At 38.8% G+C, this 56,877-nt stretch carries 59 protein-coding genes, 3 tRNA genes and 1 other annotated feature (1 of these 63 only partly in view); of the genes, 32 read left to right on the top strand and 30 right to left on the bottom strand.

The annotated features are described in order from the left end of the window. Positions 1 to 117, top strand: the final stretch of a protein-coding gene (locus ACVR1I_RS09965; protein ID WP_447443874.1) for a LytR/AlgR family response regulator transcription factor. Its footprint begins 597 nt before the window's first position; the window shows 117 of its 714 coding nt (coding positions 598-714); its start codon lies beyond the left edge, outside the window; the stop codon is at positions 115 to 117. Continuing rightward, the gene (locus ACVR1I_RS09960; protein WP_447443873.1) at positions 114 to 1,424 is read left to right on the top strand and encodes a sensor histidine kinase; all 1,311 of its coding nucleotides are present in this window, start codon (positions 114 to 116) and stop codon (positions 1,422 to 1,424) included. The genes ACVR1I_RS09965 and ACVR1I_RS09960 overlap by 4 nt, the downstream gene beginning before the upstream one ends. Positions 1,425 to 1,443: 19 nt before the next feature. On the opposite strand, the gene ACVR1I_RS09955 is transcribed toward ACVR1I_RS09960, so the two are convergent. The 6 genes from ACVR1I_RS09955 to ACVR1I_RS09930 form a co-directional block, all read right to left on the bottom strand. Then, on the bottom strand, positions 1,444 to 1,740 hold the full coding sequence (locus tag ACVR1I_RS09955) for a DUF4298 domain-containing protein (RefSeq protein ID WP_447443872.1): 297 nt from the start codon (positions 1,738 to 1,740) through the stop codon (positions 1,444 to 1,446). Between the two features lie 99 nt (positions 1,741 to 1,839). Next, the gene (gene rpsD, locus ACVR1I_RS09950) at positions 1,840 to 2,451 is read right to left on the bottom strand and encodes a 30S ribosomal protein S4 (protein WP_018374015.1); all 612 of its coding nucleotides are present in this window, start codon (positions 2,449 to 2,451) and stop codon (positions 1,840 to 1,842) included. A gap of 202 nt (positions 2,452 to 2,653) precedes the next feature. Further along, on the bottom strand, positions 2,654 to 3,382 hold the full coding sequence (locus ACVR1I_RS09945) for an ABC transporter ATP-binding protein (RefSeq protein ID WP_447443871.1): 729 nt from the start codon (positions 3,380 to 3,382) through the stop codon (positions 2,654 to 2,656). Between the two features lie 3 nt (positions 3,383 to 3,385). After that, a complete protein-coding gene (locus tag ACVR1I_RS09940; protein WP_447443870.1) occupies positions 3,386 to 4,381 on the bottom strand; it encodes an ABC transporter substrate-binding protein in 996 nt (331 codons plus the stop codon). A 14-nt stretch (positions 4,382 to 4,395) separates the two neighbouring features. Further along, a complete protein-coding gene (locus ACVR1I_RS09935; RefSeq protein WP_447443905.1) occupies positions 4,396 to 5,130 on the bottom strand; it encodes an ABC transporter permease in 735 nt (244 codons plus the stop codon). Between the two features lie 4 nt (positions 5,131 to 5,134). Next, on the bottom strand, positions 5,135 to 5,416 hold the full coding sequence (locus tag ACVR1I_RS09930) for a thiamine-binding protein (protein ID WP_447443869.1): 282 nt from the start codon (positions 5,414 to 5,416) through the stop codon (positions 5,135 to 5,137). A gap of 241 nt (positions 5,417 to 5,657) precedes the next feature. Here ACVR1I_RS09930 and ACVR1I_RS09925 point away from each other — a divergent pair, with 241 nt between their 5' ends. Then, on the top strand, positions 5,658 to 5,822 hold the full coding sequence (locus ACVR1I_RS09925; RefSeq protein ID WP_447443868.1) for a helix-turn-helix domain-containing protein: 165 nt from the start codon (positions 5,658 to 5,660) through the stop codon (positions 5,820 to 5,822). A 37-nt stretch (positions 5,823 to 5,859) separates the two neighbouring features. Here ACVR1I_RS09925 and ACVR1I_RS09920 read toward each other — a convergent pair whose 3' ends face one another. From ACVR1I_RS09920 to mnmA, 9 genes are all read right to left on the bottom strand, one after another. Next, on the bottom strand, positions 5,860 to 6,111 hold the full coding sequence (locus ACVR1I_RS09920) for a Veg family protein (protein WP_447443867.1): 252 nt from the start codon (positions 6,109 to 6,111) through the stop codon (positions 5,860 to 5,862). A gap of 3 nt (positions 6,112 to 6,114) precedes the next feature. Next, the gene (gene dnaB / locus ACVR1I_RS09915; protein ID WP_447443866.1) at positions 6,115 to 7,467 is read right to left on the bottom strand and encodes a replicative DNA helicase; all 1,353 of its coding nucleotides are present in this window, start codon (positions 7,465 to 7,467) and stop codon (positions 6,115 to 6,117) included. 31 nt (positions 7,468 to 7,498) lie between these two features. Then, positions 7,499 to 7,951, bottom strand: a complete 453-nt coding sequence (gene rplI, locus ACVR1I_RS09910) for a 50S ribosomal protein L9 (RefSeq protein WP_447443865.1) — start codon at positions 7,949 to 7,951, stop codon at positions 7,499 to 7,501. Between the two features lie 10 nt (positions 7,952 to 7,961). Then, positions 7,962 to 9,923 (bottom strand): GGDEF domain-containing protein, encoded by a 1,962-nt coding sequence (locus ACVR1I_RS09905; RefSeq protein ID WP_447443864.1) that lies wholly within the window; start codon positions 9,921 to 9,923, stop codon positions 7,962 to 7,964. 94 nt (positions 9,924 to 10,017) lie between these two features. Continuing rightward, the gene (gene mnmG, locus ACVR1I_RS09900) at positions 10,018 to 11,934 is read right to left on the bottom strand and encodes a tRNA uridine-5-carboxymethylaminomethyl(34) synthesis enzyme MnmG (protein WP_447443863.1); all 1,917 of its coding nucleotides are present in this window, start codon (positions 11,932 to 11,934) and stop codon (positions 10,018 to 10,020) included. After that, positions 11,931 to 12,356, bottom strand: a complete 426-nt coding sequence (locus tag ACVR1I_RS09895) for an NUDIX hydrolase (protein ID WP_447443862.1) — start codon at positions 12,354 to 12,356, stop codon at positions 11,931 to 11,933. The genes mnmG and ACVR1I_RS09895 overlap by 4 nt, the downstream gene beginning before the upstream one ends. Further along, complete coding sequence (locus ACVR1I_RS09890) at positions 12,346 to 12,813, bottom strand: NUDIX domain-containing protein (protein WP_447443861.1); 468 nt, start codon at positions 12,811 to 12,813, stop codon at positions 12,346 to 12,348. Before ACVR1I_RS09890 ends, ACVR1I_RS09895 begins: the two co-directional genes overlap by 11 nt. A 146-nt stretch (positions 12,814 to 12,959) precedes the next feature. Further along, positions 12,960 to 13,721, bottom strand: coding sequence for a CPBP family intramembrane glutamic endopeptidase (locus ACVR1I_RS09885; RefSeq protein WP_447443860.1), 762 nt, complete (start codon positions 13,719 to 13,721; stop codon positions 12,960 to 12,962). Positions 13,722 to 13,752: 31 nt separating this feature from the next. Then, a complete protein-coding gene (gene mnmA, locus ACVR1I_RS09880) occupies positions 13,753 to 14,874 on the bottom strand; it encodes a tRNA 2-thiouridine(34) synthase MnmA (protein ID WP_447443859.1) in 1,122 nt (373 codons plus the stop codon). A 302-nt stretch (positions 14,875 to 15,176) separates the two neighbouring features. On the opposite strand from mnmA, the gene sdaAB reads away from it, so the two are divergent. Genes sdaAB through ACVR1I_RS09865 form a run of 3 tightly spaced genes read left to right on the top strand, consistent with a single transcriptional unit; the run spans position 15,177 to position 17,306 of the window. Next, positions 15,177 to 15,848 (top strand): L-serine ammonia-lyase, iron-sulfur-dependent subunit beta, encoded by a 672-nt coding sequence (gene sdaAB, locus ACVR1I_RS09875; protein ID WP_447443858.1) that lies wholly within the window; start codon positions 15,177 to 15,179, stop codon positions 15,846 to 15,848. A 13-nt stretch (positions 15,849 to 15,861) separates the two neighbouring features. Then, complete coding sequence (sdaAA, locus tag ACVR1I_RS09870; protein WP_447443857.1) at positions 15,862 to 16,740, top strand: L-serine ammonia-lyase, iron-sulfur-dependent, subunit alpha; 879 nt, start codon at positions 15,862 to 15,864, stop codon at positions 16,738 to 16,740. A 2-nt stretch (positions 16,741 to 16,742) separates the two neighbouring features. After that, positions 16,743 to 17,306, top strand: a complete 564-nt coding sequence (locus tag ACVR1I_RS09865; protein WP_447443856.1) for a histidine phosphatase family protein — start codon at positions 16,743 to 16,745, stop codon at positions 17,304 to 17,306. A 25-nt stretch (positions 17,307 to 17,331) separates the two neighbouring features. Here ACVR1I_RS09865 and ACVR1I_RS09860 read toward each other — a convergent pair whose 3' ends face one another. The 8 genes from ACVR1I_RS09860 to yfmF all read right to left on the bottom strand — a co-directional run bounded on the left by ACVR1I_RS09860 (position 17,332) and on the right by yfmF (position 24,501). Further along, positions 17,332 to 17,883, bottom strand: a complete 552-nt coding sequence (locus tag ACVR1I_RS09860) for an aggregation-promoting factor C-terminal-like domain-containing protein (protein ID WP_447443855.1) — start codon at positions 17,881 to 17,883, stop codon at positions 17,332 to 17,334. Between the two features lie 158 nt (positions 17,884 to 18,041). Then, the gene (locus ACVR1I_RS09855; protein ID WP_447443854.1) at positions 18,042 to 18,836 is read right to left on the bottom strand and encodes an energy-coupling factor transporter transmembrane component T family protein; all 795 of its coding nucleotides are present in this window, start codon (positions 18,834 to 18,836) and stop codon (positions 18,042 to 18,044) included. Beyond that, a complete protein-coding gene (locus ACVR1I_RS09850; RefSeq protein ID WP_447443853.1) occupies positions 18,829 to 19,671 on the bottom strand; it encodes an energy-coupling factor transporter ATPase in 843 nt (280 codons plus the stop codon). The genes ACVR1I_RS09855 and ACVR1I_RS09850 overlap by 8 nt, the downstream gene beginning before the upstream one ends. Beyond that, positions 19,647 to 20,483 (bottom strand): energy-coupling factor ABC transporter ATP-binding protein, encoded by an 837-nt coding sequence (locus tag ACVR1I_RS09845; RefSeq protein WP_447443852.1) that lies wholly within the window; start codon positions 20,481 to 20,483, stop codon positions 19,647 to 19,649. The genes ACVR1I_RS09850 and ACVR1I_RS09845 overlap by 25 nt, the downstream gene beginning before the upstream one ends. Next, positions 20,483 to 21,022 (bottom strand): CDP-diacylglycerol--glycerol-3-phosphate 3-phosphatidyltransferase, encoded by a 540-nt coding sequence (gene pgsA, locus ACVR1I_RS09840; RefSeq protein ID WP_447443904.1) that lies wholly within the window; start codon positions 21,020 to 21,022, stop codon positions 20,483 to 20,485. The genes ACVR1I_RS09845 and pgsA overlap by 1 nt, the downstream gene beginning before the upstream one ends. A gap of 9 nt (positions 21,023 to 21,031) precedes the next feature. Continuing rightward, a complete protein-coding gene (locus tag ACVR1I_RS09835; protein ID WP_447443851.1) occupies positions 21,032 to 21,880 on the bottom strand; it encodes a helix-turn-helix domain-containing protein in 849 nt (282 codons plus the stop codon). A gap of 79 nt (positions 21,881 to 21,959) precedes the next feature. Further along, the gene (gene yfmH / locus ACVR1I_RS09830; protein WP_447443850.1) at positions 21,960 to 23,249 is read right to left on the bottom strand and encodes an EF-P 5-aminopentanol modification-associated protein YfmH; all 1,290 of its coding nucleotides are present in this window, start codon (positions 23,247 to 23,249) and stop codon (positions 21,960 to 21,962) included. Further along, complete coding sequence (gene yfmF, locus ACVR1I_RS09825) at positions 23,242 to 24,501, bottom strand: EF-P 5-aminopentanol modification-associated protein YfmF (protein WP_447443849.1); 1,260 nt, start codon at positions 24,499 to 24,501, stop codon at positions 23,242 to 23,244. Before yfmF ends, yfmH begins: the two co-directional genes overlap by 8 nt. A gap of 72 nt (positions 24,502 to 24,573) precedes the next feature. Between yfmF and yaaA the strand changes: the two genes are divergently transcribed. Further along, a complete protein-coding gene (gene yaaA / locus ACVR1I_RS09820; RefSeq protein WP_447443848.1) occupies positions 24,574 to 24,957 on the top strand; it encodes a S4 domain-containing protein YaaA in 384 nt (127 codons plus the stop codon). A 1-nt stretch (position 24,958) separates the two neighbouring features. Then, entirely contained in the window at positions 24,959 to 26,062 is a 1,104-nt protein-coding gene (recF, locus tag ACVR1I_RS09815) for a DNA replication/repair protein RecF (protein ID WP_447443847.1), read from the top strand. Positions 26,063 to 26,090: 28 nt separating this feature from the next. Here the strand turns inward: recF and guaB are convergent, their stop codons facing one another. From guaB to ACVR1I_RS09800, 3 genes are all read right to left on the bottom strand, one after another. Further along, positions 26,091 to 27,572 (bottom strand): IMP dehydrogenase, encoded by a 1,482-nt coding sequence (gene guaB, locus ACVR1I_RS09810; RefSeq protein ID WP_447443846.1) that lies wholly within the window; start codon positions 27,570 to 27,572, stop codon positions 26,091 to 26,093. A gap of 219 nt (positions 27,573 to 27,791) precedes the next feature. Then, positions 27,792 to 28,814: a tryptophan--tRNA ligase gene (trpS, locus tag ACVR1I_RS09805; RefSeq protein ID WP_447443845.1), complete on the bottom strand. Its 1,023-nt coding sequence runs from the start codon at positions 28,812 to 28,814 to the stop codon at positions 27,792 to 27,794. A gap of 16 nt (positions 28,815 to 28,830) precedes the next feature. After that, on the bottom strand, positions 28,831 to 29,415 hold the full coding sequence (locus ACVR1I_RS09800) for a GNAT family N-acetyltransferase (protein ID WP_447443844.1): 585 nt from the start codon (positions 29,413 to 29,415) through the stop codon (positions 28,831 to 28,833). 44 nt (positions 29,416 to 29,459) lie between these two features. After that, positions 29,460 to 29,690 (bottom strand) — a binding site (T-box leader). A gap of 97 nt (positions 29,691 to 29,787) precedes the next feature. Here ACVR1I_RS09800 and ACVR1I_RS09795 point away from each other — a divergent pair. The 3 genes from ACVR1I_RS09795 (at position 29,788) to ACVR1I_RS09785 (ending at position 34,993) form a co-directional block, all read left to right on the top strand. Next, a complete protein-coding gene (locus tag ACVR1I_RS09795) occupies positions 29,788 to 30,654 on the top strand; it encodes a YitT family protein (RefSeq protein ID WP_447443843.1) in 867 nt (288 codons plus the stop codon). A gap of 88 nt (positions 30,655 to 30,742) precedes the next feature. Further along, a complete protein-coding gene (locus ACVR1I_RS09790; RefSeq protein ID WP_447443842.1) occupies positions 30,743 to 32,362 on the top strand; it encodes an ATP-binding cassette domain-containing protein in 1,620 nt (539 codons plus the stop codon). Positions 32,363 to 32,401: 39 nt separating this feature from the next. Further along, positions 32,402 to 34,993, top strand: a complete 2,592-nt coding sequence (locus ACVR1I_RS09785; protein ID WP_447443841.1) for a YfhO family protein — start codon at positions 32,402 to 32,404, stop codon at positions 34,991 to 34,993. Positions 34,994 to 35,093: 100 nt separating this feature from the next. On the opposite strand, the gene ACVR1I_RS09780 is transcribed toward ACVR1I_RS09785, so the two are convergent. Then, positions 35,094 to 35,166: transfer RNA gene (locus tag ACVR1I_RS09780), tRNA-Asn, on the bottom strand. Positions 35,167 to 35,171: 5 nt separating this feature from the next. Next, positions 35,172 to 35,243 (bottom strand) — tRNA-Glu (locus ACVR1I_RS09775). Between the two features lie 106 nt (positions 35,244 to 35,349). Between ACVR1I_RS09775 and ACVR1I_RS09770 the strand changes: the two genes are divergently transcribed. Next, positions 35,350 to 35,423: transfer RNA gene (locus ACVR1I_RS09770), tRNA-Arg, on the top strand. Between the two features lie 8 nt (positions 35,424 to 35,431). Here the strand turns inward: ACVR1I_RS09770 and ACVR1I_RS09765 are convergent. Both ACVR1I_RS09765 and rlmH read right to left on the bottom strand, forming a co-directional pair. After that, a complete protein-coding gene (locus tag ACVR1I_RS09765) occupies positions 35,432 to 36,109 on the bottom strand; it encodes a YoaK family protein (protein WP_447443840.1) in 678 nt (225 codons plus the stop codon). Between the two features lie 31 nt (positions 36,110 to 36,140). After that, positions 36,141 to 36,620: a 23S rRNA (pseudouridine(1915)-N(3))-methyltransferase RlmH gene (rlmH, locus tag ACVR1I_RS09760; protein ID WP_447443839.1), complete on the bottom strand. Its 480-nt coding sequence runs from the start codon at positions 36,618 to 36,620 to the stop codon at positions 36,141 to 36,143. Positions 36,621 to 36,801: 181 nt separating this feature from the next. On the opposite strand from rlmH, the gene ACVR1I_RS09755 reads away from it, so the two are divergent. The 20 genes from ACVR1I_RS09755 (at position 36,802) to ACVR1I_RS09660 (ending at position 56,595) form a co-directional block, all read left to right on the top strand. After that, positions 36,802 to 37,983, top strand: a complete 1,182-nt coding sequence (locus ACVR1I_RS09755; protein ID WP_447443838.1) for a S1C family serine protease — start codon at positions 36,802 to 36,804, stop codon at positions 37,981 to 37,983. Between the two features lie 67 nt (positions 37,984 to 38,050). Continuing rightward, positions 38,051 to 38,821, top strand: a complete 771-nt coding sequence (locus ACVR1I_RS09750) for a ParB/RepB/Spo0J family partition protein (protein ID WP_447443837.1) — start codon at positions 38,051 to 38,053, stop codon at positions 38,819 to 38,821. A gap of 193 nt (positions 38,822 to 39,014) precedes the next feature. After that, positions 39,015 to 40,382 (top strand): chromosomal replication initiator protein DnaA, encoded by a 1,368-nt coding sequence (gene dnaA, locus ACVR1I_RS09745; protein WP_447443836.1) that lies wholly within the window; start codon positions 39,015 to 39,017, stop codon positions 40,380 to 40,382. Positions 40,383 to 40,534: 152 nt separating this feature from the next. Continuing rightward, positions 40,535 to 41,671 carry a DNA polymerase III subunit beta gene (dnaN, locus tag ACVR1I_RS09740; protein ID WP_447443835.1) on the top strand — a complete coding sequence of 379 codons (1,137 nt, stop codon included), beginning with the start codon at positions 40,535 to 40,537 and terminating at the stop codon, positions 41,669 to 41,671. A gap of 76 nt (positions 41,672 to 41,747) precedes the next feature. Further along, positions 41,748 to 42,620: a diacylglycerol/lipid kinase family protein gene (locus tag ACVR1I_RS09735; protein WP_447443834.1), complete on the top strand. Its 873-nt coding sequence runs from the start codon at positions 41,748 to 41,750 to the stop codon at positions 42,618 to 42,620. An 8-nt stretch (positions 42,621 to 42,628) separates the two neighbouring features. Then, positions 42,629 to 42,838 (top strand): DUF951 domain-containing protein, encoded by a 210-nt coding sequence (locus ACVR1I_RS09730; RefSeq protein WP_447443833.1) that lies wholly within the window; start codon positions 42,629 to 42,631, stop codon positions 42,836 to 42,838. Beyond that, positions 42,835 to 43,548, top strand: a complete 714-nt coding sequence (locus ACVR1I_RS09725) for a DUF554 domain-containing protein (RefSeq protein ID WP_447443832.1) — start codon at positions 42,835 to 42,837, stop codon at positions 43,546 to 43,548. The genes ACVR1I_RS09730 and ACVR1I_RS09725 overlap by 4 nt, the downstream gene beginning before the upstream one ends. A gap of 135 nt (positions 43,549 to 43,683) precedes the next feature. Next, the gene (locus tag ACVR1I_RS09720) at positions 43,684 to 44,046 is read left to right on the top strand and encodes a helix-turn-helix domain-containing protein (protein ID WP_447443831.1); all 363 of its coding nucleotides are present in this window, start codon (positions 43,684 to 43,686) and stop codon (positions 44,044 to 44,046) included. A gap of 77 nt (positions 44,047 to 44,123) precedes the next feature. Continuing rightward, positions 44,124 to 45,242 carry a redox-regulated ATPase YchF gene (gene ychF, locus ACVR1I_RS09715; RefSeq protein ID WP_447443830.1) on the top strand — a complete coding sequence of 373 codons (1,119 nt, stop codon included), beginning with the start codon at positions 44,124 to 44,126 and terminating at the stop codon, positions 45,240 to 45,242. Between the two features lie 70 nt (positions 45,243 to 45,312). Beyond that, positions 45,313 to 45,882: an aminoacyl-tRNA hydrolase gene (gene pth / locus ACVR1I_RS09710; protein ID WP_447443829.1), complete on the top strand. Its 570-nt coding sequence runs from the start codon at positions 45,313 to 45,315 to the stop codon at positions 45,880 to 45,882. Position 45,883: 1 nt separating this feature from the next. Further along, positions 45,884 to 49,390 (top strand): transcription-repair coupling factor, encoded by a 3,507-nt coding sequence (gene mfd / locus ACVR1I_RS09705; protein WP_447443828.1) that lies wholly within the window; start codon positions 45,884 to 45,886, stop codon positions 49,388 to 49,390. Between the two features lie 97 nt (positions 49,391 to 49,487). Then, positions 49,488 to 50,087, top strand: a complete 600-nt coding sequence (locus ACVR1I_RS09700; RefSeq protein WP_447443903.1) for a helix-turn-helix transcriptional regulator — start codon at positions 49,488 to 49,490, stop codon at positions 50,085 to 50,087. Between the two features lie 96 nt (positions 50,088 to 50,183). Beyond that, positions 50,184 to 50,456, top strand: coding sequence for an RNA-binding S4 domain-containing protein (locus ACVR1I_RS09695; protein ID WP_447443827.1), 273 nt, complete (start codon positions 50,184 to 50,186; stop codon positions 50,454 to 50,456). Next, positions 50,443 to 50,814 carry an FtsB family cell division protein gene (locus ACVR1I_RS09690; protein ID WP_447443826.1) on the top strand — a complete coding sequence of 124 codons (372 nt, stop codon included), beginning with the start codon at positions 50,443 to 50,445 and terminating at the stop codon, positions 50,812 to 50,814. The genes ACVR1I_RS09695 and ACVR1I_RS09690 overlap by 14 nt, the downstream gene beginning before the upstream one ends. Beyond that, the gene (locus ACVR1I_RS09685) at positions 50,811 to 50,921 is read left to right on the top strand and encodes an SP_0009 family protein (RefSeq protein WP_447443825.1); all 111 of its coding nucleotides are present in this window, start codon (positions 50,811 to 50,813) and stop codon (positions 50,919 to 50,921) included. The genes ACVR1I_RS09690 and ACVR1I_RS09685 overlap by 4 nt, the downstream gene beginning before the upstream one ends. A 13-nt stretch (positions 50,922 to 50,934) precedes the next feature. Then, complete coding sequence (locus tag ACVR1I_RS09680) at positions 50,935 to 52,215, top strand: serine hydrolase (protein ID WP_447443824.1); 1,281 nt, start codon at positions 50,935 to 50,937, stop codon at positions 52,213 to 52,215. Next, positions 52,212 to 53,480 (top strand): tRNA lysidine(34) synthetase TilS, encoded by a 1,269-nt coding sequence (tilS, locus tag ACVR1I_RS09675; protein ID WP_447443823.1) that lies wholly within the window; start codon positions 52,212 to 52,214, stop codon positions 53,478 to 53,480. The genes ACVR1I_RS09680 and tilS overlap by 4 nt, the downstream gene beginning before the upstream one ends. An 8-nt stretch (positions 53,481 to 53,488) precedes the next feature. Continuing rightward, positions 53,489 to 54,031, top strand: coding sequence for a hypoxanthine phosphoribosyltransferase (gene hpt / locus ACVR1I_RS09670; RefSeq protein ID WP_447443822.1), 543 nt, complete (start codon positions 53,489 to 53,491; stop codon positions 54,029 to 54,031). A 19-nt stretch (positions 54,032 to 54,050) separates the two neighbouring features. Continuing rightward, a complete protein-coding gene (gene ftsH / locus ACVR1I_RS09665) occupies positions 54,051 to 56,012 on the top strand; it encodes an ATP-dependent zinc metalloprotease FtsH (RefSeq protein WP_447443821.1) in 1,962 nt (653 codons plus the stop codon). Between the two features lie 109 nt (positions 56,013 to 56,121). After that, a complete protein-coding gene (locus ACVR1I_RS09660; protein ID WP_447443820.1) occupies positions 56,122 to 56,595 on the top strand; it encodes a sigma-70 family RNA polymerase sigma factor in 474 nt (157 codons plus the stop codon). The last annotated feature ends 282 nt before the right edge of the window (positions 56,596 to 56,877 follow it).

Here is a 56,877-nt window from a genome sequence, read left to right as displayed (position 1 = left end):
GAAAAAGTAGCTGGCAATATTGCTTATGTACATGGTGAGCCACTTCAAATCAGCCGTCCTCGGAAAAAAGACTTCATGGCTGCCTTGACCAATTACGTAGGAGACACCCTCCTATGATGACCCATTTTCCAGATATTCCACGAGCCTATACAGCCCTTGCAGAAACCTTAGCGTGTCTTCTAGTCTGCTATCCTTTGTCAGAAGCTAGTCGCCTCAAACTACTGGGAAAATGGGTGATTCCGCTCATTTTTCTCGGACAAGTCATTCTACAATTGCTAGCCGGAACATTCCCCCTCACCTTTTGGGTCCTCGGAATGCTGATTAATATCGCTTGGATGTATGCCTCCATCTCATTTTTAGGGGTATCAAAGCCCTTGACCCAGATTTACCTGACCGCCAAAGCCTTTGTTGCTGCCGAGTTAATCGCATCTATCTCCTGGCACATCTACTGCCTGACCCTGCTAAAAACCAGCTACGATAGCTTAGCTAGCCAAATGGCACTCGTCCTTGCACTATACTGCCTCGTCCTCTACTTGCTTTACCGCCAAGAAAAGAAAACAACCCTAGCTGATCTAGATAAGTTTATTGATAAACGCGACGTCGCCGTCGCTGTCTTTACATCAGTTGCTATCTTTTCCTTTAGTAATATCGGTTTTATCCTGTCTGGCACACGGCAATTCCAAGATTCAACCAGTATTTTCATCTTGCGAACGACGGCTAACCTATCGGGAATGCTGCTACTGTTTACCCAGGAGTCCCAGCAATACGACCGATACTTGCGAGAAGAGTTGTCCTCTATTAACCGGATGTTCGAGCTTCAGTACAAACAATACCAAGCCTACCGTGAAAACAGTGAATTGATCAGTCGTAAAGTCCATGACTTGAAACACCAATTGTACATCATTCGACAAGAAGCCGATAAACAAAAACAAAATCAATACCTGGATGAAATGACCATTGCCATTCAAAATTTTGAGACCAAAGTTGAAACAGGCAATCCCATTCTGGATACCATTCTGACCCAGAAAAACCATTATTGCCTGCAAAACAAAATCAATTTCACCTGTATCGTACAGGGAGAACCCTTGAACTTCATGGATGCAATGGATATTTCTGCGCTCTTTGGAAATGCCATGGACAATGCCATTGAAGCCGTGGAAAAAATCCCACAAGAAGAAAAAAGGCTGATTACCCTAAAAGTCTCCAGCCATAACAACTTTATTGTGATGCGGTTGGACAATTACGACACCTCCAATATTGAGTTATCCAGTCATACCCTCCCGAGTACCTCAAAGAAAAACAAGGATTACCACGGAATCGGCCTCAAAAGCATGGATTACATCACCCAAAAATACAATGGCCAACTGACCTTGACTAAGGAAGATAATTGGGTCCGCCTAAAAATCTTAATTCCACAAGCATAAAAGCACCTTTCGGTGCTTTTTACATGTCTTTGTACATTTGGTTGGCCAGCTCTAAGAATTGTCCAAGCAAATCATTATGTTCCACAATCAAGTCATAGAGTTGGTCCTCACTTAAGACGCCTGCTTTTACCTTTTCATGTGGCTTTTCACGTAAGTCGTACCACTCCTCGCTACCGTAAAAGGTACGCAATTCCTGGTAATCACGATAGGCAGACTGAAAAGCTGCCAAAGTACTTTTTACTTGTTCTAAAACTGGTTGAAAACGGTCATATTTAGCTTCCAGTTCCTCTACACGCGCCTGTTCTTCTGGTGTCATTTACTGCACCTCCTTTTTTCTATCATAGCGGGAAGTAGCTTTTTTTGCAACAAAAAAACCAGCCAAAGCTGGTTTTTGAAGTTCTCCACAAAGTGAGAATTAAAGCATTTTGTTGTAGAATTCTACGACAAGAGCTTCGTTGATTTCTGGGTTGATTTCATCGCGTTCTGGCAAGCGAGTTAATGAACCTTCCAATTTTTCAGCATCGAATGATACGAAAGCTGGACGTCCAAGAGTTGCTTCAACTGCTTCAAGGATAGCTGGAACTTTAGCAGATTTTTCGCGAACTGAGATCACTTGACCAACTTCAACACGGTATGATGGGATATCAACGCGTTTGCCGTCAACAAGGATATGACCGTGGTTTACGAATTGACGTGCTTGACGACGAGTAGTCGCAAGGCCAAGACGGTAAACAACGTTGTCCAAACGACGCTCAAGAAGAACCATGAAGTTGAAACCAAGAGTTCCTTCTTTGATTTTAGTAGCTTGTACGAACAAGTTACGGAATTGTTTTTCACCCAAACCGTAAGAGAAACGCAATTTTTGCTTTTCAGCCAATTGCAAACCGTATTCAGACAATTTAGAACGGTTATTTGGTCCGTGTTGTCCTGGTACGTAGTTACGACGTGCTAATTCTTTACCTGTGCCTGTAAGAGACAAGCCAAGGCGACGAGATTGTTTCCATGATGGTCCTGTATAACGTGACATGTTATCAAGTCCTCCTCTAAATAAAATATATTTTGAGGAAATAACGATTTACTTGATTCTGATTCGTGCAGATACCCTTCGCCTAAACAGCCAAGGTTACTGGTTTTTCAGAGAATCTGTTGACGAGCTTCATATCAAGCTGCTATTATTTCACACAAAGAGTATTATAGCACGAAAAAAAGCCTATTGCAAGGCTTTTTTCTTATTTCTTCAACCCCAGAAGGCCCAAAATCTCTCTTCGGTACTGGAGTTTGGCCAAATCCGGTTGCTCAGCTCTTTTCCAATCCATGGCTAGTTCGGCCACAATCTCACCAGGACGATGGTTCAAGACATAAATGCGGTCGCTCAGCTCGATCGCTTCTTCTATGCTATGGGTGATCAAAAGGGTGGTCAACTCCAGTTTCTGGTGAATCTCCCGATACCAATCATGCAGAGCCATCTTGGTCATCTCATCCAAAGCACTAAAGGCTTCATCTAAGAGAAACAAATCATGCCCAAAGAGATAGGTCCGCAACAAGGCGATCCGTTGCCGCATCCCGCCACTCAGCTCGTGTGGATAGGCATCGCGCACATGAGCCAACTCAAAAGTAGCTAGGAGCTGGTCCGCCTCTTGAATCGCCTCTTTCTTTTTGATTCCACGTAAAACCAAGGGCAAAATAATATTGCCCAAAACGGTTTTGTGTTCCAATAAGAGGTCCTTTTGTAGCATATAGCTGACCTTTCCTTTTGGATTTTCCTCTCCATCAACCAGAATACGGCCTTCTTTGACCGGCAAGATTCCCGCAATCAGGTTAAATAGGGTGGTTTTTCCAACTCCACTAGGACCCAAAATGGACACAATTTCTCCCGGTTTGACATAGAGGTTGATTTGTTTCAAGATAGCTTCTTTCTCATAGGAAAAAGAGAGGTTTTGCAATTCAATTTTCTTCATTCGTTAGTCCAAGTAGTCATTTGAAAAACCTTGGTCTTTCATATCTTTTTCTAAAATTCCTTTTTCATGAGCCCATGCATAGAAGGCATTCCAACGCTCAGCGTCAAATTTACCCCAGTCTTCTGGATTAGCAGCGTATTGACTAGACAAGTATTCTTGTGAAGCGACCACAAATTCTTTTTGATTTCCCAAAGCTGGCGCATGTTTGATGAGGATTTCTGCACTTTCTTCAGGGTTTTCAATAGCGAATTGGTAACCTTTTTTGATGGCCTTGAGCACTTTTTTAGCCTCATCCTCATTTTCCTTGAGGTAGTCATTGTTGGCAATAATAACTGGAGAATAGTAGTCAAAGGCTTTTTCAAAATCAGTTAAGTAGAAGAAATTGGTTTCGATGCCTTCTTTTTCGGCCATAACACCGTCCCAGCCCTTGTAAATCCAAGCCGCTTCAAACATCTTATTGGCAATAGGTGTCACTGAGTTGGCATCCGTATTAGGTACTTTTTCGACCTTTTCAAAGTCGCCACCCGCTTCTGTTACCAAGGTTTCCAACATACCTAATTCAATCGGATCATTCCAGGTTCCGTATTTTTTACCGACCAAGTCTTTTGGCGTTGTAATATTGGCCTGGGTAGCTGAAATGATACCAGAAGTGTTGTGTTCCACAATGGCCGCAACCGCTGTGATCCCAGCTCCTTTTTCTAACTTTTTAGCCATCGAATCTTGGAAGTAGATTGCAAATGGTGCCTTGCCGTTGATAACCAAGTCTGAAGAGCTGTCTTCTGATGGCAACTTGATGTCAACTGACACGCCTTCTTCTTCAAAATAACCTTTTTCTAAAGCGACATAGAGACCTGTGTGGTTGGTATTTGGCGTCCAGTCCAAAATAAAATCAATGGTCTTCTCTTCTTTTTTGCCTTCCTTAGCTGGCGAACAAGCCGCCAAACCAAAGACAGAGAGAGCTAGTAAAGACGCTACTACAAGACGAAATTTCTTTTTCATGTTTATTCCTTTTTCTATTTGGTGATGCTTGGTTTCCATTTGATCACATATTTTTCGCTGATTTCAACCACTTTCATGCCCAGCAAGCTGATCAATGAAACGAGGATGATAATCGCAAACATGGTGTCATATTGGAACAGTTTTTTCGATTGAATCATATAAACTCCTAGACCCTCAAATCCGCCCAGCCATTCTGAAACAACAGCAGAGATAAAAGCGTAGGAGACACTGACACGGAGGCCAGCATAAAAATAGGGAAGCGAATTGGGCACCTTGAAATGTCGCAAAACCTGCCAGGGGGTAGCGCCCATCAATTGAAAGAGCCGAAGGGTATCCGCATCACATTGACGGAAACCATCCAAGATACTGACAATAATGGGGAAAGTGGTGGTTAAAATAATGAGCACGATTTTGGGCAACAAACCATAGCCCAACCAAAGCACTAAGATAGGAGCCATCGCAATGGTCGGAATGGTCTGTATAACCACTAAAATCGGATAAAGCATATCGTTGATCCAGCTGTAACGGTCCATGACCAAGGCCAGCAAACAAGCGATGACGACCCCTAAAAAGAGACCCAGCATGGCTGTTCGCAAGGTATATAGACTATGTTGCAGCAAGAGTTCCCGATCCCTTATCACGGCTTGTACAATCTCGATTGGAGTTGGCAAGATATACTTGGGCAAGAGTTTCAGGTAGCCCATCCCCTGCCAGACAAGGAGCAAGAGACCAATCCCAACCCAGCTCATTTGTTTACGAATGATAGTTTTCAATTTTTTCCTCAATAGACAAAATCTGTCCGTAGTTAATCTTCACATTGGCAAAAATATTGTCCGCTTCTTGGCCAGCTAACTCAATAGCCTGCCCCAAAATCGGAAACAATTCTTCCCAATCTCCCTCTAAAACCGTCTCAAACGGTGTCACCACCCGCTTGACAGGTTGTTCCTGTAAATAGGCGATCACCTTTTCAATGACTGGCAAACGCTCATCTCGGTCCGTCAAGGGAAGGATTTGCAGTGCAATACTGGCCTTCATTTCCTAAACCTCCATTCTTTTTAAACTAAAAAAACACTCTCTCCCTGGGAAAAAGTGCATAAAATATGTGTCATTCTTATCGTTCCCTACGCTAGCATTACCTAGATCAGGTGCGGTCGAAGCTTACACTTCCTCTCAGACTGTACACAGACTCCCAATACCTTAATCTTAACGAAAACGGTCTCAAAAGTCAAGGAAGCCGTTTTCTGAAAAAATTTAAATAAAGCAAGGATTTGCAAAAATGCGGTCTGGTGATTTAGCAGAGCGTATCGGCATCACACCGGCCAATCTCTCCATTTTAAAGACCGGAAAGGCCAAGGCCATCCGTTTTTCAACCCTGGAAGCCATTTGCAAAGAACTGGGCTGCCAACCAGGTGATATTTTGGAATATGTGCCAGACGAATAAAGCCATCAAAAAAAGCAGCCTTGTGAGGTTGCTTTTTTTAGTCTAGATAATGAATCAAGATTTTTTCCGTTAAAATATCTGAGTAGGTATAAGATTCTACATAGGTATTGTTCGGATCTTCAAACTCAACGATAAAGAGCGATTGGTAGACCTCGATGATCTTTCCTTGTTTGTTCTTTTCGCGTTTCCGACCGTTTTCAAGGGTCAATTCAACCACTTGTCCTTCATGTTCTTTTATGTCTGCCTTGATTTGCTTCATCTTGGCCACATCTGTAAATGCATCACTCATCTCTTATCCTTCCTCTCTCTTGGAAATACTTGAAAACTTATTGTATTCTTTTTGGAAAATCAACTCGACTTGACCCCGTTCACCCGAACGGTTTTTTTCGATAATGATTTCAACGGTATTATTTGGCAAAGCCCCTTCTTCTTCCTCGTTATGATAGTAATCATCCCGGTGTAGAAAGGCTACGATATCCGCATCTTGCTCGATTGATCCTGATTCCCGCAAGTCAGACAGCATGGGACGCTTGTCCGCCCGTTGTTCAATGGAACGAGACAACTGACTCAGGGCGATAACAGGAACCTTTAACTCTTTTGCCAAGACTTTTAACTGACGTGAAATTTCAGAAACTTCTTGTTGTCGGCTTTCGCGGCCATTTCCTGTGATCAACTGCAAGTAGTCAATCAAGACCAAACCAAGGTTACCGGTTTCTTGGGCTAATTTACGAGCTCTGGAGCGGATTTCTGTAATCCGAATCCCTGGCGTATCATCGATATAGATGCTGGATCTGGCCAGATTGGACTGGGCAATCATGAGTTTTTGCCACTCATCATCGCTCAACTGACCGGTACGAATAGACCGAGAGTTGATAACACCTTCTGAGGCCAACATCCGGTCGACCAAACTTTCCGCACCCATCTCCAAAGAGAAGATGGCAACCGTCTTCCCTAATTTTGTTGCAATATTTTGAGCAACATTGAGGGCAAAGGCTGTCTTACCAACCGCAGGACGAGCTGCCAAAATGATCAACTCTTCCTCATGGAAACCTGTTGTCATATGGTCTAGAGCTGGATACCCAGAAGCTATCCCTGTAATTGAGCTGGTCTGTTGCGACCGCTCTTCCAATAATTCAAAGTTGATGTTTAAAACATCATCAATCTTCCGAAAACCAGAACGAGTCGTTCCTTCGCTGACATCAATCAGGGCTTTCTCCGCCGCTGCAATAATGGCATCTGAGTCCTCTGCCCCCTCATAAGCCTTGTTCACAGACTCTGTTAAACGCTCGATGACTTTTCGTAGGTTGGATTTTTCTGCCACAATCTTGGCATAATATTCCGCATTGGCTGATGTAGGGACTGAGTTGATAATTTCAGCCAAGTAGCCCAGACCACCAATGTTTTCCAAATCACCCTGATTGTCCAAGTGATTCCGCATGGTTGTTGCATCAATGGCTTCGTTGCGTTCAGAAAGAGCAATCATCGCTTTAAAGATTAGCTGATGAGCATACTTAAAGAAGTCATCTGACTCAATATGTTCTCTGACAAACAACAACTTATTTTCATCAATGAAAATAGCCCCTAAAACGGATTGTTCTGCCAATAAATCATGGGGTTGCATCCGCAATTCATTTAGTTCTGACACGCACTCACCTCCCTACAATAATAAGATTTGCTTAGGCGTCTTTAATTTGCAATTGGATTTCACCAACAATGTCTTGGTATAGCTTGACAGGCACTTCCACCGAGCCGATGGAACGCAATGGATGATCCAACTGAATGTGGCGTTTGTCAACTTTAATTCCGAATTGCTTTTCCAATTCTTCCGCAATTTTCTTGCTGGTAATAGAACCGAAGGTCCGGCCATCTGGGCCGACTTTTTCTGTAAATTGCACAACGGTTTCTTCTTTGGCTAAGGTCGCTTTCAATTGCTCTGCGTCTGCAATCATCTCAGCATGGGCTTTTTCTTTTGCCTTTTGTTGACCACGCAATTCACCAATTGCTTGATTAGTTGCTTCCTTGGCTAAATTTTTCTTAATCAAAAAGTTTTGGGCATAACCTGTTGGGACTTCTTTGATTTCCCCTTTTTTCCCCTTGCCTTTTACATCTGCTAAAAAGATTACCTTCATGTCTTTTCTCCTATTCTTCGCTTATTTCTTCTTGGATTTTTTCTCTCAAGGAAGCTTCGACAGCGGCAAGCGTCTGATCCTTGATTTGAGCAGCAGCTTGGTTAAAATGACCACCACCGCCCATAGCTTCCATAATGCGTTGGACATTAATTTTGCTACGTGAACGAGCAGAAATAGCCGTATAACCATTGATGTTTTTTGTAACAACAAAGACCGCTTCAATTCCTGACATATCTAGAATAGCATCTGCCGCCTTACTTGGTGTCACATTGTCATAGGCAATATCTCCATCACCCATAACCAAAATCATCCCATCTCCCAAACGTTGCCCTCGAAGAATCAGCTCATTGATGCGGCGATACTCGTCAAAGTCAGTTGCAGAAATCGTGTGAATTTCAAGACTGTCACTTCCTCTTGTGCGCAAATAACTAGCCACATCAAAGGTCCTGCTATTCACACGCGCTGTAAAGTTTTTCGTATCCAGCATAATGCCTGCCATCAAAAGACTGGATTGGAGGCGATTGAGCTTAAATCGGCGGTCATTCTGGAATTGAATCAACTCCGTTACCAATTCACTAGCTGAACTCGCACCACTTTCGATATAGGTCAAAATTGAATTCGTCGGAAAATCTGCATCCCTACGGTGATGGTCTACTACGATTACCTGTTCAAATAATTCATAGAAATCCTTAGACAGTGTTAAACCAATCTTAGAATGGTCTACCATAATTAAGATGGACTGTGGAGTGACTTTCTTCGTCGCCTCTTCAATTGTCAACAGATTCGAACAATTTTCCTCTTTAAGCTTGTTAATGGCTCGCTCAATATCTGGAAACATTTCCTTTTCATTGTAGACCGTATAGGCATTGTTCATGATGTTTTGTGAGAAATACTGCATACCAACAGCTGACCCTAGAGCATCCATATCCATATTTCTATGACCCACTACAAAAACAGCATCGACCGTTTTCAGCTTGTCTGAAACAGCCGTCATCATGGCTCTTGTACGAGTTCTGGTTCGTTTAACAGCAGAAGCAGAGCCACCGCCAAAGAATTTCGGTTGCTGATTGTCCTCACTACCTTTGATCACCACTTGGTCTCCACCACGCACTTCAGCCATATTGAGGTTTTGCATAGCCACTTGACCAATCAACTGATGGTTGCCATCACCATAGGCAATCCCAATACTCAATGTCAAAGCCAATTCTAAATTCTTTGCTTCTTCACGAAACTTATCAATGACATCAAATTTTGTATCAATCAAACGCTCCAATACCGCATAATCCGTAAAGAAATAAAACCGGTCCATGGTCCCACGGCGATAGTAAATCTGATTTTCTTCTGCAAAATTGGATACAAACTGAGCCAAAAAACTATTGACCTGACTAATTTGAGAATCCGTGACCGTATTTTCCAATTCGTCATAGTTGTCAACTGAAATAATCCCAATCACTGGACGGCTACCAATTAAACTAGACGTTGCGGTGTATTCCGTAGAAGCATCAAAAAAGTAAAACAGACCTTGCTGGATATCAACATGCACAGCATATCTTTTCTCACCAAACAAGGCGTACGAGCGATCAGTATCTAAACCGACATCGACAATCTCTTTTAATTTTTTTTGATCAAACTCGCCATCTTCCTGAGCAAAAATCAATTCCGCAAACGGATTAAACCACTCAACATGATTATCCTCTTTGCGAATCTTAATCACACCGACTGGCATCTGGTCTAATACTTTCAATAAGCCATGATTGGCTTGTTCATTGAGGTATTCAATCTGTTCTAATTCACTAATGTCATAGGATTTTTTTTGTAAAATTAAGGCCAAGACCAAACTAGTAAGTGCTACAAACACAACAAAGTAAGTCGCTACCATATCAGCAAAAAAGCGACTTAATAATACAATCATTCCAAATAAAATGAGCCCCAACATGATAAAATGAAGGGTTGAAAATCGAAATTTTTTCATCTTTAACCTCTGCATGCCATTTTAACACAAAAACGCCTAAAAATCTACCCTTCTCCTCCTCTAAAAACCTATCTAGAATCAGAAAAAGACAGCCTTAACGACTATCTTTTTCCTTGTTCTTTGAAATCGACCGACTTCTACCTTCCAAATAGACCATCAAAATGGACACATCTGCTGGATTGACACCAGAGATACGACTGGCTTGCCCAATGGTTTCTGGATTGATTTTCTTAAATTTCTGACGAGCTTCTGTCGCAATGCTGTCAATATCGTCCCAATCAATATCAGCTGGAATCCGTTTTTCTTCCATGCGCTTCATCTTCTCAACCTGGTCCAATGCTTTCTCAATATAGCCTTCGTACTTGATTTCGGTTTCAAGAAGTTCAATGACCTTGCTATCCAACTCCTCGGCCGCAGGGCCGACAAATTGCGTCACAATGCTATGGTCAATGCCTGGACGACGCATAAATTCTTTGGCTGTCATGGCATCTGCCAACGGTTTAAAGCCAAGTGCCACAACTTTTTCATTTGTTTCCTTGACAGGTTTCAACTTGATGCTGTCAAGTCTTGTCAACTCGTTGTCAACTTGACGCTTTTTAGTTGAAAAGACTGACCAACGCTTTTGGTCTACCAAACCAACTTCTTTTCCAATTGGTGTCAAGCGCATATCGGCATTGTCATGACGTAAAATCAAGCGGTATTCTGCCCGACTGGTTAAAAGTCGATAAGGTTCCAAGGTTCCTTTGGTCACCAAATCGTCAATCATCACCCCGATATAAGCGTCGCTACGTTTGAGGATTAACTCTGGTTTCCCTTGAACCTTGAGGGCTGCATTAATACCGGCTACTAAACCTTGGCCAGCTGCTTCTTCATAACCCGATGTGCCATTGGTTTGACCTGCTGTAAACAAGCCAGAAATCAATTTGGTTTCTAAGGTTGCTCTTAGTTGGTGTGGAAGGACAATATCGTATTCAATTGCATAACCTGTCCGCATCATTTCAGCTTTTTCTAACCCCTTGATCGAATGCACCAAATCCAGTTGAACATCTTCTGGCAGGCTGGTTGACAGACCTTGAATGTACACCTCTTCCGTGTTTCGACCTTCTGGCTCTAAGAACAATTGATGGCGCTCCTTGTCTGCGAATCGGACAATTTTGTCTTCAATGGACGGGCAATAACGAGGACCGACACCTTTGACAACCCCTGAAAACATAGGTGCACGATGAAGGTTTTTATTGATAATATCGTGGCTGGTTTGATTGGTATAGGTCAACCAGCATGGAATTTGGTCCGTCACATAATCCTCATCTTTAGACAAGAATGAAAAATGGTTGGGTTTCTCGTCGCCAGGCTGGATTTCTGTCACATCGTAATCGATAGAAGATGCCTTGACACGAGGAGGGGTTCCTGTTTTAAACCGGCCAATTTCAAGACCTAATTTTTTCAAATTATCCGCCAAGGTAATGGAAGCTAGGCTGTTGTTTGGACCAGAAGAGTATTTCAAATCGCCCAAGATAATCTCCCCGCGAAGGGCTGTCCCCGTAGTAACCACCACCGCAGCTGCTCCGTAAACTTGACCAGTTGCTGTCAAGACGCCTGTCACCTTGCCATCTTCGACCAAAATATCGTCAATAATGCTCTGGCGGAGGGTCAAATTTTCTTGATTTTCCACCGTTCGTTTCATCTCTTGTGAATAGAGGTGCTTGTCCGCCTGAGCTCTGAGGGCACGGACAGCAGGTCCTTTACCTGTATTGAGCATTTTCATCTGGATATAGGTTTTGTCAATGTTGCGGCCCATTTCGCCACCCAAGGCATCAATTTCACGGACAACAATTCCCTTAGCCGATCCACCAATAGACGGGTTACACGGCATAAAGGCCACCATATCCATATTGATGGTCGCTAGCAAAGTCTTACAACCCATACGGGCTGCAGCAAGCCCGGCTTCAACACCTGCGTGGCCGGCTCCAATGACAATCACATCATAGTGATCTGTTACAGTTTTTGTCATTTCTTTCTTCTCTTTTCTATCAATTCTTGTAAATAGGGCACCAAATTCTGGTCAGTCTGTTCAGATAGAGGAACCCAGCTGTAAGCGACATGTTCTTCTGGGTCTAAGATAATCTCTTGCGGCTTTTCAACCAGCTGACAAGCATAGACCAGGCGAGTAAAGACCGTTTCTTTTTCAAAATCCAATTGGCTATCTTCGTGCAGAATAGACAAGTCTTCTTGGTTGATTTCAATCCCTGTTTCTTCTAGGCATTCTCTCACAGCAGCATCTCGAGGCAATTCATCTTCCTCAACACCACCACCAGGAATATCCCAGAAACCCGCATAGACATTCGGCTCCCCTCGCTTGATTTCAGAACGCTGAATAATGAGAAACTCGTTCTCCAAACACAATAGAACGTGTGCAATTAGCTTAACGCTCATGACTTCGGTCCTCCATATTGACGATGTGCTTGATACGACCATCCCAGTTTTTTAACTCTGTTTTTAAAAAGACTGGCTTGACATCTAGTTGTTCCAACTCATCAATCCTAACCCACTCACATCGCCTAGATTCCTCACCTTCGACCATCAAGGGATTCGGCTCTGTTAAAGGAGTCAGCAGATAAACAAACTCAATTCGATGGAATTGTTTTTTCCCAATCGAAAAGTGATTCTCCACAATAAAAGCCAAGTGATCTACGCTTGAACGGCAACCAATTTCTTCCTCCACTTCACGGACAACAGCCTCTTCAGTAGTTTCCCCAACTGAAATTGCACCACCAATGGTATGATAGGCTCCATCCACATCTTTGCACAGATAAACTTGATCCTCTCGGACAATCAAAGCTGTCGCACGTACCCAAAAATGGTTCTGGTCAACGGTTGTTCTAAAATCCATGTTCTGTACTCCTAAATAATCCCACATCATACCAAACAAAAACAGCCAAAACCCTGAAAACTGTACGCTAAAAAACGCACAATTCCCATGAGCTTTGACCATCAGTGGTTATTGTAAAATTAGTATAGCAAAAAAGCACTTGTTTTTCAAACAAAATTATGTTGTGCAATCACTTCTTCCATCTTTTTAGGACGCAATAGAACAAAGGTTATAGTTCCAAATACAATAACAAACAACGGAAGGGCGTGCCACGGTACCTCTTGATTGACAACACTAGCAACTCCTTGGCTCCCAATGGCCGCAAAATCTTGTAAAAAATGAGAAAATATAACCCAAACTAGCGATTGGGTCCGCAGATAAAGCGCTCCATAAAACAGACCAATCATAGAAGCGGTTATGATTTGAAAAACAGTAAATTCAAGAGGTTGCACCAAGAAATTTGGCGCATGAGCAATCCCAAAAATGAATGAAGAAAGAAACACCCCCAACCAAATCCGATTAGACTGGCCTTGACTATGTTTGGTTAAATATCCCAACACGATCCCTCGACAGATATACTCTTCTACAACTCCTGCTACGATTGAAAAAACAAGGGCAGGTAATATATACTCCTGTTTTAGATCCAACAAAAAGGAAAGATTAGCAAACAGGATATAAAAGAAAAGCGGAGTGAGAGCAATCAGTTGTGCCCGCATGGGAACACGGTTGCTGACAAGATGCCATTCAACACCCAAGAATCGCTTGTTAATAAAGGTAAAAGCCCCAATTAACAGAAGGCCTTGAAGAACGGATGAAACCATTGGCTGGTTCAACGGTTTTAAGACTCCCTTAAAGAGCAACAACAAAGCAATTAAAAGAGCTCCCATCAGTAATGCAATTAAAATCGGTGATTGTTTTATCCGTTTCATTCCCTCCTCCTTTGTTTACAACGTTTGTCAACTATATGTATTGACAAGCAACACCATCACGGTAAGCCATGTCAATCATACCGCCGCCAAGACATTCGTCACCATTATAAAATACGACTGCTTGACCAGGTGTTATTGCCCGTTGTGGCTCATCAAAAATAACTTCTGCCTTGTCACCTGAAACTTTTACAGTCACTTTACTGTCTGGTTGACGGTAGCGGAATTTAGCTGTGCATTCTAAGGTAAATTCTTCTGGCATTTCTTTTGTAAAATGAACTTGACTGGCTTGTAAACTTGTTGACATCAAACTATCATGGTAGAAGCCTTGACCAACATAGAGGATGTTTTGGGAAAGATCTTTCCCGACAACAAACCATGGTTGGTTGTCACCACCATGTTGCCCCCCAATACCCAGTCCACCACGTTGGCCGATGGTGTAATACATAAGACCTGCATGTTCGCCCATATCACGGCCATCAACTGTCATCATCCGACCTGGTTGAGCGGGTAGGTATTGCCCTAAAAATTCTTTAAAGTTTTTTTCACCGATAAAACAGATTCCTGTTGAATCTTTTTTCTTTGCCGTTGCCAAACCGGCCCGTTCTGCTATTTCCCGAACTTCTGGCTTTTGCAAGTGTCCCAACGGAAACAATGTTTTTTGCAATTGTTCCTGTGAAAGTTGGCTTAAGAAATAGGTTTGGTCCTTGCCATTGTCTGCCCCACGCAACATACGAACAGTGCCGTCCTCATCGCGTGTGACTTGGGCGTAATGACCTGTTGCCACATAATCTGCTCCCAATGTCATCGCATAGTCCAAAAAGGCTTTAAACTTGATTTCCTTGTTGCACATGACATCTGGATTAGGAGTACGACCTGCCCGGTACTCTGCTAAGAAATACTCAAATACACGATCCCAATACTCTTTTTCAAAGTTAACAGAGTAGTAGGGGATCCCGATTTGGTCCGCAACAGCTGCAACATCCTTGTAGTCTTCTGTTGCTGTACAGAAGCCATTTTCATCTGTGTCATCCCAGTTCTTCATGAAGATACCAATCACATCATAGCCCTGCTCTTTTAACAAAAGAGCTGTTACAGATGAATCGACGCCGCCACTCATGCCAACGACAACACGTGTTTTTGAATTATCAACCATCGATAATTCCTCCCATCAAATAAGATACCAAAAGAAAACTTACATCACACAGTTAGAAAATCTCTGATTTTCCTGTTTATGATGAAAGTATTTCTCTCAGCTCAATATAGTTCTAACGTAGACTTGAAGGGTCTCGTTAGCCAAAAGTCGATTTGAAGGTCGATTTTGACTGCGTAAAGTACGCAAATGCTATTATAGCAAGTTTTTATCAGATTTCCAACTAGTTACCCTACGATTTGATTCCCTATCTTTTAGCCTGATTTTTGTTATAATAAGAGTAAGAAATACTGAAAGAGGAAACTATGTCACATCTACGCTTTCAATCTGTCTTTGATATTATTGGTCCAGTCATGATTGGCCCATCATCCAGCCATACAGCTGGGGCTGTACGCATTGGAAAAATAGTCTCTTCCATTTTTGGCGAAAAGCCTACGGAAGTAGAATTTCAACTCTTTAATTCCTTTGCCAAAACCTACCGGGGACATGGTACCGATGTAGCCCTTGTAGCGGGTATCTTAGGTATGGATACAGATGACGCTCGCATTCCAGACGCCCTAGACATTGCCCGTGAACAAGGGGTAAAAGTTTATTGGAAAATCAATAAAGATAGCAACGCACCGCATCCCAATACCACACGGATTGTCATCAAAAATGACCACAAATCCTTATCTGCAACAGGTGTGTCCATTGGTGGAGGAAATATCCAAGTAACGGAATTAAACGGTTTTGCTGTCAACCTCAACATGAATACCCCAACACTCATCATTGTACACCAAGATATTCCTGGTATGATTGCAAAAGTAACCGATATCTTGTCCGAGTACGACATCAATATCGCTCAAATGAATGTAACACGTGAAAATGCTGGCGAGAAAGCCATTATGATCATCGAAGTTGATTCAAGGCAATGTGAAAACGCTGTTAAGAAGATTGCTAATATCCCACATTTGTACAATGTCAATTTCTTTGGTTAGAAAAAGAGGAATTATGTTTTATAGTGTAAAAGAACTACTGGAACAAGCTGAAGAGCAATTTTCTGGTAATGTGGCTGAATTGATGATTGCCACTGAAAAAGAATTAACAGGTCGTGAACGAGAAGAGACCATCTCATTGATGACTAGAAATCTATCTGTGATGCAACAGTCTATTATTGACGGCTTATCTGATAGTAAATCTGTCTCAGGATTGACAGGAGGAGATGCGGCTAAACTCCATGCCTACATGCAATCTGGCAATAGCTTAGCAGGAAATGCTATCCTCTCAGCCGCTCGAAACGCCATGGCTGTCAACGAATTGAATGCTAAAATGGGCTTGGTCTGTGCTACACCAACTGCTGGATCAGCGGGCTGTATGCCGGCTGTACTTGGCGTTGCAACTGAAAAACTAGGATTGACCCAAGAACAACAATTGGATTTCCTCTTTACAGCAGGAGCCTTTGGACTGGTCATCGCCAACAATTCCTCAATCTCTGGTGCTGAAGGTGGCTGTCAAGCTGAGGTTGGCTCTGCTGCTGCCATGAGTGCAGCAGCCCTTACAATGGCTGCTGGAGGCACAGCCTACCAAGCTAGCCAAGCCATATGCTTCGTCATCAAAAACATGCTTGGTCTCATCTGCGACCCCGTAGCAGGACTGGTGGAGGTACCATGTGTCAAACGAAATGCGATGGGCGCAAGTTATGCCCTAGTCGCAGCAGATATGGCCTTAGCGGGTATCGAATCCAAAATCCCTGTTGACGAAGTGATTGATGCCATGTACCAAGTAGGTTCTAGTCTACCAACCGCCTTTCGGGAAACAGCAGAAGGTGGTCTGGCTGCTACACCAACTGGAAAACTCCTTGCAAAACACATTTTTGGAGAAGACTCTTAACCATGACAATAGTCTATTTTATCCGCCACGCTGAACCAAACTACACCAACCATGATGACCAAAGTAGAGAATTAACAGCAAAAGGTTTACAAGATAGTAAAGAACTTGTAAACCTTTTTCAGAGTATTCCTATCGATGCTTTTTATTCCAGTCCCTATAAACGCTCCATTGATACCATCAAACCTCTGGCACATTCATGTAACAAACATATCCAAACCATCAACGATTTGAGAGAACGAAAAATCACAGATAGCTGGATTGAAGACTTTAATGACTTTACCAGAAAACAATGGGGAGACTTTTCCTATAAATTACCTGGAGGTGAGTCCCTTCAGGAAGTGCAAAATCGAAACATTGCAACTTTGCAGTCCATTCTGAAAAATCATCCAAACCAAACCATTGTCGTCGGGACTCACGGAACAGCCTTGGCTACTATCTTACACTACTACAATCCTCATTTTGGACTGGAAGATTTCAATCAGATAAAACACATCTTCCCCTACATTGTCTGCTGTGAATTTGAAGACTGCTCTTTACAAGAGTTGTCAATCTTGCCACTAAAATAAAAAAGCGACTGAAAACAGTCGTTTTTTAGTACCAACCATTGGCATTTGAGAAAGCAAGTGCCGCAGTCCAAGAACCATAGCGACTCTTAACATAAGCATCTGCAACTCTTTCTTGGTTTTCAGGAGATAAATCTCCATTTAAGTATGTTAACATCAATTGGTAACGGCCATAAAATTGACCATTTTGAGCCGTATAGGAACCACCAGATTCCCGTCTTGCAATTTCTTCTTTTGCAGCATATTCTTCAGCAGCAGTTGGAACTGATGAAACAGGAGTAGGTTGGGAATAATTTGTTTGTTCAGCAGGAGCTGATACATACTGTGGTTGCTCGTCAACAACTTCTTCTACTGGATAATAATTATTGACAAATCTATCAACAATACTATCAACATTTTGACGAAACTGTAAATTTTTACCAAACAAAATGGTATTTAACTCTTTCAAACGAACAAATCGCGTAAATGCATTATTAGAAGTTTGTAAAGAGGTTGACTTTAAAAAAACATCTCCTAATTGTACACTTATAGTATCTGCTGTTACTGTTTGTGTCACAAATACCAGGATTGTCGCTATCATAACAATGAGTTTCTTTTTCATTTTATTGTAAATATGTAGTCCTTTCATCTTTCCTTCATTATCATACCGATTTTCTGTTACCGTTTGGTTATGATTTGATGACAAATATTACATCTTTATTGTAAACATATAAAAAAATCGCTCTTAAAAGCGATTTTTTAAGATTTTAGTACAAATAACAGAACTCCAATGAAAACAACGGAAAGAACAGCTATTGTATCAATTGTTTTCCATTTTAGTGTTCGGTACTTGCTTCGGCCGTCTCCACCTTGGTAACCACGCGCCTCCATGGCAGTCGCTAACGCATCGGCTCGTTTAAAGCTAGAGGCAAAAAGTGGAATGAGTATCGGAATCACTGCTTTGACTTTTTGAACAAGCGATCCTTCATTAAAATCAACACCACGCGCTCTCTGAGCGTTCATGATACGTGTCGTATCATCCATCAAAGTTGGGACAAAACGTAAGCTCATGGACAACATAAGTCCAATCTCATGGACAGGTACCTTAAACCGCGCCAAGGGAGCAAGGCCAGCTTCTACACCATCCGCTAAACTCAAGGGCGTTGTCGTGAGCGTCAAAAGGGTTGAAAAGAAAATGATAAAGACAAAACGAGCAAAAATAATCCCCGCCTGCTTCAATCCTTCCAGTGTAATGGTTACAATCCACCATTGAAATAGAACTGTCTCGCCTTTGATAAAAAACAATTGAAAGAGAGTTGTAAATAAAATCAACCCAATCATCGGCTTCAATCCATTGAAGAAGAAGGGAAGTTTAATGGAAGATAAAAAGAGCAGTCCCAAAATATAAACTAGGAGGATAGCATTGGTCAATAGATTATTGGCCCAAAAAATAATCATTAGAAAAAGAAACATTGATAAAAGTTTACTTCTTGGATCCAAACGATGAAGTAGAGAGTTTCCTGGTATATAACGTCCTAAAATTAATTTATCCATTTGGCAATGCCTCCACAAATTCTTCCATTGTAATCGGCAATTGTTCAAATACAAAACCCTTTCGCTCCATATTCGCAGCAAATTTTGTAATTTTTGGAACACCTAATTGAATCGTTTCCATAAATTCAACTTCTTGAAAAACTTCTTTTGGCTTACCTGAACGGACGATTTTTCCTTTTTCAAGGACATATAAAAAATCGGCATAATTCGCCACATCATCCATTAAATGCGTCACCAAAACAATCGTTATTCCAGACTGATGCAAATTTTTGACAAGGGTCATCAATTCTTTCCTACCTGCCGGGTCCAATCCTGCCGTTGGCTCATCAAGGACCAAAATGTTTGGTTCCATTGCTAAAATACCTGCAATCGCAACTCGACGCATTTGGCCACCAGATAATTCAAACGGGCTACGCTCAAACAATTCAGAATCAATGCCAACAAGACTTAATTTTTCACGTGCAATTGCTTCTGCTTCTGCTTGTGATACTCCAAAATTTTGAGGACCAAAAGCAACGTCCTTTAGGACTGTCTCATCAAAGACTTGACTTTCTGGAAATTGAAACACCAAACCAACCTTTTTTCGAATTTGTTTAATGTCCTTGTTTACAGAATCCGGTGTAATAGCTGTCTCATCAATCAAGACACAACCAGAGGTAGGAATATTTAGGCCGTTTAACAATTGTAGAATCGTGGATTTCCCCGAACCAGTATGTCCAACTAAAGCTATGTAAGAGCCATCTACAATCTCCAAATCCACACCAAAAAGGGCACGCCCCTCAAAGGGCGTGTCAACTTGATAAGTATAACTTACTTGTTGGAGAGAAATTCCCATAATGTTGTCTCTAAATCCTCTTCTGTAAAATAACGAAGGGGTAAACGAACCCCAGCTTCCCTTAGTTTTTCAGCTAATATCGTTGTGAATGGCTTTTCTAAATCTAAACTCTCTAAATCTGAACGCAAAAATAAAGCTTCAGGGCTACTGATGGACTCAACTTGACCTTTTTTCATCACAATCACTCGATCACTAAGGGCTACCTCATCCAAATCATGAGTGATGGATACAACTGTCATATTGTATTGATCCTTAATGTTTTTTACAGTCTGAATCAACTTTAAGCGACCTTCTGGATCCAACATACTCGTTGCCTCATCCAAAATAATGATATCTGGCCGTAACGCAACAACTCCTGCAATCGCAACACGTTGTTTTTGACCACCTGATAAACGAGCGGGTTCCCGCGTTTTGAACTCAGACATGCCAACCAATTCTAAAGCTTCTTGAACACGCTGTTGCATTTCTTCAACTGGTAATCCTTGATTTTCCAAACCAAATGCAACATCATCTTCAACAGTTGCTCCCACAAACTGATTGTCTGGATTTTGGAAAACCATACCGATATGGCGCCGCTTCTCCCAAACATTATCAGCAGTCAATTGATCTCCAGCTACGAAAATTTGACCGGATTCTGCTTCCAACAGGCCATCAATCAAGCGGACAGTTGTGGATTTGCCAGACCCGTTGTGCCCAATAATGGACAACCATTCCCCTTGTTTCACGTGAAACGAAACATCATTGAGAATATAATCCGTCTCACTTTCATCATATTTATATTTCAGATTTTTTACTTCAATGATATGTGTCATTATTGAAATGTACCTTTGAATAAAAAGGAAGCTCCCTTAAAGTAATCATATCCTGAATACAAGGTGAAAACCAAGGCGATGTAAAGTGTGATTTGCCCTACCAGACTCCATCCACATAGTAAAAAGATGATGGAGAACATTTGCGAAAATGTTTTGATTTTTCCAGGCATCGCAGCAGCAAGTACTGTTCCTCCCGTCTCAACCAGTAGTAAGCGCAAACCAGTCACCGCAAGCTCTCGACAAACAATTACTGCAACAACCCAAGCTGGTGCCATTTTTAATTCAACCAGCATAATAAATGCTGTCATCACTAAAATTTTATCCGCCATCGGGTCTGCAAATTTACCAAAATTTGAAACGACCTTCCATTTACGAGCAAGGTACCCATCGAGGTAGTCCGTCAAACTTGCCACTGCAAATAAGATAGCTGCCGCAATTTGCATCGTTGGTGTTTTCCACAAGGTTAACATTAAAATGAAGACTGGAATCACAAAAATGCGACCAATCGTCAATGCATTTGGAATATTTTCTTTTTTCATCATTTACCTTTATTCTATTGTGAACGTGATATAGCCCGTTTGGCTTGTTAAACCTGACATAGCCACTGTTTTTCCAGCCACTTCAACTTTTACACCTTGAACAACACCAAGTGTCAAAGTTGTATAGTTTACTCCTTCTGGAATTGTCACTGTCACACTTCTATTCTCTGGAGAGAGCGTTGCTCCATTTGCTAGCTCAGTATCTGTTAAAGCAATCCAACTGGTTGTATCTGTAACAGATAAGACTACCTCAACGGGCTTTGTGGCTTTAGATACCGTAACTGCAATATTTGGATCAGCCCCCGTCACTGTTAACTCAACATCAGAAGATGGTTTTTCTTCCTCTGAACTACTTGAAGCTGTCGATTCTTCAGGAATTGAAGAGCTACTTGCTTCTGTACTAGAAGACTTTGAAACAACTGAATAAGAAGCTTTTTGTGTCGGCCTTACCTGATTTTGGATGCGTGCTGACACAATATAAGCTATGAATACGAAAATAGCTACCGCAGTTAGTAATAAATAGATTAACGGCAAATAGGAGTTCTTTTTCTGTGGTGTTTTTTTGCTTCTTCTAAAATCAGATGCAAATTCAGGCTCTTCTCCTGCTTCATAATAAACAATTAAGCTATTACGATCAAACGCATCGAGTATAACTTCTGCATCTAATTCCAAGGCTTCTGCATACCGTTCAATAAAAGCACGCGCATATTCCCTATCTCCGATTGCTTCAAAATCATTTTCTTCAAGAGCTTGTAAATGCCTAGCCTGAATTTTGATCATGCGTTGTAATTGTTCTAAGGTCCACCCCCTAGCTGTTCGGGCTAGTTTTAATACCTCACCAATCGATTTTTTTCTCATTATTTCCTCACTCTCACTAAATCAACTTCAATACCATATTTTAACAAAAAAACGAAGAAATTTCGACGATGAATCTCTCTTATTTCGGAAAAATAATAAAATCAGCCAATTCTCCATCAGATAAAAAGTACCGTCCAGCCTCCATCACATCTTCTAGCGCTATTTCTTCTAATATATTCGGTAGATCAAAAATAGTCTCCCTTGCTTCTGGACTTGCGTTTGCCGAAAAATACATGGCAGTTGCTTCTAAAGAGTTGAGGCTACGAATATAGTCACCAAGTGCTTCTTTCTTTATCAGAGACAGATGTTCTTCAGAAAAAGTTGGGTCTTTTTCAAAGTTCACAATCGCTTTTTTCAATTGACTTGATAAGGCAATCGGCTCCGAACTATCAACAGTTAAGACAAAAAATTGGTAGGTATTCCGAATTTCCAAGTGAAATGAAAAGGAACTGTCAATTTTACCAGACTGATAGAGAGCTTGGTAGCGGTCGGAGGTCCAACCAAATAACATCGAAAATAACAGGGACAAGCAGGTTTTATACCGTAATAAGCTGGTTGAAAGAACCCCACCTTGACTACGTATCCCAATCGCTAATTTAGGCATAGCAACCTCAAGATACAGTTTTCCATGTTCCTTAATTGGAGCTAATTCCAAACAAGGAGTCACTTTCTCATCTCTACTAGCGATTCGACTTTGAACAGCCTGAATCGATGACCAAGTTTCCTTAACATCGATATTCCCAGTCACAAATAAGGTCATCTTTTGCGGTTGATAAAAATAGTTAAAATTCTCAAGTAAGTCCTCTAACCTTATTTTTCTAATCGAATCAATACTACCTGCTATATCGTCTGCAATAGCTATATTGGGATACAAACTAGATAGAATTTCAACAAAGAGTCTAGAATCAGGATCATCTTGGTACATTAAAATCTCCTGTGAAATGATCTCCTTTTCCTTTTCAATTGATTCTTTTGTGAAATATGGTTTCGTTATAAACTCTTGCAATAAGGTTAAACTAGATAGATAGTCCTTTGTCGTTGAAAAAAAATAAGTTGTTTGGTAAAGACTTGTAAAGGCATTCGCATTGGCACCAAATTTTGAAAACTCTTGTAGTACATCTTGTCCATTTTCTGATTCAAACATTTTATGTTCCAAAAAATGAGCAATTCCAGCTGGATAAACCTGTTTCTTTTGATCGTTCTCTGAATAAAAAACAGCATCCGCAGATCCAAAATCAACTGCTAAACTGGCAAAAACTTCATGGTATTCATTTCTTGGTTGTAAACAAACTGTAAACCCATTTGTCAATTTCCCCAAAAAAATAGACTGATTTAAAAATGGAATCTTTTTTTCGATTAACTCATTCATTCTCAGAAATTCCTTCCAAAAAATACAAGGATTGCAGTCGAATTGTTCGGCTACAATTCACAACATCTTCAATACGAACAGCTTTTACATCATCTTTTAATTGACTGAAATCTTTTGCCTTGTTTCCATAAATTGACTGATGGTAGACTTCTTCTATTTTAGTTCGTTGACGATCTTGTGAGATTGTCAAGGAATGGAGCAAGCTTTCTTTTGCAAGCTCCAACTCCTCTTCAGATATGCGACCTTGTTTGATAGTTTTTAATTCTTGCTGAATCATTCGCATCAGCTGCAAACGGTCTTTCTTATCAATTCCAGCATAAATTCGTAACATACCAGAATGAATATGAAGAGAGCTACCAATTGTATAAGCCAATCCTTCTTTTTCTCTAATATTCATAAATAACCTTGATTGAGAGGATTCTCCAAATAAAGTATTAAATACAAGTAAAGAAGAATAGTTTACAGATGTGTAAACATCTTGTAATCCAAATGCTAATTCCATAATCGATTGGTTGGCCTGTCTTCTCTCCATTTTTTCGTTTGTGACAACCGAAAAATCTTGTTGATAATCAAATTGTAAGTCTGGTTTTCGATAGGTAAACTCAAAAGAATGAAAGGTTTCTAAGAAAAGCTGTTGATCACATTCTCCATGGACAAAAACATCAATTCTATCCATCTTTAACATATTTTTATAGATAGAATAAGCACTCTGGGCTGTTTCTTTGTTGATCAATTCGACAGTTGCTACACGTGGAATTCTCATTTCTTCCTCTTGGAAAAAAAGATGATTTAATTCCTTATCAGCGTGGTAAAAGTTATCTTCTACTTCAGATTCAAGGTAATGAATTAAATTAGCCTTTTCTGTCACAAACAACTCTCTTTGAAATTCCTTTTTATCCAGCAAAGGACGAAACAGTACACCTGTTAAAAATTCCAATATTTGCTCTGTTAACTGATGAGATTCTGCAACTAACCTTTCTTTCACATACGTCATGGTAACATCCACAATATGTGCCTTTCCCATTTTTGAGACACTCGTAGTTAAACTAGCTCCATATAAAGAGGCTAATTTTCGTCTAAAATCTTGAACTTCAGGATAGTCTTGATTTGCAATTTCAAACAGATTGGCAACCAAAACTCTTCCTGCGACTGTTTTTTCAGATAATGGTGCTGTAAAGCGGACTGTAATCCGATTCGTTGTAAATTGATGTGACGGAATAAAATGAAGATAGACACCTTCTTGTAATTTCATGAAAAACCTCTCCAAACATAATCAGTCCCATTATACCATTTTATGATATAATAATCTCCAAAGAGGTAAATTATGGAATACAAACTATTTGATGAATTCATTACATTGCAATCCCTGTTAAAAACCCTAGGTCTACTACCTTCAGGTGGAGCTATTAAGTCATTTCTAGCAGACAATACAGTCCTATTTAATGGCGAAAAAGAAGAGAGAAGAGGCAAAAAAATTAGAATTGGGGATCTAGTAGAATTGCCCAATCAAGGGATTTCTATCTCCATTATCCAGCCCTCTCAAGAGGAGATAGAGGAACATCAAAATGACTTAGAAGAAAAACAACGTGTGGCACAGTTAGTCAAACAGATGAATAAAAAACTAAAAAAGAAAGCATCTCCAAAACAAGCAACTAATAAGCCAATATCGGACGCCCAAAAACGCCCGGTTCGCTTCCCAGGTACCTAATATGTGGTTAGAAAATCTAACAATTGACAAATTTAGAAATTACAAACAAACAAAACTATCCTTTCATGCTGGTTTAAATATCTTCTTGGGCCAAAACGCACAAGGAAAAACCAATATTCTTGAAAGCATCTATTTTTTAGCACTGACCAGAAGCCATCGGACTAGAACAGACAAGGACTTGCTCCAATTTGAAGAAAATAGCCTTAGTGTTCACGGATTAGTACACCGGTCTATCGGGGCAATTCCACTTGACATTGAATTGACAGAAAGTGGACGTGTTACAAAAGTAAACCACCTTAAACAATCAAGATTATCAGATTACATTGGTAAACTAAACGTCGTTCTTTTTGCTCCTGAAGATTTACAACTTGTTAAAGGAGCACCTGCAATTCGCAGAAAATTTATTGATGTGGAATTAGGTCAGATGAAACCAGTCTACTTATCAGATCTCTCACAATATAACCATGTCTTAAAACAGCGTAATACCTATCTAAAAACAGCTGATACAATTGACGAAGTATTTTTATCAGTCTTGGATCAACAGCTAGCTGAGTATGGGTGTAAAGTCATGCTTCAACGAATTGATTTTTTACAGCGACTGGAGCAGTTTGCAAAAGAAAAACATTTTGATATTTCCAATCAAGCAGAGGAGTTTTCCATTAATTATGAACCTTCCATTAGATTTACAGATGCATCAACTTTAGTTGACAATTATTTAACAGAGTTGTCAATATCTCGTAAAAGAGATTTATTCAAAAAAAATACAGGCGTCGGACCTCACAGAGATGATTTTACTTTTTACATCAACGGAATGAAGGCCCACTTCGGTAGTCAAGGACAGCACCGAAGTCTTGTTTTATCTGTCAAGTTAGCAGAAATTGAATTGATGAAAGAAGTTACAACGGAATACCCAATCTTATTGTTGGACGATGTGATGAGTGAACTTGACAATAGTCGGCAAATCAAATTACTAGAGACCATCTCCAAAAAAATTCAAACCTTTATCACAACAACTTCCCTGGATCATCTACATGATTTACCAGAGGAACTGAAAATATTCCATGTGAACAATGGACAAATAAAAGAAGCGACTAATGAATCATAGTCGCTTCTTTGTTTACATCAACTTGACACTACTGTACAGAATAGTTTGGTGCCTCATTTGTGATTTGAACATCATGTGGGTGGCTTTCTTTCAAACCAGCACCTGACATTTCAATAAATTGAGCATTGTCATGCAATTCTTGGAGATTGGCTGCACCAACATAGCCCATGCCAGAACGAATACCTCCTAGCATTTGAAAAACGATATCTGCTGCTGCTCCTTTATAGGCAACCCGTCCTTCAATACCTTCTGGAACCAATTTGTTCGCTTCATTGACTGAACCTTGGAAGTAACGGTCACTGGAGCCTTTTTTCATTGCTGCAATAGAGCCCATACCCCGGTAGGTCTTAAATTTACGGCCTTGGAAAATTTCAGTTTCACCTGGTGCTTCATCTGTTCCTGCAAACATAGAGCCTAACATTACTGCATTTCCACCTGCTGCAAGAGCTTTAACAATATCACCTGAATACTTGATTCCACCGTCTGCAATGATGGTTTTTCCATACTCACGCGCCACGGCTGCCGCATCATAGATGGCGGTTACTTGCGGTACACCAACCCCTGCAATCACACGGGTTGTACAGATAGAACCTGGACCAATTCCGACTTTGACAACATCGACTCCTGCATCGTAAAGGGCACGAGCACCATCTGCTGTGGCAATGTTTCCTGCAATTAAGGTCTTCGTAGGGAAATGAGCTCTAATCTCTGCAATTTTCCGTAAAACTCCAGCAGAATGACCATGTGCGGTATCAATAACAATCGCATCTGCCCCTGCTTCAAACAAAGCTTCTGCACGATCGAAAGTATCTGAAGTAACTCCGACTGCTCCTGCAACTAACAAACGACCAAATTCATCTTTGGCAGCATTCGGAAATTCGATTACTTTTTCAATGTCTTTAATGGTGATTAGACCAGATAGTCGGCCATTATCATCAACCAGCGGTAACTTCTCAATCCGGTGTTCATGAAGAATACGCTCTGCCGTCTCTAAATCTGTTCCAATCGGAGCAGTCACTAAATTTTCACTGGTCATATGCTCTGAAATTTTGGAATCATAATCTGTAATAAAACGCATATCCCGATTGGTAATAATACCAACCAATTTGCGATTTTCAAGAGTCTCCACAATAGGAACACCTGAAATACGGTAACGCTCCATCAATTCTTCTGCTTCAAAAACTTGGTGATTGGGTGTTAAGAAAAACGGATCAATGATAACCCCATTTTCAGAACGTTTAACCTTTCGTACCTCTTCAGCTTGCTCTGTGATGGACATATTTTTATGGATAACCCCTAAACCACCTGCACGCGCAATGGCAATGGCCATTTTACTATCTGTAACAGTGTCCATAGCAGCTGTAATAATCGGAATATTCAATGTCAAATTCTCTGCTAGTTTTGTTTGCAAATTCACTTCATTTGGTAAAACATGGCTTTCAGCTGGAATGAGCAATACATCATCAAAGGTAAATCCTTTTTTCAAAAATTTTGTGTCCCAATTTGACATGAAACAATCCTCTTTTCTCTCTAAAATTAATGTTAACCTATCATATCATTTTCTAATCATTTGTCAACCAAAACGATATAATTACCGAACTTATTTTTTAAAATACACCGATTATTTTGACTAACCCTTAATTTATACGTATGTTTATTTTTTTATATTTATTTTATTCGTTTTTTAATATAAAAAACGATTCACATAAATGTAAATCGTTTTTATTTTTTAGAAATAGTTAATTCCCATAGCATTTTTCACTTCAGACAGGGTTTGGCCAGCTACTGCACGTGCTGCCTCACTACCTTTTTCCAGCATACGGAAAACTTCCCCCATATCCTTTGCATACTCTATGCGCCGTTCCCGAATAGGAGCCAATTCCCGTTCAAGGATGTCCAGCAAGTAACGCTTGGTTTTCACATCTCCTAAACCACCACGTTGGTAATGTTCTTTCATGGCCTCAATTTCTGGACGATCTGCTTCTGTCCCAAAGATATCCAAATAGTGGAAGACCATATTGCCCTCAATTTGACCTGGGTCTTCAACACGGATATGATTTGGATCTGTGTACATGCTCATGACTTTTTTACGAATGGTATCTGCATCATCCGATAAGTAGATTCCATTTCCAAGAGATTTCGACATTTTGGCATTCCCATCCAAACCTGGTAAACGCCCTGCTTTTTCGTTTTCTGGATAGAGGCCTTCTGGCTCAACCAAAACATCACAGTTATAGGCATGGTTGAAACTACGAGCAATTTCACGAGTCTGCTCAATCATCGGTTTTTGGTCATTCCCAACCGGTACCAAATTGGCTTTAAAGGCGGTAATATCAGCAGCTTGCGAAATAGGATAGACAAAGAATCCTGTTGGAATAGACTCTCCAAAACCTTTTTGTGCAATCTCAGTTTTAACGGTCGGATTGCGTTCCAAACGTCCCAATGATACCAAATTCATATAGTACATGGTCAACTCAGCCAATTCAGGAATCTGACTTTGAATAAAGATAGTGGACTGATTTGGATCCAAACCCACTGCCAAATAATCAAGGGCAACATTGCCAATGGATTCCTTAATAATGGCAGATTCCTTGGCATGGTCTGTCAAGGCTTGTTGATCCGCAAGGAAAACAAACATATCATATTTACCTTCGTTTTGCAGAAGGACACGATTTTTCAAACTACCTACGTAGTGACCTAAGTGTAATTTACCTGTTGGACGATCTCCTGTTAAAATAATTGGTTTTGTCATTTTTTCTCCTTTGCAATTAGTTGACAGATTTGTCAATTTGGTTGAAATAATCTTCTTTTGTCAAGCAGTAGTGGACCATTGTCACCATTCGACTGGAATCTTTTTTATCGATTTTTGCATAGGGTTCTGTATGGCTGAGCAACATTCCTATTTTTTGCATGACCCGTCCAGATGCTGAATTTTCTTTATCATGACGGGCAATCAGACAATTCATCTTCCATTCTTCAAAAAAGAGTTGCACAAAAGTTTGTGTAGCTTCCGTCATAATCCCCATATTCCAAAATCTTTTGTCTAGCGTATACCCAATTTCTGCCCTTTTTGTCGCTTCCGTTAAATGGTGCATATCCAGAGTTCCGATAAATTGACCTGTTTCTTTTATCTCGATCCCCCACCGTCCAAGTGGATTAGCGAGATAAATCTGGGCAATATTGTTTTTGGTATCTTCAAGGGTCTGGTTGACTGGAAATGTCCAACGGACGTTTTCTTCATCAGAAGCATAAGAAAACATAGCTTTTGCATCTTCCAGTGTGACTGGTCTCAAGAGTAGTCTTTCAGTCTCAATAATCCTGTATTTATCTAATCTCTGGTAAATACTCTCCATCTATTCCCCTTTCTATCCAATAAAAAATCCTCACACTAAAATAGCGTGAGGGCATAATGAACAATTACACGGTACCACCTCAATTGACAACTAACTTTACAATTTTTTTACACAGTTGTCATCTTTGTAAACACGTAAGGAGTGTCAATCCTGAAACGTATTGGTTTGTTTCACGTGAAACGTCAGCCCATTCATCCCTGTCTTATACTTGTTTTCAGCAACCACAAGCTCTCTAACATAAAAAACACAGACTACTTTTCTGATAAGTTTATTATATAGTGCTTATAGTAGAAAGTCAAGAAACTTTAAAACTTGACGATGGACCTTCAATTAGGGATAATAGACAAGTAAACTTGATAAAAGGAGCGTAAGATGGAAAAGATAAAAGATTTATTCTTAGTGACAATTGGTTCTTTAATTAGTGCGATTGGTTTTAATACTATGTTATTAGAAAATAACATTGCATCTGGTGGAGTTGGAGGATTAGCAATCAGCCTAAAAGAATTATTTGGTTGGGAACCATCAATATTTGTTATGTTAACGAATATTCCACTAATGATTCTTTGTCTAGTTCTACTAGGAAAATCTGTATTCTTTAAAACCCTATATGGATCACTGGTCTACCCTTTTTTTATTTCATTGACAGCAAGTTTACCAAATACAACTGAAAATCAACTTCTAGCAGCTATTTTTGGTGGTGCAATCTTAGGGTTTGGATTGGGACTTGTTTTCTTAGGAAATTCATCAACTGGTGGTACAGGGATTATTGTACAAATCTTAAATAAATATACACCAGTTCCTCTCGGGATATTAATAGGGATTACTGATGGAATCGTTGTTGGGCTTGGCTTTATTGCCTTTGATTCAGATACTGTCATGTATTCCATTATTGCCTTAACCACTATTACCTATATTATCAATCGTATGATGGCCGGTACCGATTCGTCTAGAAACATGATGATTATTTCTGAAAAACACCCTGAAATTAAGGAATATATTACAAAAACAATGGATAGAGGAATTACTGAATTGCCCATTCTTGGCGGCTATACAGGGGTCGAAAAACGCATGCTTATGGCAACTGTTTCACGTCCTGAAGTGCAAATCATTGAAACAGAAATCCTCTCGATTGACGAAACAGCGTTTATTATTGTTATGCCAGCTAGCCAAGTAAGAGGCAGAGGATTTAGCCTACAAAAAAATCACAACATTGACGAAGATATCTTAATTCCAATGTAGAACGTTGAAAAATCAAGGGATTTCTAGTAAAATAAATAGGAAACCCATTTTGAAATAATCTATAAACCAAATAACTGAGGAGAAAAACATGTTAACAGTTTCAGACGTATCGCTCCGTTTTAGCGATCGTAAATTATTCGATGAAGTAAACATCAAGTTTACAGCAGGAAACACCTATGGACTAATTGGGGCAAATGGTGCTGGTAAATCCACTTTCCTCAAAATTTTAGCTGGAGACATTGAACCAAGCACAGGACATATCTCACTTGGTCCAGATGAACGTTTGTCTGTTCTTCGTCAGAACCACTTTGACTATGAAGAGGAGCGCGTGATTGATGTTGTTATCATGGGAAATCAACACCTCTACGACATCATGAAAGAAAAAGATGCTATCTATATGAAGGAAGATTTTTCAGATGAAGATGGTGTCCGTGCTGCCGAGTTAGAAGGTGAATTTGCAGAATTGGGGGGCTGGGAAGCTGAAAGTGAGGCTTCTCAACTCCTCCAAAACTTAAATATCCCAGAAGACCTTCACTATCAAAATATGAGTGAATTAGCAAACGGAGACAAGGTTAAGGTTCTTCTTGCTAAAGCTCTATTTGGTAAACCAGATGTCTTGCTTCTGGACGAGCCGACCAACGGTTTGGACATTCAATCCATTGCCTGGTTAGAAGACTTCTTGATTGATTTTGAAAACACTGTGATTGTCGTATCACATGATCGCCACTTCTTAAACAAAGTATGTACCCACATGGCTGATCTAGACTTTGGTAAAATCAAACTCTACGTTGGTAACTACGATTTCTGGAAACAATCCTCTGAATTAGCTGCTCGTCTGCAATCAGACCGCAATGCCAAGGCAGAAGAAAAAATCAAAGAACTCCAAGAATTTATCGCCCGCTTCTCTGCCAACGCATCCAAATCCAAACAAGCTACATCTCGTAAAAAAATGTTGGATAAGATTGAATTGGAAGAGATTGTACCATCCAGCCGTAAATACCCATTTATTAACTTTAAAGCAGAGCGGGAAATCGGAAATGATTTGCTAACAGTTGAAAACTTGTCTGTTAAAATTGATGGGGAAACGATTATTGACAACATTAGCTTTATCTTGCGTCCAGGTGATAAAACAGCTATCATCGGTGAAAACGACATCCAAACCACAGCTCTCATGCGCGCTCTGGCTGGAGATATTGACTACGAAGGCACCATCAAATGGGGTGTAACAACTTCCCAATCCTATCTGCCAAAAGACAATACCAAAGACTTCGCATCTGGTGAAACAATTCTGGAATGGTTGCGTCAATTTGCTGTCAAAGGTGAAGATGATGATACTTTCTTGCGTGGTTTCCTAGGTCGCATGCTCTTTTCTGGAGATGAAGTTAAGAAATCAGTCAGTGTTCTTTCAGGGGGTGAAAAGGTTCGTGTCATGCTCTCCAAATTGATGCTCTTGAAATCTAACGTCTTGATTTTAGATGACCCAACCAACCACTTGGACTTGGAATCCATTTCCAGCCTTAATGATGGGGTACGTGATTTTAAAGAATCCGTTATTTTTGCCAGTCATGACCATGAATTTATTCAAACGATTGCCAATCATATTGTTGTCATCTCAAAAAATGGTGTGATTGACCGAATTGATGAAACCTACGATGAATTCTTAGAAAATCAAGAAGTACAAGCAAAAGTAAAAGAACTGTGGAAATAATTAAAAAGGCGAATCGTTTCGCCTTTTCTTTCAAATCAAATGAATTATATAAAACAACACAAACAATCAATTACCCTTTACAGCCTTAGTTTTCTTCTTCCCGCAACTTTTATGGCTATCTTACTAGCCATAAAAGGAATTTGGTGGGGAAGTGAAACCAGTATTTTAGCCAGTGATAGCTTTCATCAATATGTAATATTTAACCAAACCCTACGGAATGCTTTACACGGAGATGGTTCTCTTTTCTATACCTTTACAAGTGGTTTAGGGCTTAATTTCTATGCTTTATCTTCCTATTATTTAGGATCATTTCTCTCACCACTAGCATTCTTTTTTGATTTAAAATCCATGCCAGATTTTATTTATCTAATTACTATTGTCAAGTTTGGATTGATAGGATTGTCAACCTCAATTAGTCTATCACATATCTATAAAAAATTACAGTTTTTCCATGTACTCTTATTGTCAACAAGTTTTGCTTTAATGAGTTTTTCGACTAGTCAACTAGAAATCAATATCTGGCTTGATGTCTTTATCCTAGTTCCATTAATACTACTTGGAGTTGACAATATTGTAAAGAAGAAGTCATCTCTTCTTTACTTTATTTGCTTGACTTGTCTCTTTATCCAAAATTATTATTTTGGATTTATGACAGCTATTTTTCTTGCTGGCTGGATTGTTATACAAATATCCTGGAATGTCAAAAATCGATTTAAAACGTTCTTTAAATTCACCATTGTGTCCATTCTAGCAACTCTATCCAGTATGATGATGTTGCTACCAACGTATTTAGATTTAAAAACACACGGAGAAACCCTGACTAAGATTGTCAATTTAAAGACTGAAAACTCCTGGTATCTTGATTTATTTGCCAAGCATCTAGTTGGTAATTACGACACTACAAAATTTGGTGCAATCCCTATGATTTCAGTTGGATTATTGCCACTCCTCTTGACCATATTGTTTTTTACAATCAAATCCATCAAATGGCAAGTGAAGTTGACATATGCTTTATTTCTAAGTTTTATCATTGCCAGTTTTTATATTCAACCACTTGATTTATTCTGGCAGGGTATGCATGCTCCTAATATGTTTCTCCATCGCTATGCTTGGGTCTTTTCAATTCTGCTGATTTACATGGCTGCAGAAACTCTGACTAGGATAAATGAACTTAATAAATTAACAGTATCTATTCCTTTTCTGCTATTCGGAATTGGTTTTGGCCTGACATTTTACTTTAAACACCAGTATGATTTTCTGGAAAATATCCACTTTATCTTTACACTACAATTTTTAATTGCTTATGTTCTTATTTTATTCTCTTACCAATTTAAAAAATTGCCCCCTAATATTTTCAGTCTATTGCTATTTCTGTTTTCAGTATTTGAGATAACGTTACACAGTCATTACCAAATAGAAGGTCTATCTCAAGAATGGCATTTCCCTAGTCGATCCAGTTACAATTACCAATTGACAGAAATTGACAAACTTGTAAAGTATTCAAAAAAAGAGACAAAAGAATTTTTCAGAACCGAACGACTGAATCCTCAAACTGGAAACGACAGTATGAAGTTTCACTACAATGGAATTTCTCAATTCTCTTCTATTCGCAATCGCTCTTCTAGTTCAACCTTAGATAAACTGGGTTTCCGATCAGATGGAACAAACCTTAATCTCCGTTACCAAAACAATACGATTATAGGGGATAGTTTATTTGGTATACGGTACAATTTAGCCGAAACAAATCCTATGAAATATGGTTTTTCCGAGAAAAAAAGAATAAATGATATTGCTATTTACGAAAATGAACATGTTGCTCAACTAGCATTTCTGTCAAATGGTATTTACAAGGATGTAAAGTTAACAAATCTAACTCTTGACAATCAAACAAATCTATTAAACCAACTAACTGGATACGATTTACAATATTATTACGCCATCAATCCAACTAAAATTGAGAATGCTACCATTTTAGAAAATCGTCTCTCTGTTCAAGCGGATAAGGATTCTGATACTGCTTCAATCCACTATTCATTAACCGTTCCCTATTCTACTCAATTGTATGTTAGTATTCCAAATATTACATTTATAAATGAAGAACACAAAGATGTTCAAATAACTGTCAATAATGTGTCAAGTAAATTTACACTTGATAATACCTTTGCTTTTTTTAATATCGGTTACTTTGCAGAAAATCAAGACATTGAAGTAACGATTTCCTTTCCAAATAACCAACAAGTTAGTTTTGATACCCCTAGTTTCTATCGCTTAGATACAGATGCCTATCAAGTTGCAATGGATTTTATAAACTCTGGAAAAACCAGCTCAAAAAGTGTTCGAAATAAAGTTTTTACAAGCTACGAATCTGAACACGATACTTCTTTGTTATTTACAATTCCATTTGATAAAGGGTGGAGAGCTACACTAAATGGTCAAAATATTTCTATTAAACGTTTTCAAAAAGGACTGATGAAAATAGATGTTCCAAAAGGAAAAGGAAAAATTGTGTTGACATTTATTCCAAATGGTTTTTGGATTGGATGTATTTGTTTTCTATCTGGTATCGTTCTGTATTTATTTTATTATCTTAAAATAGAGTGTAAATATACTGTAAAGAAGAGGTTACAGTAATATAAATTAAAAAACCACCTTTTTCCTATTTGTACGATGGGAAAGAGGTGATTTTTTTATCGTTAATAAAAGGACTAACTCAAATGATTAGTCCTGTATACTCCGCCAACAGGGCTCGAACCTGTGACATCATGATTAACAGTCATGCGCTCTACCAACTGAGCTATGGCGGAAAATATAGTCCGTACGGGATTCGAACCCGTGTTACCGCCGTGAAAAGGCGGTGTCTTAACCCCTTGACCAACGGACCATTTTTAAGACAATAAATAGTATAATATAGTTCCTATGCTTTGTCAAGATTTTTTTCTTCCTTGACATTCCATAGTCTTTAGGTTAGAATAAAATGGTTAAAGAATGGTTCCATAGCTCAGCTGGATAGAGCATTCGCCTTCTAAGCGAACGGTCGCAGGTTCGAATCCTGCTGGAATCACTAAAAAACTAGGCAATGCCTAGTTTTTTTTCATACCAAAGTTGAAGATTGACAATCATCATCGGAATAAGAACAAATATAAGGGCATACTCTCCAAATACTAAAGACAATCTGGTTGCAATAAAGACACCAACCATAAAACTAAGGATAATAATAAAAATATGTTGTCCTTTTTCTTTTAAAATTGGATCTTTTTCAACTACTCCCATGTACCATAAATAAGCAGCATTCTTAACATTTCCTGTCATCATGACGTTGGCATAGGCATTTCCACGAATCCTTCTAAATGTTTCAATCTGAATTGATGAAACAAAAGCTAAAATGGCAATCGTAAGGTTATTTGCAAAAATCGGAGTTAAAATAATGGCTGCTAGCAACAAAATAGTCATCATAAGACTACTACTAAAATGCCATGGATAAGGGCTATGTTCAAACCATTTGCGGATACGATAAGTAAAAAATTGCCCACACACGAATGATACAATCGGGATTGTAAAATTGAACATTTGCTCCCCATTTCCTAAGGCCAAATAGTGAGCTAATAATAAGACATTTCCTGACTGAATACCTGCAAATCTCCCACCTTGGGTTACAAACGTAAAAGCATTTAAAAAACCACTAATAAACGTCAATACCGCAGCAATACGAAAACCTTCAAAAATACGGTAATGTTTTTTACTCGACATAAACTATAAACTCCATTTGTTTCACGTGAAACTACTTATGGTAAGGACTTCCTTGTAAAATCATAAATGAGCGGTAGATTTGCTCCATTAATACCAATTTCATTAACTGATGAGGGAGAGTTAATTTCCCAAAACTCATTAATCGATTAGCTCTTTTTTTCACATCAGGCGAGAGACCTAAACTTCCCCCAATCACAAATACAATATCTGAATACCCTTTTATCGTCGTTTCTTCTATTATCTTAGAAAATGTTTCTGAAGGGAATTGTTCTCCTTCAATGGCCAAAACAATGACAAATTCTCGATCACTGATTTTGGATAAAATACGATTTCCTTCTTTTTCTAATATTCGTTGATTTTCTACATCAGAAGCATTATCTGGTGTTTTTTCATCTGGAAGTTCAACCATTTCCAATTTTGTAAAACGAGACAGCCTCTTACTATATTCAGCAATCCCATCTTTTAAATACTTTTCTTTTAATTTTCCAACTGTGATGACTTTTATTTTCATAAAACTATTGTACCATATCCACAAGTAGCACAGAAAAATAAATGATTTCTTTTATTGGAAACAAAGGGATTTACACAATTTATAAAAAGTTATCCACAGTTTGTGGATTGTTTTTTGAAAATTTTAAGTTATAATTAAGAAAGAGTATGTAGAATATAGGAAAATAGAAGGAGTGTGTTTCATGAAAAAATTTCTAAAAATTTCTATGATTCTTGTTATTGGTTTTATTGGTGGTATCATTGGAACGCTTGTTTCACCTTTTTTACAATCTTCAACTACCAACCCATCAACAACTTTAAGTAACCAAGCCAGTATTAGTCAGGTTACCTATGATAACCAAACATCCACAACTGAAGCAGTCAAAAAAATCCAAGATGCTGTTGTTTCTGTTATCAACTATCAAAAACCAACCAGCCAGATTCAGTCTATTTTTGGAAATAGCGAGAGTCAATCAGATGAGTTAGAAGTAGCTGGTGAGGGATCAGGTGTTATTTACAAAAAAGACAATCAATCTGCTTATATTGTGACCAATACCCACGTTATTGCAGGTGCTGTTGAAGTTGATATTCAATTATCGTCTGGAGAAAAAGTAGCTGCTGAATTGGTTGGTTCAGATACTTATTCAGATATTGCTGTTTTAAAAATCAAATCAGATAAGGTGACAACCGTTGCTGAATTTGCCAATTCTGATTCAATTAATGTCGGAGAAATTGCGATTGCAATTGGTAGCCCCCTTGGTTCTATCTATGCAAACTCTGTTACACAAGGAATTGTCTCAAGCCTGAGTCGAACAGTTACATCTAAAGCTGAAGATGGACAAACTGTCTCAACAAATGCCATTCAAACAGACACAGCTATCAATCCTGGTAATTCGGGTGGTCCGCTGATTAATATCCAAGGACAAGTTATCGGCATTACCTCTAGCAAAATAACGTCTATCAGCACTACTTCAAGAGTTGCTGTGGAAGGTATGGGATTTGCTATTCCTTCTAACGATGCTGTTGCTATTATCAATCAATTAGAAAAAACTGGAAAAGTCATTCGCCCTGCTCTTGGTATTCAAATGGTTGATGTTGCCAGTCTATCAACCAGTCAATTAGAGAGAGTTGGTTTACAAGAAACAAATGTCAAATCAGGTGTCCTCATCACCTCCACTCAATCTGGTTTACCAGCAGATGGAAAATTAAAACGCTATGATATTATTACAAAGATCGATGACACACCTATTGAAACAAAAAGTGATTTACAGAGTGCTCTCTACAAAAATAATATTGGTGACACAATAGACGTTACCATTATCAGAAACGGAAAAGAAGAGAACATTAGCATCAAACTAACCCACTCAACAGAAGATTTATCTTAGTATTCTATTTCTGTCAATCCAACTTTACAACATTGTAAAGTTGGATTTTTTTTGCTAGAATAAGCCTATGGAAGAACTCAAATATATTGCAATTACAGATATTACCCCCAATCCCTACCAACCACGATTAACCTTTGATCAGATAAAATTAGAAGAATTAGCCCAATCCATAAAAGAAAATGGCTTGATTCAACCCTTGATTGTTCGTAAATCTAGTGTTATTGGCTATGAATTATTAGCGGGTGAAAGAAGATGGCGTGCTGCTCAGATTGCTCAATTAACAACTGTTCCAGCTATCATCAAGGACTTATCTGATGATGAAATGATGCAACAATCCATCATTGAAAATCTGCAACGTTCTGATTTAAATCCGATTGAAGAAGCACTGTCTTATAAGAAATTATTGGAAAAAGGATTGACTCACGAACGGATTGCAACGATTATGGGAAAATCACGGCCCTACATCACAAATAGCATCCGTCTGTTGCAATTAGCAAATTCTACAAAAAAAGCAATCGAAAATCAGCTTTTATCTCAAGGACACGCTCGGTTATTAATCCCTTATTCGGAAGAAGAACAAGAATATTGGACAAAAACAATCCAAGAAAAAGAACTCAGTGTTCGTTCCTTAGAAAAAATGTTGCAGGAAAAAAGACCAAAAAAAGAAAAACAAAAAAATCTGTTTCTTCAAACAGAAGAAAAGACATTGAGTCAATTATTTGGAACATCTGTATCAATCAAAGAATCGAAAAATGGAGATGGGACCATTACCATTCGATTTTCAAACTTCAAAGAGGAAGAAAGAATTATCAACAACTTAAAAAAATTAGGTGAATAAGTTTATTTTTTTAACAGACTTATAAACAGAAGATTTTTTAAAAATAGCTAGAGAGAGTAAGGCGGAAAAATATTGTACACATTTTGTGGAAAACTCTCTTTAACAATGTGGAAAAGTTTTTATTCTTGTGGAAAACTTTTCTTTTTTATGATAAAATGATAAAACAAAAATAGATGAAAGGAGGAACTATCAAATGGAGAAAGACAGACTCTTTTGGCAAAGAGTACTCGAATTAGCACAAGGAACGCTAAAACAATCTGCCTATGATTTTTTTGTGGCAGATGCCAAATTGATTGAGGTTAAAGAAAATAAGGCCATTATCTTTTTAGATAGTCCTTTTAAGAAATTATTTTGGGAAGAAAATTTAAAAAGTGTTCTTCTAACAGCTGGTTTTGAAATTTTCAATGAACAATTAACTGCAGAATATCAATTTCAACTAGATCAACCAAGCAGTAACGAAAATTTCAAAATCCAACAAGAGCAATTGATCTCAACTACCGTTAGTGAAAATCCTATCCCTCTTGCTTTCTCTTCTAACTCAGATATCAAACCACAATATACCTTTTCTAATTTTGTACAAGGAGACAATAACCAATGGGCAAAAGCAGCCGCACTTGCTGCCTCAGACAACCTTGGAGAACTCTACAATCCTTTATTTGTTTTTGGCGGTCCAGGTTTAGGAAAAACACACCTCCTAAATGCTATTGGAAATAAGGTCTTGGAAGAAAATCCGAGAGCACAAATTAAATATGTCTCCTCCGAAACCTTTATCAATGAATTTCTAGAACACTTGCGCCTTAACGATATGGATACTTTTAAAAAAACCTATCGGAATCTTGATTTATTGTTAATTGATGACATTCAATATCTCAAAAATAAGGCTTCTACCCAGGAAGAATTCTTTCATACTTTTAATACTCTTTTTGATAAGAAAAAACAGATTGTCTTAACAAGTGATCGAAACCCTGATTTTCTTGATAATTTAGAAGAACGTTTAGTTACCCGTTTCAAATGGGGCTTAACGACTGAAATCACACCTCCTGATTTAGAAACACGGATTGCTATCTTACGCAATAAATGTGAACAATATCCTTATAGTTTTGATGATCAAACACTAGCTTACTTGGCAGGACAATTTCACTCCAATGTTCGTGATTTAGAGGGCGCTCTAAAAGATATTCATCTAATTGCGACCATGAAAAAACTAACAGAGATTACAGTTGATGTTGCAGCTGAAGCCATTCGCTCTCGCAAACAAACAAATCCACAGACGACACTTGTTTCCATTGATAAAATCCAGACAGAAGTAGGGAATTTCTATGGTATCAGCGTAAAAGAAATTAAAGGCGCCAAACGCGTTCAAAACATCGTCCACGCGCGACAAGTGGCCATGTACTTAGCGCGTGAGTTAACTGATAATTCTCTTCCAAAAATCGGAAAAGAATTTGGAAACCGTGACCACACAACTGTTATGCATGCACATAATAAAATAAAAACCATGCTGATGGATGATGAAAATCTTGAAATTGAATTAACGACTATTCGAAACAATATTCGATAATGTGGATAAGTTCCTAAAAAAGAAGAGAATTTTCCACAAGTTGTGAACAAGGCGATTTTCTTATCACTCTAAGTTTTTATTGACTTTTCCACAGAATACACAGATACTACTATTACTATTAACCTTATAAAATTAAATATAAAGGAGAATCCATGATTCATATTTCCATCAACAAGGCTAGTTTTCTCCAAGCCTTAAACACAACCAAACGTGCCATTAGCCATAAAAATGCAATTCCTGTTTTATCTACTATCAAAATCGAGGTAACAAGAGAAGGTATTACTTTTACTGGATCAAACGGACAAATTTCAATTGAAAACTTTATCTCTGTTGAAGATGAAAATGCAGGTTTGTTGATTTCTTCAACAGGATCTATCTTATTAGAAGCAAACTTCTTTATCAATGTTGTCTCTAGTCTGCCAGATATTGTCTTAGATTTAAAAGAAATTGAACAAAAACAAGTTGTGTTGACCAGTGGCAAATCTGAGATTACCTTAAAAGGGAAAGAAGCTGAGCAATATCCTCGTCTTCAAGAAGTTCCTACTTCAAAACCACTTCTTTTAGAAACAAAAGTATTAAAAGACATCATCAATGAAACTGCTTTTGCAGCTAGTACACAAGAAAGTCGCCCAATTTTAACTGGCGTACACTTTGTTCTATCTGAAAATAATCATTTAAAAACCGTTGCAACGGATTCGCATCGCATGAGCCAACGGACCATTACCCTAGAAAAATCAGGAGATAACTTTGATGTAGTGATTCCAAGTCGCTCCTTAAAAGAATTTAGCTCTGTCTTTTCAGATGATATTGAAACCGTTGAAGTTTTCTTTTCTAATAATCAACTGTTATTTAGAAGTGAGGATATTAGCTTCTATACACGCTTGTTAGAAGGAACTTATCCAGATACTGATCGTCTTTTACCAAAAGAGAGCAATACGAGTGTTGTATTCGATACAGCAAATCTTCGTCATGCCATGGAACGTGCTCGTTTGTTATCCAATGCCACACAAAATGGAACGGTCAAATTAGAAATTCAAAACGGACTTGTATCAGCTCACGTTCACTCTCCTGAAGTAGGACGTGTCCATGAAGAACTGGATACCTTATCTGTTTCTGGTGAAGATTTGGTAATTAGTTTTAATCCAACTTATTTGATTGACGCTTTAAAAGCTGTTGGACAGGAACAAGTAATGATTAGTTTTATCTCTCCAATTCGTCCATTTACTCTGGTACCAAATACAGAAGAACAAGAATTTATTCAGTTGATTACTCCAGTTCGGACAAATTAAACCCAAAAGAAGTGAGAAAAAATCTCATTTCTTTTTTTGTCCTAGTAGACATGGGCTATGGTATAATCAAATGTGTATGGTACTTTATATATTAGCAAATCCAAATGCAGGAAGTCGCAGTGCCAATCAAATCATGGAGCAACTTCTTCCACATTTTTCAGAAACACGTATTTTTAAAACATGCTGCAAAGGTGACGAGAAAAATCAAGTAAAATCTCTTTTACAAACATTTCGGCAAGAAAGAGACCAATTGGTTATTATTGGAGGAGATGGGACTCTTTCAACTGTTTTAGATTCTCTTCCTAAAACGATTCCTTTTGCTTATCTTCCTGCTGGATCAGGAAATGATTTTGCTCGCTTTTTGCAGTTGAATACAGAACAAACAATTTCCGCTCTTAAACAGAATAAAACAGAGGAAATAACCTTATTAGAATACGAACAAGGGATTATTATCAATAGCCTAGATGCTGGTTTTGCTGCTCAGGTTATTGCCTATTCTGAAAATTCTTCTCTTAAAAGGTGGTTAAATTTCTTAAAACTTGGAAAATTGACTTATCTTGTTTTTTCAATCGTGACCCTTTTTAAAAACATTCGTTTTTCAGTCCAAATTGAGCAAGATGGTCGAACAAAACACTACCACAATCTGTTTTTCTTATCGGTAGCAAACAGTGCTTATTTTGGTGGTGGTATTTTGATTTGGCCAACAGCTACTCCTAAAAAAAGCCATCATGATTTGGTCACGATTTCTTATGGTTCTTTCTTGCAAAAAATTCTTTCCTTGCTTGATTTAGTCTTTAAACGACATGAAGAATCTCCCTATTTGGAACATAGCCAAGGGATGTTGCTGCGAATTTTATTTGAGAAAGAGCAAGTGATACAAGTTGATGGAGAGAGTCAGATTTTGAAAGAAACGAGCATTCGCTCTCACCAACGAAAAATATACAAATGAGGTAAAATATGTACGCATTAGGAAGTCTGGTAGAAATGAGAAAGCCCCATGCCTGCACCATCAAGGCGACAGGTAAAAAGGCTAATTGTTGGAAAATTACGCGACTAGGGGCAGATATTAAAATCAAATGCACCAACTGCGACCATGTGGTCATGATGAGTCGCCATGATTTTGAAAAAAAGATGAAGAAAGTCCTTGAGGAAACACCACTATCATGATAGGAACATTCTTAAATGCCCTTGGCGTTCTCTTAGGAGGTGGTTTTGGCCTCCTTTTAGGAAAAGGGTTAAAACCAGATACCCAAACGTCTCTGATGACCATGACAGGGGTCTCTGTTCTCTTTTTAGGTATTGGTGGGACCATGGCAGAGTTTCTAACCTTATCAGAAACAGGCCTTGCTACGCAAGGGGTGATGATGTTGATTGTCAGTATTATGCTTGGAACCTTGATTGGAGAGTTGCTCAATATTGAAGGAGTTTTTGAACGCTTGGGAAACTGGCTGAAAAATATCAGTCAAAATGACCAGGATAGTCAATTTATCGATGCTTTTTTGACAACTTCTTTGACCATTTGCATTGGAGCTATGGCCATCGTTGGTGCCATTACAGAAGGGCTAACGGGGGATTACAGTATCCTTGCAGCCAAGGCTATTTTGGATTTTATGATTGTCCTTTTGGTGACGACGGCTAAAGGAAAAGGGAGCCTGTTTGCTTCGGTACCCTTGGTTTTGTTACAAGGCAGTGTGACCTTACTTGCAGGGGTTCTCTCGCCTCTCATGACGGACCAGGCCCTATCCAACCTGTCCTTGGTGGGCAATGTCCTTATTTTTTGTGTCGGACTCAATCTGGTCTTTGACAAGGGAATTAAGGTGGCCAATAGCCTACCAGCTATCCTAATTGCGGTTGCCTATGCTTTTTTACCCTTCTAATCACCGCAACCTGAAAATACCTCTCTATCAACGATTTGAGTCGATTGCGCAACCAGGTGTTGCCAAAAAAAGTGCTTGTTGTCAACTAGAAATTAAGCTATCATGAAATTAGAAAAAAGAAAGGCGGTTTGAGCTATGTTACCATTTGCAGAACAGTTAAAAAAATTAAGGGCAGAAAAACAATTCTCGCAAGAATTCCTAGCAGAACAACTTTATATCTCCCGTCAAGCAATCTCTAAGTGGGAAAACGGAGAAGCAAGTCCTGATTTGGAAAATGTGGTGAAATTAGCTGAAATCCTAGAAGTAAGCCTGGATGAATTGGTCACAGGAAAACTGCCGCAAGTGAAAGTGGTAGAGAAAATTGAAAAACCAATGAATGCCTGGGAATACTTAAGTGAAGAATCCAAACGTCCCCTTTCAAAAGGAGATACTATTGTTTTGATTTTCATTGCTATTATTTTTTTAGGAGCTCATTTTATTATGGCCTATTTCAATTAACTTGTCATTAGACAAGTTTTTTTCATTTTTTTCTGCTATAATAGTCATGATTGAAATTTTGAAAACGGAGATAAGACATGGCTTTAACAGCAGGTATCGTCGGTTTACCAAACGTTGGTAAATCAACCCTATTTAATGCAATTACCAAGGCAGGAGCAGAAGCTGCCAACTATCCTTTTGCAACCATTGACCCAAACGTTGGTATGGTAGAAGTTCCAGATGAGCGCTTGACCAAGTTGACAGAGTTGATTACCCCTAAAAAGACTGTTCCGACAACCTTTGAATTTACAGATATTGCTGGGATTGTAAAGGGGGCTTCTAAAGGGGAAGGTCTTGGAAATAAGTTCTTGGCCAATATCCGTGAAGTGGATGCCATTGTCCATGTGGTGCGTGCCTTTGATGATGAAAATGTCATGCGGGAGCAAGGCCGTGATGATGCCTTTGTGGATCCTTTGGCAGATATTGACACCATTAATTTGGAATTGATTCTGGCAGACCTTGATTCAGTCAACAAACGCTATGCGCGTGTTGAAAAAATGGCCCGTACTCAAAAAGACAAGGACTCTGTAGCAGAATTTAACGTCCTTCAAAAAATCAAGCCTGTCCTTGAAGATGGCAAATCAGCTCGTACCATCGACTTTACAGAAGAAGAGCAACGTGTCGTCAAACAACTCTTCCTCTTGACGACCAAGCCAGTCCTTTACGTGGCCAATGTCGATGAAGACAAGGTGTCTGAGCCAGATGAAATCGACTACGTAAAGCAAATCCGTGAGTTTGCAGCGACCGAAAACGCAGAAGTTGTAGTGATTTCAGCGCGTGCAGAAGAAGAGATTTCCGAATTGGAAGAAGAGGAAGAACGCCAAGAATTCCTTGAAGCAATCGGTTTGACAGAATCTGGTGTGGATAAGTTAACCCGTGCAGCCTACCATTTACTAGGTTTGGGGACTTACTTTACAGCAGGTGAAAAAGAAGTCCGCGCTTGGACCTTCAAACGCGGTATCAAGGCTCCTCAAGCTGCTGGGATTATCCATTCGGACTTTGAAAAAGGCTTTATCCGTGCTGTGACCATGTCTTACGATGATTTAATGACCTATGGTAGCGAGAAGGCTGTCAAAGAAGCTGGACGCCTCCGGGAAGAAGGAAAAGAATATGTCGTACAAGATGGCGACATCATGGAATTCCGCTTTAACGTATAAGAAAGATGAAAAGACCATAAGGCTGGAAAGTTTTTCCAGTCCTTTTGGCGTTTAGAGACAAGGAGAAAAGATGACAAAAATGATCGTAGGCCTCGGTAACCCAGGCTCCAAATACCATGAAACCAGACACAATGTCGGCTTTATGCTGGTGGATAAATTAGCCAAAACAGCCAATGAAACCTTTACAGAAGATAAGGTCTTTAAGGCTGAAATCGCCACGACCCGTCTCAATGGGGAGAAAATATTTTTGGTCAAGCCAACTACTTTTATGAATAAATCTGGCGAGGCTGTTCATGCCCTTGTCACCTATTTTGGCCTTGATATTGAAGATGTCATCATTGTTTATGATGATTTGGACATGGAAGTTGGAAAGGTACGCTTTCGTCAAAAGGGCTCTGCAGGAGGACACAACGGGATTAAATCCATTATTGCCCATCTTGGAACTCAGGAATTTGACCGGGTTAAGATTGGCATTGGCCGTCCTAAAAATGGTGTGCCTGTCCATCACCATGTCCTGACAAAATTTGAAAACGACGATTATATTGCGATTTTAAATGCCCTTGACAGGGTTGACAATGCTGTCAACTTTTATTTACAAGAGGGTGATTTTACCAAAATGACACAACGGTACAGTGGCTAGTATGAATGTAAAAGAACTAATCAGTCAAAATAAAACGGTCAATAGCTGGCTTAGCCATCTCAATCAAAACCACCGCCAACTGCTCATGGGGCTGTCTGAATCCTCAAAGGCTCTGGTGATGTCAACTGCATTAGAAGAATTTCCAAATCAAAAAATCTTGGTCGTGACAGCCAATAACAATGAAGCTGAAAAACTAGCAGCAGACTTAGAAGGCTTATTAGGAATCGATCAGGTCTACCATTTCTTTGCAGATGATGCAGCAGTAGCTGAATTTGTCTTTGCCTCTGATGAAAAGGTCCAATCCCGCGTACGGACCTTGAATTTTTTACAAGACAAGGATCAATCAGGAATTGTGATTGCCAGTATACAGGCGACGCGATTACTCTTACCCAATCCCAAAGACTACAAAGATCATCTCTTTAATTGGGGGATTGGCGTCGAAGTAGCTCTTGAAAAGCTCTTAAAAGACCTGCACAATATGGGTTACAAAAAAGAAGAGCGGGTGTTAACACCTGGTGAATTTAGCCTGCGTGGGGACATCTTAGATATCTATTGTTTCGGGCAAGACCATCCCTATCGCATCGAATTCTTTGGAGATGAGATTGACAGTATCCGTAGTTTTGATAGTGTCAACCAAACATCAATTGACAGTTTAGAGTCTGTTACCATTACACCAGCAACAGACATCCTGACTTGTACAGAAGATTATCAACGAGTTGTCAATATACTGTCAAGTAAAATTGACGATTCTGACAACACAGTCTTGAAATCATATTTGGAAGAAGTCGTCTCTGAATTAAAGCATGAAAAACGTCACGAACAAATCCGTCAGTTCCTAAGTTACCTCTATGAGAAAGAGTGGACCCTTCTGGATTATTTGCCAGCAGCAAGCTCGATCTTTTTTGATGATTTTCACAGAATTCAAGACAGTCATGCCCGGTTTGAAGTGGAAATTGCAGACTACTTGACAAGTAATTTACAAAATAGTAAAACACTTCCTGATCAGGTTTATTTTGCTTCTATCTACTCTCAATTGCGACAGCACAAGCCCGCTAGTTTTTTCTCCCCCTTTCAAAAAGGTTTGGGGAATCTTCAGTTTGATCAGCTCCACCAATTTAACCAACACAAGATGCAGGAGTTTTTTAGTCAAATTCCACTGCTAGCAGATGAATTAAGACGATTTGGCAAATCTGGCTACACGGTATTACTCCAGTCAGAGTCTGAGCAAGGTTTACAAAATCTCCAGAAAACCTTACAGGACTACGACATTGACTTGCCGATTGTCCAAGAAGATGCCATTGAAGTTGGAGAGGCCCAATTGGTCTTAGGCCATCTATCTTCTGGTTTTAATTTCATGGATGAAAAGATTGCCCTCATTACCAGCCATGAGATTTTCCATAAGAAGGTCAAAAGACGGACACGCCGAGCCAATATCAGCAATGCTGAAAAGCTCAAGGACTACTCTGAACTGGAAAAAGGGGATTATGTGGTCCATCATGTCCATGGTATTGGACAATATTTAGGGATTGAAACCATTGTGGTATCGGGTATCCACAGGGATTACTTGACCATTCAATACCAGAATTCAGATCGGATTTCCTTACCTGTTGACCAGATTGAACTCCTGTCCAAATATGTCGCTAGTGATGGTAAAGAACCCAAAATCAATAAGCTTAATGATGGGCGGTTCCAAAAGACCAAGTCAAAGGTTCAAAAGCAGGTAGAAGATATTGCAGAGGACTTGATTAAACTTTATGCCGAACGCAGTCAGTTAGAAGGCCATGCTTTTTCAGCAGATGATGCCAATCAAGTCGAATTTGATGAGGCTTTTAGCTATGTGGAGACCGATGACCAACTCCAGTCCATTAAGGAAATCAAAAAGGACATGGAAGCCAAACAACCTATGGATCGTCTCTTGGTGGGGGATGTTGGCTTTGGGAAGACCGAAGTGGCCATGCGGGCAGCCTTTAAAGCTGTCAACGATGGCAAGCAAGTCGCAATCCTTGTCCCCACAACGGTCCTTGCCCAGCAGCATTATACCAACTTTTTGTCTCGTTTTCTTGACTTCCCTGTCAACGTCGATGTTCTCAGCCGTTTTAGAAGTAAGGCTGAGCAAACCAAGACCATTGAAAAATTGAAAAAAGGCCAAATTGACATCATTATCGGGACCCACCGCCTCTTGTCTGAGGACGTTGTCTTTAACGATTTAGGCTTGATCGTTATTGATGAGGAGCAGCGTTTTGGCGTTAAGCATAAGGAAAAGCTGAAGACTCTGAAAACCAAGGTGGATGTTCTAACCTTGACAGCGACTCCTATTCCTAGGACTTTACACATGTCTATGCTAGGAATTCGGGATCTGTCCGTTATTGAAACGCCACCGACCAACCGCTATCCTGTTCAGACCTATGTTATGGAGACCAATCCAGCGGTGATTCGAGATGCGATTTTACGGGAACTAGACCGTGAGGGACAGGTATTTTACCTTTACAACCGTGTTGACACGATTGAACAAAAGGTAGCAGAGCTCCAAGAATTGGTGCCAGAGGCCACGATTGGTTTTGTCCATGGTCAGATGAGTGAAGTCATGTTGGAAAATACCCTTCTAGACTTTATCAATGGGGAATATGATGTCCTTGTTACGACGACTATCATTGAAACAGGGGTGGATATTCCAAATGCCAATACCCTCTTTATTGAGAATGCGGATTATATGGGGCTATCAACCTTGTATCAACTGCGTGGCCGTGTAGGGCGTAGCAATCGGATTGCCTATGCCTACTTCATGTACCGCCTTGATAAGAGTTTGACTGAGGTGGCTGAGAAGCGCTTGGAGGCTATTAAAGGCTTTACAGAGCTCGGATCTGGTTTCAAGATTGCCATGCGCGACCTCTCTATCCGGGGCGCTGGTAATATCTTGGGGGCTTCTCAATCTGGTTTTATTGACTCGGTTGGTTTTGAACTGTACAGCCAGTTGCTAGAAGAAGCGATTGCTCAAAAACAAGGAGTCACCAAGGAACGTCAACGTTCCAATGCGGAACTTAATATGCAAATTGACGCCTATCTGCCGAGTGATTACATCAGCGATGAGCGCCAAAAAATTGAGATTTACAAACGCATTCGTCAGATGGACAATCGGGACGATTACATGGCTTTACAGGACGAGTTGGTTGACCGCTTTGGCGATTACCCTGATGTGGTAGCGTATCTGATCGAAATTGGCCTCCTCAAATCCTATATGGACCAAGCCTTTGTGGAAGTTGTTGATAACAAATCTGGTACCATTACTGTGAGGTTTGAGGCTACAGCCCGCTTGCTTTACCTGACACAGGATTACTTTGAAGCTTTGTCTAAGACCAATCTTAAGGCCCGAATTGCTGAAAATGATGACAAAATGGAAGTCATCTTCGATGCCAGACGCCTCAAAAATTTTGAAATCTTAGAAGAACTCATGCTCTTTGCGGAACAATTATTGGCTATTAAGGTGAGGAAGACTAATCAGGAAGGCTGACAAAGACATTTGACACCATAAAATGTTAACGACAAAGACCTTGTATGGTAAACTAAAGAAAAAAGCCTTAGACTAAGATTACCAAGGAGGCGTCATGATGGAATTACAAAATCGGCTGATTGCATTGAGAACAGAAAGGAGGTTATCGCAGGAAGAGCTGGCAGAAAAACTCTATGTTTCACGTCAAACCATTTCCAATTGGGAGCGTGGAAAAACCTATCCAGATATTCACAGTCTACTTTTGATAGCCACCCATTTTGATGTCTCCTTAGATAATCTAATCAAAGGAGATGTCGAAATCATGAAAGAATCGTTAAAGGCAGATGCCAAAGAACTGGCTCAATTCGATAGAGACTCTAAACTCATGTTATTTGGAATGCTTAGTGTAATAACAACAGCTTTTCCCTTACTCTACTTTTTAGACACATTAGGAATTTTTTTGATAGCCCTACAATTTCTTCCAACACTCTATGTTTCGCTTAGAATTGAAAAATTTAAGAAAAAATACGATTCGCAGACTTATAAAGAAATTCTAGCGATTTCAACAGGAAAGACCTTAAGTGATATTGAAAAAATAGAAGAAAAATCGAAATACCCTTATCAAAAAGCTTGGATTGTTGTGATTTTTAGCCTACTTTTTGCTATCTTAGTATCTGTGATTGCTTGGATAACCATACTCTTATTTCCAACGAAATAAAAAGCGGAAAAATCCGCTTTTTTGCTTGATTTCAGTATAAAGCTCTGCTATTTTTCAAAAAAAATGATAAAATAGAAGAGATTTTGAGGTGAAAAAATGAGATTAGATAAATATTTAAAAGTGTCCCGGATCATCAAACGCCGGACAGTTGCAAAGGAAGTTGCAGACAAAGGTCGTATCAAGGTTAATGGTGTTTTGGCCAAATCATCAACCGATTTAAAAACCAATGACCAAGTGGAAATCCGTTTCGGAAACAAAATCTTAACGGTTAAGGTTTTGGAAATGAAAGATAGCACCAAAAAAGAAGATGCTGCGAAAATGTTTGAAATTTTAAGTGAAACACGGGTAGAAGTAGATGAGAAAATCTAAGATTCTTCAGTTGAATAATTCTTATATTCAAGATGAAGCCAGTAAAAGAAGACAGATGGAGTATGAGGTAAAACAAAAAAACCGCTTTATGGCCCTCATTCTTGTATTGGTCATGTTTTTATTTATTTTACCGACCTATAATTTGGTTGAAAGTTACAATACCTTGAAACAAAAAGAAGAACAACTCGTTGAACTAGAAGCAAAATATGACGAATTAAGCCGTCAAGAGCGAATACAATCTTCTCTTTTAACAAAATTAAAAGATGAAGAATACATCAAAAAATACATTCGAGCAAAGTATCAGTATTCAAAAGATGGTGAAATGATTTACAATATTCCAGGATTGTTACCAAAATGACAGAAAATATTTTAGATACGATTAAGAAATTTTTATCTTTTTCAGATGAAAAATTAGAAGAGTTATCAGTTAAAAATCAGGAAATTAGGATAGAAAAAGAAAAGTAGAAAGGAGGGAAAAATGAAAAAAAGTTTATTTGTTTTACTCATGCCTTTTTTCTTATCTAGTTTACAGGTTGATAGCACAGAGATTGATTTTGCTATTAGTTCTACTGAAAATTATCAGTTAAACTTTAAAACAACAGAACCACATTTTTCAAAACTTCCCTCTAATCCAAATTTATATAAAAAAATTGACACGTTTCTTGACAAAGAGTTGACACAAAAAAATGGAGAGTTATCTCCAAATAAGCCATTTGTGATTGAGTCTGTTTCTATAAATAATCAAAATAAGCTTGTTTTTGTTGTAAAGGATAGAGGTTTTATCTTGGCAAGTCCAGATGTGATTTACGATGATCACATTATAAGTAAAGAGATTGTAAACCAAAAAAAATGGTTAAAAAAAGGTTTTAAAATTTATTCTAGTCCACTTGCGAATCAGCAAAAAGAACAAAAGACAAATTTAAAAAGTTACCAAGCTGTTACACTATCCAAAGTAGTTACAACACCAATTGCTGAATATGCTCAAATTGAAGGATATGGTTGGATTCTCACAACTGATTTATCTGATACAGACAATCGTATCGAAGCGGTGCAAGAATTATTGTATCAAAAGTATCAGTCACAGCAATATTCTATTTATGTCAAGCAGTTGTCAACTAATAAAGAATCAGGGATAAACCAAGATCGTCAGATGTATGCTGCTAGTATTACAAAGTTACCTGTCCTGTATGCTGTTCAAAATAAACTAAATAACGGGCAATTTGAATTGACACAAGGTTTACAATATATTGACAAAGTTAATGATTTTAAAGGAGCCTACGGCCCAGAAGGGAGTGGCAGTCTTGTCAAAAAAGCAGATAATAAAACCTACCAAATTGACAATCTTATCCATCGTGTAACAAAAGAATCAGACAACGCTGCTACTAATGTACTAGCTTATTATTTGACGAATCAATTTGACCAGAAGTACAATGAAGAAATAACTGAAATAGTCGGTCAAAAATGGGATATGTCTAATCGAATGGCTTCTTCTAAGATGGCTGGATTGATGATGGAAGCTCTTTATTACCAAAATGGTTATGTATTGGAAAGTTTGCAATCTACGAATTTTGATAATCAGCGCATTGCTCGTGATATTTCTGTACCTGTTGCCCATAAAATAGGGGATGCCTATGATTTTCGTCACGACGTAGCACTTGTTTATGCTGAACAACCGTTTATCTTGTCTATCTTTACCGAACATTCAACTTATGATCAGATTTCACAAATTGCAAATGAGATTTATGGTATATTAAAATGAAGCAAAAATTTTTAAAAGTGGCACGAGATGGTCACTTTTTTGATAAACATCAAAAGGTATTGGTAGCTGTATCCACAGGTCAAGATTCGATGGCTTTGTTAGAATGCCTACTAGCTTGTCAAGAGGAATTATCGATTAAAATAGGCATCGCTCATGTTAACCACAAACAAAGACCTGAATCGGATGCGGAAGAACATTTTTTACAGGAATTTGCTGAACAAAAGCAAATCCCCTTCTTTACGACTTCTTACTCGTTAGCTGTTTTTTCTGAAAAAAAAGCCCGTGATGTGCGATATGATTTTTTTACTTCGATTATGGAATCAGAACGCTACACGGCCTTGGTAACAGCCCATCATGCTGATGATCAAGCTGAAACCATTCTGATGCGAATCATTCGTGGAAATCGATTAACTGATCTACGCGGAATAAAAGCAGTTAGGCAATTTGGTCCTGGAGAATTGATTCGTCCACTGTTATCATTTAAAAAAGAAGAATTGAAGGCCAGTCGATTTTTTGAAGATACCAGTAATAACTCTTCCTTCTATTTTCGAAACCGTATCCGAAATCACTATTTACCACTTCTAGAAGAAGAAAATCCACAAATCCGAAAACAACTATTGTCTCTAGGTGAGGAGATTCATTCTTTAAAAACGGCATTAAAGTCATTCACACAAGCAATTGACTGCACAAATATTCAACAATTTCAAGCACAACCAAAAGAAGTACAGTATTTTTTATTGCAACAGTATCTAGAGTCATTTTCCGATCTGCAATTGAGTAAAGATCAGCTGCAACAAGTTTTGACTATTTTAAGAAAGAAAGCGAATTACCAAGGCTACTTAAAGAATGATTATTTTCTTTCAAAAAATTATCAGCGTTTTTCCATTGAAAAAATAAGTCCACAGACGGATGTTGAAAAAGAAGAATATGTGTTACAATCAGACGAAATTCTTGAATTTGGCAATGCCATTTTTTCTTTAAATACGGAAATCCCTCATGATTATAAAATTTATTGCAAGAAGAGAGTTCCTATTATCTTAAGATATCGGAAACCAGGGGATAAAATCTTATTAAATGGAATCAATAAAAAACTGAGACGGTTTTTCATTGATGAGAAAATTCCTGCTGATATGCGGCAAAAAGCTATTTTAATTGAGCAAGATTTTAAAATTTTAGGAATCACGAATATTGTGACAAGTGATTTGAGTAAATCACTAAAAAATGATATAATGAGTGACATCTTATATATAAAAATGAAAGAGTAAAAACACTTATGTTGGAAAATGATGTAAAAAAAATTCTCATTTCAGAAGAAGAAATTGTAGCAAAAAGCAAAGAATTGGGAAAGAAATTAACCGAGGAATACCAGGGTAAAAATCCACTTCTTGTAGGGATTTTAAAAGGCTCCATTCCTTTTATGTCAGAATTAATGAAACACATCGATACTCAAGTAGAATTGGAATTTATGGTTGTTTCGAGTTACCACGGTGGTACAGAAAGCAGCGGTACGGTAAAAATTATTAAAGACATTGATGCAGATGTAACTGGACGAGATGTTCTGTTCATTGAAGACATCATTGACACAGGTCGTACTTTAAAAGAATTAAAAGAATTATTTGCTCTTCGAAAAGCGAATTCTATCAAAATCGCAACATTGCTAGACAAACCAGAAGGACGTGTAGTTGATATTGATGCGGACTATACTTGTTTTACCATTCCAAATGAATTTGTGATTGGATTTGGATTGGATTACAACGAAAATTACCGGAATTTACCATACGTTGGAGTATTAAAAGAAGAAGTATACTCAAATTAGAAAAGGCCATGAAATAATTATGAACAATAAAAACAACAAAGGATTTGTTCGAAATCCTTTTCTCATCATTCTTTTACTAGCAACGTTGATTACAGGTTATCAATTTTTTTCTGCGAGTAACCAAGTTGCGACGCAAGAAATTAGTTACAGTGAATTAATCAAAGAATTAAAAAATGACAATGTAAAAGAAATCACTTATCAACCAAATAGCAGTATTATTGAAATTACAGGTCAATACAAAAAAGCAAAAGAAGAAAAAAGTGAAGTTGCTTCTAGTATAAAACTCTTCAATGTTTCAGATACAACAAAATATTCACAGTTTTCTACTATTATATTGCCATCAGAAGTTAGTTTAGAAACTCTTCAAAAATTAGCTGATGAAAGCAGGGCCAAAGTTACTGTTAAACCAGAAAGTTCCAATGGATTATGGATTAGTTTTCTAGTGAATATTATTCCATTTGGAATCGTCATCTTTTTCTTTATGATGATGATGAATCAAGGTGGAAATGGTGCCAAGGGAGCTATGAATTTTGGTCGAAACAAGGCCAAAGCTTTAGAACAAAGCAATATCAAAGTTCGTTTTTCTGATGTAGCAGGTGCTGAGGAAGAAAAACAAGAACTAGTTGAAGTAGTTGAGTTCCTAAAAGATCCAAAACGATTTACAGCCTTAGGTGCTCGCATTCCTGCAGGTGTTCTCCTCGAGGGTCCTCCGGGAACTGGTAAAACACTTTTAGCTAAAGCTGTTGCTGGTGAAGCGGGTGTTCCATTCTTCTCCATTTCAGGATCAGATTTTGTGGAGATGTTTGTTGGTGTTGGGGCTAGTCGTGTACGTTCTTTGTTTGAAGATGCTAAAAAAGCTGCGCCTGCTATTATCTTTATCGACGAGATAGATGCTGTTGGTCGCCAACGTGGAGTTGGAATGGGTGGTGGAAACGACGAGCGGGAACAAACCCTTAACCAACTCCTGATTGAAATGGATGGTTTTGAAGGAAATGAAGGAATCATCGTTATTGCTGCAACAAACCGTAGTGATGTATTAGATCCTGCACTTCTTCGTCCAGGACGTTTTGACCGTAAAGTTCTTGTCGGTCGTCCCGATGTAAAAGGCCGTGAAGCTATTCTTAAAGTCCATGCTAAAAATAAACCATTGGCTAAAGATGTAGATTTAAAATTGGTTGCGCAACAAACACCAGGTTTTGTGGGTGCGGATTTGGAGAATGTTTTAAATGAAGCAGCTCTAGTAGCAGCGCGTCGCAACAAAACAGAAATTGATGCATCAGATATCGATGAAGCAGAAGACCGTGTGATTGCTGGCCCATCTAAAAAAGACAAGGCGGTTTCACAAAAACAAAGAGAAATTGTTGCTTATCACGAAGCAGGCCATACGATTGTTGGTTTGGTTTTATCCAATGCAGCTGATGTACATAAGGTAACAATTGTTCCTCGTGGCCGTGCAGGTGGTTATATGATTGCTCTTCCAAAAGAGGATCAAATGATTATCTCAAAAGATGATATGAAGGAACGCCTTGCAGGTCTTATGGGTGGTCGTGTTGCAGAAGAAATTGTCTTTAATGTTCAGACAACGGGAGCTTCAAACGATTTCGAACAAGCAACTCAAATGGCTAGAGCGATGGTTGCTGAGTATGGGATGAGTGAAAAAATGGGTCCAATGCAATACGAAGGCAATCATGCTATGTTTGGTGGTTATACAACTCAAAAACATATTTCTGAACAAACAGCCTTTGAATTGGACAATGAAGTTCGTGATTTATTAAATGAAGCACGAAATAAAGCGGCAGAAATCATTCAAGAAAATCGTGAAACTCATAAATTAATCGCCGAAGCACTTCTGAAATTTGAAACTCTTGACAGTGTTCAAATTAAATCAATATATGAAACAGGTAAAATGCCTGAAGAAACACTAGATGCAGAAGAAGTGCACGCCTTAAGTTATGATGAAGTACGTGAAAAACTAGATTAATCTCCCAAAGCTTTTGCTTTGGGTTTTTTAAATCATAGATGTCAAAAATGTCCTGTAAGAAATTTTTTAAAGGTACTATACTTTATTTATTCAAGAAAGGAGTATAGGGATGGAATTTTTAGATGTTTATGGTAAGGTAGTTGGCATTGTTCACAAGACACGTCGAGAATATTATATAAAAGGCTGGGAGGTAAGGGATTGGGACCAAGAAGGGATGTTAATTCTTCATGAATTATTGTTGAGCATTCCTGGTTTAGTAGAGGATGACTATAATCTGTATCGTTATTTCAAAGTTAAGTTTCGGAATTATATCCATGATAAGATTCGACACCAAGAAAGCCAAAAGCGAAAGTTTGACCGGATGCCCCACGAAGAAATTGGAGGGTTAAGTCATTTAATCGGCGAAAAGGGGTTGACGCTTGACGAACGGTATCTGTTCTGGGAGCGGATGCAGAGTTACGAATCTGGTTTAAGCGAAGAAGAGCGCGCCCAATATCAGTTATTCATCCAAGGTGAACGTTTCAACGGCCGAAGCAAGATGCGCCGGAGTCTTCAAAGTCATCTTAAGGATTTTAGCTATTAGAAACGGACAAGAAACTAAGGGAGTTCATACTCCCTTAGTAGTTTTTCCTAGTAATAAAATGGTAGTATACATAATAAGAAAAAAAGTTTAAAAAAGATAAGCAAAAGTTATTGACAAGAATAAATGAAGGTGGTATACTAAGATAGTTGTCTCGTAAGAGGCATGAAAGACCTTTGAAAATTAAAGAAGACGAACCAAACGTGCAGGGTGGACTTGTTTAACAAGTCCGTCAATGACAAAAAAACAATAAACGGATAAGCCAGAGTGCTTAGCCGGACAAAC

The organism is Streptococcus cameli (assembly GCF_053207365.1).
This window is presented reverse-complemented; position numbering and strand designations above follow the sequence as displayed.

Bases quoted from the DNA above. Each gene is read 5' to 3' on its own strand.
- ACVR1I_RS09960 (WP_447443873.1), top strand. From the start codon at position 114: ATGATGACCCATTTTCCAGATATTCCACGAGCCTATACAGCCCTTGCA.
- ACVR1I_RS09955 (WP_447443872.1), bottom strand. From the start codon at position 1,740: ATGACACCAGAAGAACAGGCGCGTGTAGAGGAACTGGAAGCTAAATAT.
- rpsD (WP_018374015.1), bottom strand. From the start codon at position 2,451: ATGTCACGTTATACAGGACCATCATGGAAACAATCTCGTCGCCTTGGC.
- ACVR1I_RS09945 (WP_447443871.1), bottom strand. From the start codon at position 3,382: ATGAAGAAAATTGAATTGCAAAACCTCTCTTTTTCCTATGAGAAAGAA.
- ACVR1I_RS09940 (WP_447443870.1), bottom strand. From the start codon at position 4,381: ATGAAAAAGAAATTTCGTCTTGTAGTAGCGTCTTTACTAGCTCTCTCT.
- ACVR1I_RS09935 (WP_447443905.1), bottom strand. From the start codon at position 5,130: ATGAGCTGGGTTGGGATTGGTCTCTTGCTCCTTGTCTGGCAGGGGATG.
- ACVR1I_RS09930 (WP_447443869.1), bottom strand. From the start codon at position 5,416: ATGAAGGCCAGTATTGCACTGCAAATCCTTCCCTTGACGGACCGAGAT.
- ACVR1I_RS09925 (WP_447443868.1), top strand. From the start codon at position 5,658: ATGCGGTCTGGTGATTTAGCAGAGCGTATCGGCATCACACCGGCCAAT.
- ACVR1I_RS09920 (WP_447443867.1), bottom strand. From the start codon at position 6,111: ATGAGTGATGCATTTACAGATGTGGCCAAGATGAAGCAAATCAAGGCA.
- rplI (WP_447443865.1), bottom strand. From the start codon at position 7,951: ATGAAGGTAATCTTTTTAGCAGATGTAAAAGGCAAGGGGAAAAAAGGG.
- ACVR1I_RS09905 (WP_447443864.1), bottom strand. From the start codon at position 9,923: ATGAAAAAATTTCGATTTTCAACCCTTCATTTTATCATGTTGGGGCTC.
- mnmG (WP_447443863.1), bottom strand. From the start codon at position 11,934: ATGACAAAAACTGTAACAGATCACTATGATGTGATTGTCATTGGAGCC.
- ACVR1I_RS09895 (WP_447443862.1), bottom strand. From the start codon at position 12,356: ATGAGCGTTAAGCTAATTGCACACGTTCTATTGTGTTTGGAGAACGAG.
- ACVR1I_RS09890 (WP_447443861.1), bottom strand. From the start codon at position 12,813: ATGGATTTTAGAACAACCGTTGACCAGAACCATTTTTGGGTACGTGCG.
- ACVR1I_RS09885 (WP_447443860.1), bottom strand. From the start codon at position 13,721: ATGAAACGGATAAAACAATCACCGATTTTAATTGCATTACTGATGGGA.
- mnmA (WP_447443859.1), bottom strand. From the start codon at position 14,874: ATGGTTGATAATTCAAAAACACGTGTTGTCGTTGGCATGAGTGGCGGC.
- sdaAB (WP_447443858.1), top strand. From the start codon at position 15,177: ATGTCACATCTACGCTTTCAATCTGTCTTTGATATTATTGGTCCAGTC.
- sdaAA (WP_447443857.1), top strand. From the start codon at position 15,862: ATGTTTTATAGTGTAAAAGAACTACTGGAACAAGCTGAAGAGCAATTT.
- ACVR1I_RS09865 (WP_447443856.1), top strand. From the start codon at position 16,743: ATGACAATAGTCTATTTTATCCGCCACGCTGAACCAAACTACACCAAC.
- ACVR1I_RS09860 (WP_447443855.1), bottom strand. From the start codon at position 17,883: ATGATAGCGACAATCCTGGTATTTGTGACACAAACAGTAACAGCAGAT.
- ACVR1I_RS09855 (WP_447443854.1), bottom strand. From the start codon at position 18,836: ATGGATAAATTAATTTTAGGACGTTATATACCAGGAAACTCTCTACTT.
- ACVR1I_RS09850 (WP_447443853.1), bottom strand. From the start codon at position 19,671: ATGGGAATTTCTCTCCAACAAGTAAGTTATACTTATCAAGTTGACACG.
- ACVR1I_RS09845 (WP_447443852.1), bottom strand. From the start codon at position 20,483: ATGACACATATCATTGAAGTAAAAAATCTGAAATATAAATATGATGAA.
- pgsA (WP_447443904.1), bottom strand. From the start codon at position 21,022: ATGAAAAAAGAAAATATTCCAAATGCATTGACGATTGGTCGCATTTTT.
- ACVR1I_RS09835 (WP_447443851.1), bottom strand. From the start codon at position 21,880: ATGAGAAAAAAATCGATTGGTGAGGTATTAAAACTAGCCCGAACAGCT.
- yfmH (WP_447443850.1), bottom strand. From the start codon at position 23,249: ATGAATGAGTTAATCGAAAAAAAGATTCCATTTTTAAATCAGTCTATT.
- yfmF (WP_447443849.1), bottom strand. From the start codon at position 24,501: ATGAAATTACAAGAAGGTGTCTATCTTCATTTTATTCCGTCACATCAA.
- yaaA (WP_447443848.1), top strand. From the start codon at position 24,574: ATGGAATACAAACTATTTGATGAATTCATTACATTGCAATCCCTGTTA.
- recF (WP_447443847.1), top strand. From the start codon at position 24,959: ATGTGGTTAGAAAATCTAACAATTGACAAATTTAGAAATTACAAACAA.
- guaB (WP_447443846.1), bottom strand. From the start codon at position 27,572: ATGTCAAATTGGGACACAAAATTTTTGAAAAAAGGATTTACCTTTGAT.
- trpS (WP_447443845.1), bottom strand. From the start codon at position 28,814: ATGACAAAACCAATTATTTTAACAGGAGATCGTCCAACAGGTAAATTA.
- ACVR1I_RS09800 (WP_447443844.1), bottom strand. From the start codon at position 29,415: ATGGAGAGTATTTACCAGAGATTAGATAAATACAGGATTATTGAGACT.
- ACVR1I_RS09795 (WP_447443843.1), top strand. From the start codon at position 29,788: ATGGAAAAGATAAAAGATTTATTCTTAGTGACAATTGGTTCTTTAATT.
- ACVR1I_RS09790 (WP_447443842.1), top strand. From the start codon at position 30,743: ATGTTAACAGTTTCAGACGTATCGCTCCGTTTTAGCGATCGTAAATTA.
- ACVR1I_RS09785 (WP_447443841.1), top strand. From the start codon at position 32,402: ATGAATTATATAAAACAACACAAACAATCAATTACCCTTTACAGCCTT.
- ACVR1I_RS09765 (WP_447443840.1), bottom strand. From the start codon at position 36,109: ATGTCGAGTAAAAAACATTACCGTATTTTTGAAGGTTTTCGTATTGCT.
- rlmH (WP_447443839.1), bottom strand. From the start codon at position 36,620: ATGAAAATAAAAGTCATCACAGTTGGAAAATTAAAAGAAAAGTATTTA.
- ACVR1I_RS09755 (WP_447443838.1), top strand. From the start codon at position 36,802: ATGAAAAAATTTCTAAAAATTTCTATGATTCTTGTTATTGGTTTTATT.
- ACVR1I_RS09750 (WP_447443837.1), top strand. From the start codon at position 38,051: ATGGAAGAACTCAAATATATTGCAATTACAGATATTACCCCCAATCCC.
- dnaA (WP_447443836.1), top strand. From the start codon at position 39,015: ATGGAGAAAGACAGACTCTTTTGGCAAAGAGTACTCGAATTAGCACAA.
- dnaN (WP_447443835.1), top strand. From the start codon at position 40,535: ATGATTCATATTTCCATCAACAAGGCTAGTTTTCTCCAAGCCTTAAAC.
- ACVR1I_RS09735 (WP_447443834.1), top strand. From the start codon at position 41,748: ATGGTACTTTATATATTAGCAAATCCAAATGCAGGAAGTCGCAGTGCC.
- ACVR1I_RS09730 (WP_447443833.1), top strand. From the start codon at position 42,629: ATGTACGCATTAGGAAGTCTGGTAGAAATGAGAAAGCCCCATGCCTGC.
- ACVR1I_RS09725 (WP_447443832.1), top strand. From the start codon at position 42,835: ATGATAGGAACATTCTTAAATGCCCTTGGCGTTCTCTTAGGAGGTGGT.
- ACVR1I_RS09720 (WP_447443831.1), top strand. From the start codon at position 43,684: ATGTTACCATTTGCAGAACAGTTAAAAAAATTAAGGGCAGAAAAACAA.
- ychF (WP_447443830.1), top strand. From the start codon at position 44,124: ATGGCTTTAACAGCAGGTATCGTCGGTTTACCAAACGTTGGTAAATCA.
- pth (WP_447443829.1), top strand. From the start codon at position 45,313: ATGACAAAAATGATCGTAGGCCTCGGTAACCCAGGCTCCAAATACCAT.
- mfd (WP_447443828.1), top strand. From the start codon at position 45,884: ATGAATGTAAAAGAACTAATCAGTCAAAATAAAACGGTCAATAGCTGG.
- ACVR1I_RS09700 (WP_447443903.1), top strand. From the start codon at position 49,488: ATGGAATTACAAAATCGGCTGATTGCATTGAGAACAGAAAGGAGGTTA.
- ACVR1I_RS09695 (WP_447443827.1), top strand. From the start codon at position 50,184: ATGAGATTAGATAAATATTTAAAAGTGTCCCGGATCATCAAACGCCGG.
- ACVR1I_RS09690 (WP_447443826.1), top strand. From the start codon at position 50,443: ATGAGAAAATCTAAGATTCTTCAGTTGAATAATTCTTATATTCAAGAT.
- ACVR1I_RS09685 (WP_447443825.1), top strand. From the start codon at position 50,811: ATGACAGAAAATATTTTAGATACGATTAAGAAATTTTTATCTTTTTCA.
- ACVR1I_RS09680 (WP_447443824.1), top strand. From the start codon at position 50,935: ATGAAAAAAAGTTTATTTGTTTTACTCATGCCTTTTTTCTTATCTAGT.
- tilS (WP_447443823.1), top strand. From the start codon at position 52,212: ATGAAGCAAAAATTTTTAAAAGTGGCACGAGATGGTCACTTTTTTGAT.
- hpt (WP_447443822.1), top strand. From the start codon at position 53,489: ATGTTGGAAAATGATGTAAAAAAAATTCTCATTTCAGAAGAAGAAATT.
- ftsH (WP_447443821.1), top strand. From the start codon at position 54,051: ATGAACAATAAAAACAACAAAGGATTTGTTCGAAATCCTTTTCTCATC.
- ACVR1I_RS09660 (WP_447443820.1), top strand. From the start codon at position 56,122: ATGGAATTTTTAGATGTTTATGGTAAGGTAGTTGGCATTGTTCACAAG.